General features: G+C 59.7%; 56 protein-coding genes and 1 pseudogene (1 of these 57 cut by a window edge). 22 read left to right on the top strand and 35 right to left on the bottom strand.

Annotation, left to right across the window (positions count from 1 at the left end; translation table 11 throughout):
- From ptsG to AB5Y94_RS13060, 6 genes are all read right to left on the bottom strand, one after another.
- Nucleotides 1–998: the 5' portion of a PTS glucose transporter subunit IIBC gene (ptsG, locus tag AB5Y94_RS13085; protein WP_005303477.1), read on the bottom strand. 433 nt of this gene lie to the left of the window's left edge; 998 of the gene's 1431 nt are visible here — the first part of the coding sequence; it begins with the start codon at nt 996–998; its stop codon lies beyond the left edge, outside the window.
- A gap of 432 nt (nt 999–1430) precedes the next feature.
- Nucleotides 1431–2300 carry a MalM family protein gene (locus AB5Y94_RS13080; RefSeq protein WP_226009481.1) on the bottom strand — a complete coding sequence of 290 codons (870 nt, stop codon included), beginning with the start codon at nt 2298–2300 and terminating at the stop codon, nt 1431–1433.
- Nucleotides 2301–2482: 182 nt separating this feature from the next.
- The gene (locus tag AB5Y94_RS13075; protein ID WP_193557932.1) at nt 2483–3757 is read right to left on the bottom strand and encodes a maltoporin; all 1275 of its coding nucleotides are present in this window, start codon (nt 3755–3757) and stop codon (nt 2483–2485) included.
- Between the two features lie 528 nt (nt 3758–4285).
- Complete coding sequence (locus AB5Y94_RS13070) at nt 4286–4726, bottom strand: flavodoxin (RefSeq protein ID WP_368205724.1); 441 nt, start codon at nt 4724–4726, stop codon at nt 4286–4288.
- 69 nt (nt 4727–4795) lie between these two features.
- Nucleotides 4796–5581: a tRNA pseudouridine(65) synthase TruC gene (truC, locus tag AB5Y94_RS13065; RefSeq protein ID WP_368206060.1), complete on the bottom strand. Its 786-nt coding sequence runs from the start codon at nt 5579–5581 to the stop codon at nt 4796–4798.
- Nucleotides 5582–5619: 38 nt separating this feature from the next.
- Entirely contained in the window at nt 5620–5955 is a 336-nt protein-coding gene (locus tag AB5Y94_RS13060) for a YqcC family protein (protein WP_005303485.1), read from the bottom strand.
- A gap of 221 nt (nt 5956–6176) precedes the next feature.
- On the opposite strand from AB5Y94_RS13060, the gene AB5Y94_RS13055 reads away from it, so the two are divergent.
- The 5 genes from AB5Y94_RS13055 to AB5Y94_RS13035 all read left to right on the top strand — a co-directional run bounded on the left by AB5Y94_RS13055 (nt 6177) and on the right by AB5Y94_RS13035 (nt 9041).
- Nucleotides 6177–7205: a DUF3549 family protein gene (locus AB5Y94_RS13055; RefSeq protein WP_368205722.1), complete on the top strand. Its 1029-nt coding sequence runs from the start codon at nt 6177–6179 to the stop codon at nt 7203–7205.
- A gap of 68 nt (nt 7206–7273) precedes the next feature.
- Entirely contained in the window at nt 7274–7573 is a 300-nt protein-coding gene (locus AB5Y94_RS13050; protein WP_005303488.1) for a DUF3301 domain-containing protein, read from the top strand.
- A 57-nt stretch (nt 7574–7630) separates the two neighbouring features.
- The gene (locus tag AB5Y94_RS13045) at nt 7631–7867 is read left to right on the top strand and encodes a DUF2789 domain-containing protein (RefSeq protein ID WP_005303490.1); all 237 of its coding nucleotides are present in this window, start codon (nt 7631–7633) and stop codon (nt 7865–7867) included.
- Between the two features lie 88 nt (nt 7868–7955).
- Entirely contained in the window at nt 7956–8252 is a 297-nt protein-coding gene (locus AB5Y94_RS13040) for a DNA-binding protein (RefSeq protein ID WP_219326308.1), read from the top strand.
- A gap of 3 nt (nt 8253–8255) precedes the next feature.
- Nucleotides 8256–9041 carry a Zn-ribbon-containing protein gene (locus AB5Y94_RS13035; protein WP_368205720.1) on the top strand — a complete coding sequence of 262 codons (786 nt, stop codon included), beginning with the start codon at nt 8256–8258 and terminating at the stop codon, nt 9039–9041.
- Between the two features lie 69 nt (nt 9042–9110).
- On the opposite strand, the gene syd is transcribed toward AB5Y94_RS13035, so the two are convergent.
- Nucleotides 9111–9659 carry a SecY-interacting protein gene (gene syd / locus AB5Y94_RS13030; RefSeq protein WP_139753048.1) on the bottom strand — a complete coding sequence of 183 codons (549 nt, stop codon included), beginning with the start codon at nt 9657–9659 and terminating at the stop codon, nt 9111–9113.
- Nucleotides 9660–9817: 158 nt separating this feature from the next.
- Between syd and queF the strand changes: the two genes are divergently transcribed.
- The 7 genes from queF (at nt 9818) to AB5Y94_RS12995 (ending at nt 18927) form a co-directional block, all read left to right on the top strand.
- Complete coding sequence (gene queF / locus AB5Y94_RS13025) at nt 9818–10666, top strand: NADPH-dependent 7-cyano-7-deazaguanine reductase QueF (protein ID WP_005303498.1); 849 nt, start codon at nt 9818–9820, stop codon at nt 10664–10666.
- A 137-nt stretch (nt 10667–10803) separates the two neighbouring features.
- Nucleotides 10804–13074, top strand: a complete 2271-nt coding sequence (locus AB5Y94_RS13020) for a hypothetical protein (protein ID WP_368205719.1) — start codon at nt 10804–10806, stop codon at nt 13072–13074.
- Nucleotides 13075–13164: 90 nt separating this feature from the next.
- Nucleotides 13165–14772 (top strand): diguanylate cyclase, encoded by a 1608-nt coding sequence (locus AB5Y94_RS13015; protein WP_017779839.1) that lies wholly within the window; start codon nt 13165–13167, stop codon nt 14770–14772.
- A gap of 150 nt (nt 14773–14922) precedes the next feature.
- A complete protein-coding gene (gene ppnN / locus AB5Y94_RS13010; RefSeq protein WP_005303505.1) occupies nt 14923–16278 on the top strand; it encodes a nucleotide 5'-monophosphate nucleosidase PpnN in 1356 nt (451 codons plus the stop codon).
- A 129-nt stretch (nt 16279–16407) separates the two neighbouring features.
- Nucleotides 16408–17211, top strand: a complete 804-nt coding sequence (gene xni, locus AB5Y94_RS13005; protein ID WP_279463434.1) for a flap endonuclease Xni — start codon at nt 16408–16410, stop codon at nt 17209–17211.
- A 146-nt stretch (nt 17212–17357) separates the two neighbouring features.
- A complete protein-coding gene (locus tag AB5Y94_RS13000; protein ID WP_005303508.1) occupies nt 17358–18365 on the top strand; it encodes an isocitrate dehydrogenase in 1008 nt (335 codons plus the stop codon).
- A 121-nt stretch (nt 18366–18486) separates the two neighbouring features.
- Entirely contained in the window at nt 18487–18927 is a 441-nt protein-coding gene (locus AB5Y94_RS12995) for a hypothetical protein (protein ID WP_017784031.1), read from the top strand.
- Between the two features lie 71 nt (nt 18928–18998).
- On the opposite strand, the gene rlmM is transcribed toward AB5Y94_RS12995, so the two are convergent.
- From rlmM to dinB, 6 genes are all read right to left on the bottom strand, one after another.
- The gene (gene rlmM / locus AB5Y94_RS12990; protein WP_005303513.1) at nt 18999–20093 is read right to left on the bottom strand and encodes a 23S rRNA (cytidine(2498)-2'-O)-methyltransferase RlmM; all 1095 of its coding nucleotides are present in this window, start codon (nt 20091–20093) and stop codon (nt 18999–19001) included.
- A complete protein-coding gene (locus AB5Y94_RS12985) occupies nt 20086–20472 on the bottom strand; it encodes a DUF423 domain-containing protein (RefSeq protein ID WP_043171107.1) in 387 nt (128 codons plus the stop codon). Before AB5Y94_RS12985 ends, rlmM begins: the two co-directional genes overlap by 8 nt.
- A 30-nt stretch (nt 20473–20502) precedes the next feature.
- On the bottom strand, nt 20503–21141 hold the full coding sequence (locus AB5Y94_RS12980; RefSeq protein ID WP_201889584.1) for an alpha/beta fold hydrolase: 639 nt from the start codon (nt 21139–21141) through the stop codon (nt 20503–20505).
- Nucleotides 21134–22054, bottom strand: coding sequence for a transcriptional regulator GcvA (locus AB5Y94_RS12975; RefSeq protein ID WP_005303519.1), 921 nt, complete (start codon nt 22052–22054; stop codon nt 21134–21136). The genes AB5Y94_RS12980 and AB5Y94_RS12975 overlap by 8 nt, the downstream gene beginning before the upstream one ends.
- Nucleotides 22055–22337: 283 nt before the next feature.
- On the bottom strand, nt 22338–24479 hold the full coding sequence (locus AB5Y94_RS12970) for a methyl-accepting chemotaxis protein (RefSeq protein WP_126882376.1): 2142 nt from the start codon (nt 24477–24479) through the stop codon (nt 22338–22340).
- A gap of 68 nt (nt 24480–24547) precedes the next feature.
- Nucleotides 24548–25600 (bottom strand): DNA polymerase IV, encoded by a 1053-nt coding sequence (dinB, locus tag AB5Y94_RS12965; RefSeq protein ID WP_368205716.1) that lies wholly within the window; start codon nt 25598–25600, stop codon nt 24548–24550.
- Between the two features lie 131 nt (nt 25601–25731).
- On the opposite strand from dinB, the gene AB5Y94_RS12960 reads away from it, so the two are divergent.
- Nucleotides 25732–25953, top strand: coding sequence for a hypothetical protein (locus AB5Y94_RS12960; RefSeq protein WP_336289295.1), 222 nt, complete (start codon nt 25732–25734; stop codon nt 25951–25953).
- 78 nt (nt 25954–26031) lie between these two features.
- Here AB5Y94_RS12960 and nqrM read toward each other — a convergent pair whose 3' ends face one another.
- From nqrM to AB5Y94_RS12915, 9 genes are all read right to left on the bottom strand, one after another.
- Entirely contained in the window at nt 26032–26256 is a 225-nt protein-coding gene (gene nqrM, locus AB5Y94_RS12955; RefSeq protein ID WP_005303529.1) for a (Na+)-NQR maturation NqrM, read from the bottom strand.
- Between the two features lie 11 nt (nt 26257–26267).
- On the bottom strand, nt 26268–27308 hold the full coding sequence (locus AB5Y94_RS12950) for an FAD:protein FMN transferase ApbE (protein ID WP_005303533.1): 1041 nt from the start codon (nt 27306–27308) through the stop codon (nt 26268–26270).
- Nucleotides 27309–27311: 3 nt separating this feature from the next.
- The gene (gene nqrF, locus AB5Y94_RS12945) at nt 27312–28535 is read right to left on the bottom strand and encodes an NADH:ubiquinone reductase (Na(+)-transporting) subunit F (RefSeq protein WP_005303535.1); all 1224 of its coding nucleotides are present in this window, start codon (nt 28533–28535) and stop codon (nt 27312–27314) included.
- A 17-nt stretch (nt 28536–28552) separates the two neighbouring features.
- Complete coding sequence (nqrE, locus tag AB5Y94_RS12940) at nt 28553–29149, bottom strand: NADH:ubiquinone reductase (Na(+)-transporting) subunit E (RefSeq protein WP_017764094.1); 597 nt, start codon at nt 29147–29149, stop codon at nt 28553–28555.
- A gap of 3 nt (nt 29150–29152) precedes the next feature.
- Entirely contained in the window at nt 29153–29785 is a 633-nt protein-coding gene (locus AB5Y94_RS12935) for an NADH:ubiquinone reductase (Na(+)-transporting) subunit D (RefSeq protein WP_005303545.1), read from the bottom strand.
- Nucleotides 29778–30566 (bottom strand): Na(+)-translocating NADH-quinone reductase subunit C, encoded by a 789-nt coding sequence (locus tag AB5Y94_RS12930; protein WP_005303548.1) that lies wholly within the window; start codon nt 30564–30566, stop codon nt 29778–29780. The genes AB5Y94_RS12935 and AB5Y94_RS12930 overlap by 8 nt, the downstream gene beginning before the upstream one ends.
- Nucleotides 30556–31785 carry an NADH:ubiquinone reductase (Na(+)-transporting) subunit B gene (locus AB5Y94_RS12925; RefSeq protein WP_005303550.1) on the bottom strand — a complete coding sequence of 410 codons (1230 nt, stop codon included), beginning with the start codon at nt 31783–31785 and terminating at the stop codon, nt 30556–30558. Before AB5Y94_RS12925 ends, AB5Y94_RS12930 begins: the two co-directional genes overlap by 11 nt.
- A gap of 3 nt (nt 31786–31788) precedes the next feature.
- Entirely contained in the window at nt 31789–33132 is a 1344-nt protein-coding gene (locus tag AB5Y94_RS12920; RefSeq protein WP_368205714.1) for a Na(+)-translocating NADH-quinone reductase subunit A, read from the bottom strand.
- A gap of 441 nt (nt 33133–33573) precedes the next feature.
- Nucleotides 33574–33882: a BolA family transcriptional regulator gene (locus AB5Y94_RS12915; RefSeq protein WP_005303561.1), complete on the bottom strand. Its 309-nt coding sequence runs from the start codon at nt 33880–33882 to the stop codon at nt 33574–33576.
- Nucleotides 33883–34074: 192 nt separating this feature from the next.
- On the opposite strand from AB5Y94_RS12915, the gene AB5Y94_RS12910 reads away from it, so the two are divergent.
- From AB5Y94_RS12910 to AB5Y94_RS12885, 6 genes are all read left to right on the top strand, one after another.
- Nucleotides 34075–35217 (top strand): methyltransferase, encoded by a 1143-nt coding sequence (locus AB5Y94_RS12910; RefSeq protein WP_368205712.1) that lies wholly within the window; start codon nt 34075–34077, stop codon nt 35215–35217.
- Nucleotides 35218–35246: 29 nt separating this feature from the next.
- Nucleotides 35247–35819 (top strand): YajG family lipoprotein, encoded by a 573-nt coding sequence (locus AB5Y94_RS12905; protein ID WP_010634807.1) that lies wholly within the window; start codon nt 35247–35249, stop codon nt 35817–35819.
- A gap of 15 nt (nt 35820–35834) precedes the next feature.
- Nucleotides 35835–36386 (top strand): peptidylprolyl isomerase, encoded by a 552-nt coding sequence (locus AB5Y94_RS12900; RefSeq protein ID WP_005303575.1) that lies wholly within the window; start codon nt 35835–35837, stop codon nt 36384–36386.
- Between the two features lie 116 nt (nt 36387–36502).
- Nucleotides 36503–36832 carry a hypothetical protein gene (locus AB5Y94_RS12895; RefSeq protein WP_017787779.1) on the top strand — a complete coding sequence of 110 codons (330 nt, stop codon included), beginning with the start codon at nt 36503–36505 and terminating at the stop codon, nt 36830–36832.
- 87 nt (nt 36833–36919) lie between these two features.
- Complete coding sequence (locus AB5Y94_RS12890) at nt 36920–38299, top strand: MFS transporter (protein ID WP_042009231.1); 1380 nt, start codon at nt 36920–36922, stop codon at nt 38297–38299.
- A 156-nt stretch (nt 38300–38455) separates the two neighbouring features.
- A complete protein-coding gene (locus AB5Y94_RS12885; protein WP_005303585.1) occupies nt 38456–39298 on the top strand; it encodes an outer membrane protein OmpK in 843 nt (280 codons plus the stop codon).
- Nucleotides 39299–39400: 102 nt separating this feature from the next.
- On the opposite strand, the gene AB5Y94_RS12880 is transcribed toward AB5Y94_RS12885, so the two are convergent.
- Nucleotides 39401–39883 carry a YajQ family cyclic di-GMP-binding protein gene (locus AB5Y94_RS12880; RefSeq protein WP_005303589.1) on the bottom strand — a complete coding sequence of 161 codons (483 nt, stop codon included), beginning with the start codon at nt 39881–39883 and terminating at the stop codon, nt 39401–39403.
- A 357-nt stretch (nt 39884–40240) separates the two neighbouring features.
- Between AB5Y94_RS12880 and AB5Y94_RS12875 the strand changes: the two genes are divergently transcribed.
- Both AB5Y94_RS12875 and AB5Y94_RS12870 read left to right on the top strand, forming a co-directional pair.
- Nucleotides 40241–41188 (top strand): ketopantoate reductase family protein, encoded by a 948-nt coding sequence (locus AB5Y94_RS12875; protein WP_368205710.1) that lies wholly within the window; start codon nt 40241–40243, stop codon nt 41186–41188.
- Nucleotides 41189–41221: 33 nt separating this feature from the next.
- Complete coding sequence (locus AB5Y94_RS12870; protein ID WP_368205709.1) at nt 41222–41800, top strand: DJ-1 family glyoxalase III; 579 nt, start codon at nt 41222–41224, stop codon at nt 41798–41800.
- Nucleotides 41801–41896: 96 nt separating this feature from the next.
- On the opposite strand, the gene alsS is transcribed toward AB5Y94_RS12870, so the two are convergent.
- Together alsS and budA are read right to left on the bottom strand one after the other, a co-directional pair.
- A complete protein-coding gene (alsS, locus tag AB5Y94_RS12865) occupies nt 41897–43567 on the bottom strand; it encodes an acetolactate synthase AlsS (RefSeq protein ID WP_017784042.1) in 1671 nt (556 codons plus the stop codon).
- Between the two features lie 27 nt (nt 43568–43594).
- A complete protein-coding gene (gene budA / locus AB5Y94_RS12860; protein ID WP_019841137.1) occupies nt 43595–44374 on the bottom strand; it encodes an acetolactate decarboxylase in 780 nt (259 codons plus the stop codon).
- Nucleotides 44375–44483: 109 nt separating this feature from the next.
- On the opposite strand from budA, the gene AB5Y94_RS12855 reads away from it, so the two are divergent.
- A complete protein-coding gene (locus tag AB5Y94_RS12855; protein ID WP_054544278.1) occupies nt 44484–45368 on the top strand; it encodes a LysR family transcriptional regulator in 885 nt (294 codons plus the stop codon).
- Nucleotides 45369–45838: 470 nt separating this feature from the next.
- Here AB5Y94_RS12855 and AB5Y94_RS12850 read toward each other — a convergent pair whose 3' ends face one another.
- The 10 genes and pseudogenes from AB5Y94_RS12850 to hcp1 form a co-directional block, all read right to left on the bottom strand.
- On the bottom strand, nt 45839–46639 hold the full coding sequence (locus AB5Y94_RS12850; protein WP_054544277.1) for a hypothetical protein: 801 nt from the start codon (nt 46637–46639) through the stop codon (nt 45839–45841).
- On the bottom strand, nt 46639–46806 hold the full coding sequence (locus AB5Y94_RS12845) for a hypothetical protein (RefSeq protein ID WP_157850314.1): 168 nt from the start codon (nt 46804–46806) through the stop codon (nt 46639–46641). The genes AB5Y94_RS12850 and AB5Y94_RS12845 overlap by 1 nt, the downstream gene beginning before the upstream one ends.
- 129 nt (nt 46807–46935) lie before the next feature.
- Entirely contained in the window at nt 46936–47667 is a 732-nt protein-coding gene (locus tag AB5Y94_RS12840) for a hypothetical protein (protein WP_054544276.1), read from the bottom strand.
- Nucleotides 47667–48041, bottom strand: coding sequence for a hypothetical protein (locus AB5Y94_RS12835; RefSeq protein ID WP_368205706.1), 375 nt, complete (start codon nt 48039–48041; stop codon nt 47667–47669). Before AB5Y94_RS12835 ends, AB5Y94_RS12840 begins: the two co-directional genes overlap by 1 nt.
- Nucleotides 48042–48252: 211 nt before the next feature.
- On the bottom strand, nt 48253–49047 hold the full coding sequence (locus AB5Y94_RS12830) for a hypothetical protein (RefSeq protein ID WP_368205704.1): 795 nt from the start codon (nt 49045–49047) through the stop codon (nt 48253–48255).
- Complete coding sequence (locus AB5Y94_RS12825; RefSeq protein ID WP_368205703.1) at nt 49047–52217, bottom strand: toxin VasX; 3171 nt, start codon at nt 52215–52217, stop codon at nt 49047–49049. The genes AB5Y94_RS12830 and AB5Y94_RS12825 overlap by 1 nt, the downstream gene beginning before the upstream one ends.
- A complete protein-coding gene (locus AB5Y94_RS12820) occupies nt 52214–53077 on the bottom strand; it encodes a DUF4123 domain-containing protein (protein ID WP_368206058.1) in 864 nt (287 codons plus the stop codon). Before AB5Y94_RS12820 ends, AB5Y94_RS12825 begins: the two co-directional genes overlap by 4 nt.
- Nucleotides 53078–53082: 5 nt before the next feature.
- On the bottom strand, nt 53083–55128 hold the full coding sequence (locus AB5Y94_RS12815; protein ID WP_368205702.1) for a type VI secretion system tip protein VgrG: 2046 nt from the start codon (nt 55126–55128) through the stop codon (nt 53083–53085).
- 10 nt (nt 55129–55138) lie between these two features.
- Nucleotides 55139–55393 (bottom strand): hypothetical protein, encoded by a 255-nt coding sequence (locus AB5Y94_RS12810; RefSeq protein ID WP_368205701.1) that lies wholly within the window; start codon nt 55391–55393, stop codon nt 55139–55141.
- A gap of 186 nt (nt 55394–55579) precedes the next feature.
- Nucleotides 55580–55810: pseudogene (gene hcp1 / locus AB5Y94_RS12805) on the bottom strand (type VI secretion system effector Hcp1); the annotation flags it as partial.

Genomic DNA, 55810 nt, shown 5'->3' with positions numbered 1-55810 from the left:
TGGCCGTGTACCACGCCCAGGGAGTTGGTCAGCACGTAGGCCAGACCGGCCAGCACGGCGTGGATGGCGTACAGTACCGGGGCGATGAACAGGAAGGAGAACTCGATAGGCTCGGTGATACCGGTCAGGAAAGAGGTCAGGGCGGCAGAGGCCATGATACCTACGATCTTGGCGCGGTTTTCCGGCTTGGCGGAGTGCGCGATGGCAAACGCGGCGGCAGGCAGACCGAACATCTTGAACAGGTAGCCACCGGCCAGCTGACCGAAGCCGTTGCCGGCAGCGCGGGAGGCGTCGTCAGCAGTCAGGAAGCAGGTCATGATACCGTGTACGGTTTCGCCAGCGGCGTTGACACAGGTACCAGCCTGATAGAAGAACGGCACGTTCCAGATGTGGTGCAGACCGAACGGGATCAGTGAACGTTCAACCACGCCGTAGATACCGAAGGCCAGTACCGGGTTCTGGTTGGCAGCCCAGTCGGAGAAGGCACCGATGGCGGCACCTACCGGCGGCCAAATCACGGACAGGATCACGCCCAGACCGATGGAGACGAAACCGGTGATGATGGGCACGGCGCGCTTGCCGGCGAAGAAGCCCAGGTACTCGGGCAACTGAATCTTGTAGAAGCGGTTGAACGCCCAGGCGGCCACGCCACCGGCGAGGATACCACCCAGTACGCCGGTCTCGATGGTCTCGACGCCCATCACGGGAGCCATCACCTTCAGGGTGGCGCTCATGATGCCGTAGCCAACGATGGCAGACAGGCCGGATACGCCGTCGTTATTGGTAAAGCCGAGTGCCACGCCCACGGCGAACAGCAGGGCCATCTGACCGAATACGGAACCACCGGCCTGCTCCATCAGCTGGGAGACAATTTCCGGCAACCAGCTGAAGTGGGCAGCACCCACCCCCAGCAGAATACCTGCAACGGGCAAGACCGATACTGGCAGCATCAGCGCCTTACCGACCTTTTGCAGATTAGAGAAAGCATTTTTTAACATGTGTGCGCTCCTGAATGGAATGTCTTACCGTAGACGCTTCAGTCCAATTTATAGACGACCAAGAACATCATCTCTCATCGGCATGAATTCGACGCGGGTTTGTTTATTTTGACCAGCTGAATATAACCCAGCAGATCGCAAATATCTTCCATCAGGGGTAAGCGAATAAAAAATTTGGAGGGGAGATCACAAGATAATTTTGGCGGGAATTTTCAGCTAATTACAGCTATATTTCGGCATCTTCATGCTAAACCAGAAATATGAAAAGTGCTGTTTCGCATTGTATTTTAGCCAATCAAAACAATACACCACGAAACGCAATGTAACTTAATGTAACCATTTGCTGTTTTTTCTATTTTAGTCTACCGATTAAAAAGGCCTCCAACAAGGGAGGCCTCAAATAAATATTATCTTTTAAAGACCGGACGATATTCAGCCTTTCTGGGAACGCTTGACCGCATCCACAAAGACCGATTTCGCCTTGGTCGAACCTGCCCGTTCCGCTTCGCTGACCAGTCTCATCGCCTTGTCGATGTCACCGGCTTTCACCGCTTTCTCGATCTGGGATTGATAGAAGGCCTCGGTTTCGCTCAGCATGGGGGCACTGCTCTTGACTGCACCGGCGGTCGCCAGGGGCACGACAAGCTTGTTTGGTGCCGTGTTGACTACCGGGGTGTTGGCATCAATCACATCCTGATAGACGGGCTTGTAGTAGTTGCTCTCGGTTTTGACGCCACTCAAGTCCTCCACAGAGAGGCTGACCACGCCCCAGGGGGAGTGCGGAATGACGGGGTCTTTTTCACCATAATCAACCACCCCCAGTGACTTGGTCATCAGCTTGGAAGGGCTCAGAATGGTGGTTGTTTTGTCCAGACCACTCTGGTCTGTGTAGATCACCATGTAACTTTCGTTGTTGGGGTTACCGACATAGGAGCGATCCACGGTAAACACGGCTTCCATGCGATCCCCCTGCAGCATGCGTGCAGGCTCGTACTTGAACACGTCGCTGCCCAACTTGCGGGTCACATTGAATTTGGAATCAAGCATCAAGACGGTAGGGTTGAACAGCGATTTGTCGATCAAGCCATCAACCGTGATGCGCAGGTCACCGGAGTTGACCGGCAAGCGGAAGGCTGCGAAGTGGCTTTTCCCTTCGCTGAAAGCGTAAACGGGGGAGCTGCCATCAATGGGGATAAGCTTGGTTGCGCCCGGTTGTATGTCCTGAAACGGCAGACTGGAGACATCGCGACAGCAGCTGCTAACCGTAGCCAATTGGCTCATCGCAACGTCGCGATTTCCCATGATGGACTTGAACTCCTGAGTCGGCGCTACCGTCGTTTCCAACGTGGCGCACCCACCCAGCACAACAGAACAGAATACAGTCAAGGCTAATCTGGAATATCTCATCGCGTGACCCTAAGAAACGTGTTGTAAAAAAAGAGCCCCCGTCATGCGGGGGCACTTGCAGTCATGACGTCAACAGATTACCACCAAGCTTCAGCTTGAACACCGAAGTTCCAGGAATCGTCCTGTTTCACGCCATTGGCATCCGGGCGGAACTGGCCGTCAGAATCCAGGTAGGAAGCGTAGACACGGATTTCCGGACGGGCCCAGAAGCTGGAGCCAGCGGACCAGGCCTGAGCCAGGGTGTATTTCTTGCCGATGGTGCTGGTTTCGGTGCCATTGTTCGGCTTGTAGCTGTCATGGTGATAGCCAAGCTCGGCGATGGTCTTCATGGTGTCATTCCACTTGTACATCGGGCGAACGACAACGGAGAAGGTGTCTTTGTCAACGCTGTCATTCTCGAGGTCACTGGCAGTACCGTAAACCAGCTGGTGACCAAACTCGACCTTGTCGCCAACCGGCAGCACGCCCCAGTTGATGAAGCGCCAGCCATCGCCCTTGGCGGCAGATTGGCTCAGGCCGCTGCCAGAACCGCTACCGTAGTCAACAGCCTGAGAGGCATAACCGTCGGCGAAATACTGAACCACGGTCTTGTTGAAGCCACCCAGCATGGATTGGGTCAACTCGGCGGTCAGCATGTGGCCGTTTTTCTCGTAATCCTTGCTGCCCAGAGCCGCTTTCTGCTCATCGGTCAGGTTGCCGCGGGCGTAGTCATAGCCCAGCTCCAGGGAGCCGTCTTGCCACAGCGGAATACCAGCATAACGCAGGTCCAGTACGTCGGTATCAACACGCTTGTCGACACCAACACCACCTACAAACTTGTCGTAATCTTCCCACGGGTCGTTACGCAGCCATGCAAATGAGAGCTTGCCCGGACCAGCCTGGATGTTTTCTACACCAGCACCGGCACCAGACACATCCCAGTAGTAGAAGTCGGAGATGTGGATGTCGTGACGTTGATAGTAACGCTTACCGGCCCACAGGGTAGCTTCCGGCGCGAAGCCCAGCACGCCCTTGGCCTGGACGTTGAATTGGCGCAGAGCAAAGTCGGCATCGCTGCCGCTGGTGCTTTCCCAGTCACGACCCTGCTGACCTGCCACCATTGCAAACATGGAGTCTACGTAGAAGGACTTGCCGTCCTTGTTGTAAGCCTCTTGACCCAGCTGAACTTCGCCGTAAGTCTCGGCTTCGTTGCCCAGACGACCGACTTTCGCCTTGGAATAGGTTTGCAGGCCGCCGTTATCGGAAGTACCGACACCGGAACGCATGTAGCCGTGGAAATCAACGGCGAAGGCGGCTTGGGAAGCCAGGGCTGCGGTTACTGCTGCAGCGATCGGGAGCCACTTTGCTTTCATTTTCATTTTCCTTATTCCCGCTGTGAGGAGTGTGATCCTGAATATCCAAGTTCTTATCACCGTAAAAACGTTTGGGTGATAACCGAGGCCGATTATAGGTAGCCAATTTCGGGACAAACATGAGCTGATTCACAAAATGGCGACAAATCGCCCAGCATTGGCCGCAGAGGGTTTTATGGGATGGATAACCGTAAATTTATGCAACAACTCACTATTCATTATGGCTGAAATGCAAAAAGATCCACTATGAAACCGCTACCAACAATTAATTCGCTTCGAAGATTAAGTGATAAACATTCAAATTGATGACAAAAACATGACTGAAATCGCTTTCAATGGGGAACTTTTAAATTTGCGGCATGTCAGCTGGCGCCGAAATAAATCACTGAGCAAACAAAGAACGGCTTGAAAAATAACCGGAGAAATAGCGGGAAAATATGGCCAGTTGAGACTGGCCTGCCCCACAAAATAAATATCCCCGCCAGACGGACTGAACGGGGATCTATAAGTGATGAAAAAGAGTGGTCGCTAGAGTTTATTAAGCCAGTCATTGAGCCAAGCTAGCGCCACTTTTTCCGGCTCATCGTCGACGCTGGCATCTATTTCCAGGCGGGGCAGCAGAGGGCTGGCACCAAGCTCCTGCAGCAGTCCATCGAGGTGGCGACCGGCGCCGCAGAAGTGCTCATAGCTGCTGTCCCCCATGGCGATGAGGGCATAACGCCACCCTTTCATATAGGGCGCCCGATCAGTCAGAGCAGTAGCCAGTGGTTGCAGATTGGGCGGAATGTCGCCCTGGCCGGTGGTGGCGGTGATGACCAGCAAGAATCGACTCGCATCCAGATCTTCCAGCTCGGCCTCCTCGAACACCCGACAACCGTGTCCCGCCTGTTCCAGCCGCGCAGCCAGCGTCTCGGCCACCAGCATTGCCGCGCCGTACACGGTTCCCACCACTATATCTATCTGCACCATCACGACCCCCTTTGACCAACATGGATGCCCAGCATGCCACAGCGCGGAGTCAGGCAACACCCCGACGCTTCAGTAGTCGCTCTCGCTGGCAAGCCAGCCCAGTGCGGCAAACAGCTGCAGCACGTGCGACCCCAGCGGCGCCTGGATGCGCATCGGCACCTTCAGCACCGGATGCTGGAAGCTGAGGGTGCGGGCCACCAGCAGCAGGCGATCGCAACCATAGTACTCGCGAAAGAAGCGGTTGTGGCGGCCATCGCCGTGGGTGGTGTCACCGACGATAGGGTGGAACAGATGATCGAGGTGACGGCGCAGCTGATGCTTGCGACCCGTCTTGGGGAACAGCCGAACCAGGCTGTAGCGACTGGTAGGGTGTTTCTTGGAAACCGCATGGGGCAGCTCGACCTGATGCAGGCGACGAAACGCGGTCACCGCCTCCTGGGCCGGACGATCCGGGTCGCTCATGGCATCGGCGATCTTGTCCAGCTGCTCCTTGAGGGGGTAGTCGATCACCCCCTGCTCCGGAGCCCAGCCACGCACCAGCGCCAGATACTCCTTGTGGACCTGACGGGCGGCAAAGGCCTCGGTCAGGGTACGGGCCACGGCAGGATCGAGGGCAAACAGCAGCACCCCCGAGGTGGGTCTGTCCAGCCGATGTACCGGGTAGACGTGACGACCACCGATGAGATCCCGGGTCATCTGCATGGCAAAACGGGTTTCGGCCTTGTCGAGCCAGCTGCGATGCACCAGCAGACCGGAGGGCTTGTTGACCGCCACCAGCCAGTCATCCTGGTAGAGCAGGGTCAGCTTCATCTCGCCGTCGTCTTGAGTGGTGCAAGCATCGGAACCGCCACCCATCTGCGTTTTCTTCTGATGACCCAGGGTCTGCTCGCTCATCATTGTTCGACCACTTTGCCGGAGAGCAACAGATCGAAGCGGGCGATCAGGCGCAGCAGGGCTTCGACCTCGGCCAGCTCTTCCTTGTAGACTTCACTGGCCATGGGATAGAGAGAGACGCTGCTGGGCAGCGGCGCCTGCAGCAGCACCAACTGCTCCATGCGCGGGATCAGCACGAACTGCAGCCACTGATCGAAGCTCAGGGTATCGACGCAAAACGGCAGCTCGCTGGCCAGGGCCTCTTCCCCCGGATGGGTCGCTTGCCAACGTTCCAGACGTTGCAGTTCGGCGGTCAGTTCGCCCAGCAGGCCGGCTACCAGCAGATATTGATTCATTGCGCTCTCTTCCTCATCACCACGTCCCCGGTTCGCGGTTCAGTCAACAGCAAACCGGGCTTTGCAAAAAAGGGCGCTACTATACACCCTCCCCCCCGCTCTCTGCCATGCCCCCGGCGGCCATCAGTACGGGTCGCCGCCGGCCGCAACACGCCTCCCCGCTGGCTATCTTGTGCCAGCGCCTTATAATCGGCCCGCATCACCCTTAGCCGGATCACCTCATGTCCACCATCAATACTCTGACTGACTTTCTGACCCAGGCCGATACCCAGTTTCAGCTGTTCGACATGGGTCGCCAGGTGCGGCCGCTGGCGAGCGACACCTTCGTGCGCATCGAGCAGCAGCAGGAGCCCTATCCCTGGCCCCTGCAGCAGCACGCCTGGCTCGGCGTCCACTTCTTCCAGCCGGCCGAATCGCGCCACTACCTCTGGTTCCTCAAGTTTGCCCTCGACGAGCGCGGTCTGCTCATCTCGAGCGGCCCCAAGCACTTCATGGATCAGGTAGTGGAGACTCTGGGCTACAAGCTGACCGGCGAGCTCGATGAGGAGAAGGCCCAGCGGCTGGCCGAGAATCCCTACACCTTCCGCCCAGCCGAAGCCAAGATGGCCAGCCTGCACGCCAAGCTGGCCCGCCAGCTGGAGCAGGCCCCGTCCGCCTATTTCGAAGGGCTCTGCCACTACCTGTCCGCCCCCTCCCCCGAAGGGTGGCAGACCCTCGGCGTGCAGGGCTTTGCCGATCTGGCGGAGCGGCTGCAGGATGAGAGCAACCTGGCGCTGGTGTGCAAGGCACTGCCGAAGCTGCCGCAAGAACCGCTCTACGCCCTCTGCCAGAGCCTAGAGAACGCCCCGCTGCCGCCGGCCGTACAGGGCGCCCTGTTCGAGCGCATCGGCAAGGAGCAGGAGTGCGCCGAGTCCAACGCAGAGACCCTGGCCTACCTGTGTCGGGCGCTGGCCTCCTGCAATGGCAGCAGCATGCGCACCAACAAGCTGCTGACCCTGCTGCAAACCCAGCCGAGCCCGGCCCTGTTGCTGGCCATCGCCGGCCGGCTCTGGCCCGATCTGAAGGATGCCGCCCTGCTCAGCCTGTTCCTGGAGCAGCTGGCCCTGCAGCCGACCCAGTTCTTCAATCAGGTATTTGCCGAACTGGTGACCCTGCCGGCCCTGCGCAATGATATGCTGGCCAGACTGCGCGACCCCGAGCGCAGCGACGCCCTGGGTCAGGCCATCGGCCGCCTGTTCGCCTCGGCCTGATGATACCGGCGCCCCGTCACCCTGGCGGGGCGCCGCCCGACACGGACACACCGCAAAAGGAGCCCGCGATGGGTGAAGTGCTCGCCATCTTGCTGCTGACCCTGGGCGCAGGTGCCTTCTGGCACCAGCGGCGCCAGGCCGAACTCGCCTGGCAATACATGCGCCGCTACTGCCAGCATCACGACCTGCAACTGCTGTCGCTGGCACGCAGCCACCGGGCGCTGGCCCACCAGCCGCTGCGCCTGCTCACCTATTACGAGTTCGAATTTTCCAGCGATGGCGAGAGCCACTACCTGGGGCAACTGCGCATGCAGGGGCTGCAGGTGGTCGGCGTTGACCTCCCGCCACATCGGGTACCCAGCCTGTAAATCTCCCGCCTCGGGGCGAGCCTATACTGTTCTGGAATGTCTTTTCGGAGAGATGAGATGGAGTTCCTGACCCACGATCTGGCCGCCCTGTTTGCCCAGCTGGGGCTGGCCAACGACGAGCTGAGCCTGCACCGCTTCATTCACGAGCACCGCCTCGACAACCAGACCCTGCTGCCGGAAGCCCCCTTCTGGACCAGCGCCCAGGCCAATTTTCTGCGCGATGCCCTGTGGAACGATTCGGACTGGTCGGAAACCATCGACGAGCTGGACGTACTGCTGCGCCGGCACGATTGACCCGCTTCCCGCTTTTCAGTCTCCCGCGCTTTGGTTAAGCTCTGTGCCCCGTCCAGCCCCAATATCCCCATGCCGTGCAGGAGCACTCATGTCAGCCCAAGAGATCATCCGCATCGCCAATGAACTGGCGGCCAAGGGCATCGCCCCCACCACCGCCATGGTCAAGGCCCGCCTCGGCCAGCCCGTTCCCATGGCCGAGCTGCTCAAAGTGCTGAGTCAGTGGAAGCAGCAACCCGCAGCCGCCCCGGAAGTCGCAAGCCCGGCGCAGGAAGCCCCCGCTCCCGCCGCCGAGCCCACCCTGCTGCAGCTTGCCGAACGGCTCGAGCGTCTCGAACGCAAAGTGGATCGGCTGACCGAACTGCTGCTCCAGCAAGGGAAGCCGTGAGCCATGTACATCCTCGAACTCTGCTTTGAGTGCTACCGTGACACCTCGCTGGGCGAGGCCGAGCGAGCCATCGTCAACTACCTCGACATGCTGCGTTATCAGGGCCAGATCCTCGGCCGGGAGTTCCCCACCAGCATGCACGAGGGCTACTTCGTCAGCCGGGTGGTCTGCCCGGAGCAGGACAGCCTGCACCCCGACAACCAGAGCGAGCAGGTCAAGCTGGCGGAACAGGGCCTGCACCAGGCCGGGCTGCTCGCCCCCAAACTCCACCTGCAGGGGGCGGACCTGCTCTCTGACAGCACCGACCCCTGCGGCCATGATGGCGAGCGCCCCAGCTGGATGCTGCTCTATACCAGCTTCCTGCACACCTGCTCGCCGCTGCGCTGCGGCGATCACTTCGCCCCCATCCCGCTCTATCGGCTGCCGGCCATCGCCAACGGCGACCACAAGCAGATCATCAAGTGGCAGGAGGATTGGGAGGCGTGCGATCAGCTGCAGATGAACGGCTCCATCGCCGAACATGCGGCGCTGCACGAAATCGGTGAGGTGGGCAGCCGGCTCCAGCGCCGTGGCAGCGATCTCGGCAAGCGGCTGGAAGCCCTCACCGGCATCCCCACCTACTACTACCTCTACCGGGTGGGCGGCCGCAGTGCGGCCGAGGAGAAGGCCCGCCTCTGTCCGGGCTGCGGTGGCGAGTGGGCGCTGGCCGAACCCTTGCACGAGATCTTCGACTTCAAGTGCGATCCCTGCCGGCTGGTCGCCAACCTCTCCTGGGATTTCAAGGACTGAGCCCGGCGGTGAACCAAACAAAAACGCCTTGCCGGTCGGCAAGGCGTTTTTCATTGTGGCTGACGCCGCTTATTGCGGCAGGGTCTCCAGCCGCTCGAGAAACACCGGCAATGAAGGCGCCAGCACCAATCGGCGGCCCGAGTCGAGCCACTCCAGCCACACCTGACCACTCTCGTTGTCGAGCGATACCAGCGTCATCTCGTTGCGGGTGGTGGCGATGAACAGGGAGGGGCTGCGCTTCAACTTGCGCAGCATCAGCAGATGGCCGATGAGGTTCTCCTTGAGCAGGTCGAGATCCGCCTCGTTCCAGGGCAGCACAAACTCGAGCCGCAGCCCCTTGTAGAGACAGGGCACAGGGCGGCTGAACCAGCCACCAAACAGGGCCTGCGCGGCCGGGTGCAGGGTCAGCTCGAGCGCCTCGTTCATCGCCGTGAAATCGGCGGGCTCGGCGCGCCGATGCGGGCGCCAGGCGACCCGACCTTCCTTGGGTTCATCCAGCTCGCAGGGGGAGCGCCAGTCCGCCTCCCACTCGCACAGGGGCAGCCCTCGCCTCGCCTCGCCGTCGCGCTGCCAGCGCAAAAAAAAGTGTTCCAGGGCAGACAAGACTTGATCCGACATCGAAATTCCCCACAATTGCTGCCAAAGTCCGCTATTGCACCATCAAAGCCATGAGCAGACAAGGTGAAGCGCGGATCGCCAGCCGGCACTCCCCGCCTTGCCACCCCAAGCGGGGCCCATGCCTCTGCCATCGCCCATTCAACGTTCGAGTCACACAGATGAGCAAACAAGATAGATACGCCGGCGCCAGCGCCCTGCAGGGGCTGAGCCTGGGCCAGCAATCGGCCTACATCAGCCAGTACACCCCGGCCCTGCTGCAGCCGGTGCCCCGCAGTCTGAACCGCGACGACCTCGGTCTTGGCGGCGAGCTGCCGTTCCAGGGCTGCGACGTCTGGACCCTGTACGAACTCTCCTGGCTCAATGCCAAAGGCAAGCCCATGGTCGCCGTCGGCGAGGTCTCGGTGCCTGCCACCAGCGCGAACCTCATCGAATCCAAGTCGTTCAAGCTCTATCTCAACTCCTTCAACCAGACCCGCTGCGACTCGCTGGAAGCGGTGCAGGCCATGCTGGTCAAGGACCTGAGCGCCTGTGCCGGCAGCGATGTGAGCGTCACCCTGTTCCCGCTGGCCCAGGCTCCGCACCACATTGCCGCCCTGCCGGGCGAGTGCATCGACGAGCAGGATATCGAGGTGGACTGCTACGAGTTCGATGCCGACCTGCTGCAAGGTGCGGCCGGCAGCCTGGAGGTGGAGGAGACCCTGCACAGCCACCTGCTCAAGTCCAACTGCCTGGTGACCAGCCAGCCGGACTGGGGCTCCGTGGTGATCCACTATCGCGGCCCGCAGCTGGACCGGGAAAAACTGCTGCGCTACCTCATCTCGTTTCGCCAGCACAACGAGTTCCACGAGCAGTGCATCGAGCGGATCTTCACCGATCTCAAGCACTTCTGCGCACCGAGCCAGCTGACCGTCTACGCCCGCTACACCCGCCGCGGCGGCCTGGACATCAACCCGTTTCGCAGCGACTGGGAAGTGGTGCCGGCCAACCTGCGCCTGATCCGGCAATAATCCGCAGGCCCTGCCCCCGCCGCTCTGCGCCGCCAGCGCCCGGATAACGGGGCTGGCGCGCAATCTGTCAGTAAACTCTGGACGCACGGGGGCGGGCTTGGATAACATGCCCTCACTCCCGTGCTGCCCTTAATCCAATGAATCAACTGTTTTTTCTGGCAATGATGATGTCCTCCCTGTCCGCTCCTGATCTGGATCTGGCCAAGGAGCAGTTGTCCATCGATCTGCAACAGGCCCAGACCCTGGTGCTGACCGATCCTGCCAGATGCGTGCAGATCACCTCCGCCTTCCTTGCGCGCACGGCCAATAATCCCAAGCAAATCATCAGCAATCGCCAGGAGTACGGCTACCGCGAGCCACTGTTGAGCTATGGCACCGCCGCCCAGGCCACCGGCGCCCACCTGCTCAAGGGGGAGTGCCTGCTGCAACTGGGCCAGTTCCAGGCCGCCCAGAAGTCCCTCGATCAGGGCATCGCCATGGCGGCCAAGGAGCAGCAGCTGGAGCTGCAGGCCCACGGCCTCTACCTCAAGATCCGCAGCCAGAACCTGCTGGAACGCTCCCACGGTGCCAGCAGCGGCCTGCTCGGCCAGCTGGAGACCCTGCTCAGCACCCCCAGCCTGAAAGAGAGCCAGCTGCAGGTTTACAGCCGGCTGCTGCGCACCAATGCCAGCATAGAGGCGCACCAGTTCGACGAGGCCAAACGCCAGCTGGCCGAAGCCCGCCGCTGGGCGGATCAGACCAAGAACCCGCTGGCCAGCGCCTGGGTCAGCGCGGTGAGCGGCGATCTCTACCACGCCCTCAAGCAGCCGCAGCTCTCGCTGGGCGACTACATCGACGCCCAGCAGCAGGCCAGGGGCCTGCAGGATCCCCTCTTCCTCGGCCTGCTGTCGAACCAGATAGTGAACCTCTATGAAGAGGAGCAGGAGCCGCAGAAGGCGCTGCAATATGCCAATGAGGCAGCCAACTACTTCCACGCCCTCGGCAATCCCTCCCTGCTGAGCGACGCCCTCATCGTGCTGGCCCGCCTCAACCGGGAGCAGGGCGAGATGAACATGGCGCTGGTCTACTTCTTCAACGCCCTGGATCTGCTGGACGAGGGCAACAACCGCACCCGCATCGCCAACCTCAAGTACGAAATCGGCAAAACCTATCTGGAAACCGGCAACCAGACCCTGGCCCGCAACTACCTCACCGCGGCCCGCCAGTCCCACGAGCTGGGGGATGACAAGGAGCCGCTGATCGACACCCTGCTGCTGCTGGGCGAGCTGCACCTCAAGCAGAAGGAGGCGGGCATCGCCATCCTGCAGCTGGAGAACGCGCTGGCGCTGGCCAACCAGATCGGCGACACCCAGCGCCAGTTCGAGATCTTCCGCCTGCTCTCGGCCGCCTACGAGCAGAAGGGCTATCTGCAGCAGGCGCTGGAGAGCTACAAGAATTTCCACCAGCGCAGCGAGCAGGTCCGCCAGCAGCAGGTCGATCTGGAGCAGGAGGCGATCCGCGACAACTACGCCCAGGTGGAGCGTGAACAGCAGATCAAGGAGCTGGAGCAGCAGCTCAGCACCAGCAAGCATCAACAGGATCGCTACCTCTGGTCGAGCGTGATAACCGGCCTGCTGCTGACCCTGTTCATCTACCTCTTCTTCACCCTCTGGCTCAAGTTGCGGGTCGCCCGCCTGCAGGGCAAGCAGCTGGGCGAGGCGCTGCTGCTCGAGCCACGCACCGGGCTGGCCAACTGGCAGCGACTGATGAGCCGCTGGCCACGGGAGATGGCCAAGCGCCAGCAGCGCTCCGAGCGCTGGTATCTGAGCGAGCTGCCCAGCAGCGAATTTGACGACAAGCTGCACTACCTGCTGTTTCGGGTCCCCTTCCTGGTCAACAGCCTGGAGCAGCACGGCTACCAGGTGAGCCGCGAGATAGAGCAGGCCTTCGGTGCCTACGTCAACGGCCTCACCCCGCAGGATGGCCGCATCTACGACCTGCGCGAGGGTCATCTGCTCTATGTGGTGCCCCAGCGTCATGTGGAGGATCTGCACCGGCTGGCCCGCGAGCTGCTCGCCGCACTGGCCGAGTTCCCTTGCCAGCATCCGCTCGATCGCCACATCAGCCTCGGCATCGTCAGCCATCCCTTCCTGCCCAAGGCGGCCACCGCCCTCGATCATCACGGGCTGTTCGACCTCTGCTATCTGGCGCTGGCAGGAGCCATTCAGCTCAGTGAAAAATCCCAGCAAAGTGTCTGGTTGGAGCTGGCTGCCATCGATTGCCAGCAGGCCGCATTTTTTAATGGGGATGTGTGGCAATGCTGCTTGATGGCAATTGACAAGGGACTGGTAAAAGTAAATTCTTCTCATGAAAAGCAATGGGTTAATTGGCTTCAACTTTCACGGAAGAGAGTGCCGGTTGATCAGTGACGAATAGATAATCAACTGGGTCTGGAACTGGGTTCGACCGCTGTTGCTATCCAACACAACAACGATAATGACAACAGGGCGACCTGAATAATGAATGATATCGCTGCCGTAGCCGGACAACTGGCCAGACTCAGGGAATCCCTTCAGCAAAAACAGCTGGAGCTGGACGGCATTGTCTCCTTCTCCGATACCGAGCGCGCCCGCAGCATCCAGTTCATCGCCAAGCTGATGCAGGCCTGCCGCGGTCACGACCGGGAGCTGGACAACAAACTCGCCAAGCTCAAGCAGAAACTCGACGGCAACCCGCCGCTCTCCTCCCTCGACGCCGATCTCGCCATCATCGAGAAGCTGCTGCAGCAGCACGGCAACGCGCTGGAAGAGTCCATCTCCCTGACCAAGTCCGCCATCGAACTCGGCTCCAAGCAACTCAAGGCGATCAAGGGCTTCCCGGAAGATACCCGAAAATCCCTCAAGGAGTTTCTGGCGAGCCCGGATGGCTATGGCATCGGCGATCACCAGAAGAAGGTGATCCGGCTGCTGGAGTTCTACCAGCAGGCAATCAAGATCCAGCTGTTGCCCAGCCAGCCCCTGCTGGCCCAGAGCAGTCAGCCTGAGGTGGTCACCGATCTGGCCGCCCCCGAGCCGGATGCCCCATTTGACGTCAAGATCCACGCCCACATCGCCGACGAGCTGCAGCGGCTCATCACCGAGCTCGACTTTGCCGGTGCGGTGGGCGAGAGCCTGGCGGACATTCGCCGCCAGCTGCTCAATGGCATCACCCCTCCCCTGCTGGCCGAGATCTGCCTGCAGGTGATCGAGCTCATCATCGAGGGCACCCGCGAGGAGCGCAAAGCCTCCCAGGCGTTTCTCAGCACCCTCAACGAGAGCCTCTCGGCCGTCCACTTCAGCTTCACCGAATCCCTCGACGAGGGGCGGGCCCTGCAAAGTGCCACCCTGGATACCCGCAAGGCCATCGACCAGGAGCTCAAAGCCATCGACCATACCCTGGCCAGCCATGACACCCTGGGCGACCTCAAGGAGGCCATCTCAGGCCACATGGGCGCCATCAGCCTGCTGCTGCAAGACAGGGAGGCCATGGCCGCCCGCGAACGCCACCTGCTGACCCGGCTCTCCACCATGGAGGCCAAGCTGCGACTGATGAAGGAAGAGACCGCCGAGTACAAGAAGCGGCTCACCATCCAGAAGCACAAGCTGTTCCTCGACAGCCTGACCCAGGTGCACAACCGGGCGGCCCTCGACGAGCGGCTCGAGCTCGAATACAAACGCTGGCTGCGCTACGGCACCCCGCTGTGCCTGGCCATCATCGACATCGACCACTTCAAGAACATCAACGACAACTACGGCCACATGGCCGGCGACAAGGCGTTGAAGGTAGTGGCCAAGGCGCTGCAGGGGGCCCTGCGCGACACCGACTTCATCGCCCGCTTCGGCGGCGAGGAGTTCGTGGTGTTGCTGCCGAACATCAATCCGGACAAGTACCAGAAACCGCTGGAAACCTTGCGCCAGACCATCAAGAGCATTCCGTTCCGCTTTCGGGATGCCAGGGTCGAGATCACCATCTCCATCGGAGCCACCCTGTTCAGGGAGGGGGACCACACCACGGATGCGTTCGAGCGGGCCGACAAGGCGCTTTACAGCTCCAAGCACTCGGGTCGGGATCAGGTGAATCTGGCCTGACAAGCGCCTAAAAAAGCAGCAAACGCACTTTCTCCCTATTCCCCTGCCCCACCGCTTGCAACTACTATCAAATTCAAGGGATGCCACAGGGCATCCCGTTTTCTCCCCAGGGAAAAGCACAACGATAACAAGCGAGTGAAAGGGGAACATATGATTACGCACATCAATCCAGTCGGCAGCATGGACTTGCTGTCCCAGCTCGAGGTGGACCGCCTCAAGCAAACCGCCTCCAGCGATATCTATCAACTGTTTCGCAACTGCTCGCTGGCGGTACTCAACTCCGGCAGCCATACCGACAGCTCCAAAGAGATATTGGAGCGCTTCAAATCCTTTGATATTCATGTGATCCGGCGCGAGCGCGGGGTCAAGCTCGAGCTGTTCAACGCCCCCGAACACGCCTTCGTCGATGGCGAGATCATTCGCGGCATTCAGGAACACCTCTTCTCAGTGCTGCGAGACATCCTCTATGTGTCGACCCAGCTGGAGTCGAACCGGCTGGTCAACCTCACCAGCTCCACCCACATCTCCAACGTGGTGTTCGCCATCCTGCGCAACGCCAAGGCGATCCTGCCCGGCGCCGACCCCAACCTGGTGGTCTGCTGGGGCGGCCACTCCATCAACGAGATCGAGTACCAGTACACCCGTGCGGTGGGCAGCGAGCTGGGACTGCGCGAGCTCAACATCTGTACCGGCTGTGGCCCGGGCGCCATGGAGGGTCCGATGAAGGGGGCCGCCGTCGGCCACGCCAAGCAGCGGGTGCGCAATGGCCGTTACATCGGCCTCACCGAACCCTCCATCATTGCCGCCGAGCCGCCCAACCCCATCGTCAACGAGCTGGTGATCCTGCCGGACATCGAGAAGCGGCTGGAGGCCTTCGTGCGCCTCGGCCACGGCATCATCATCTTCCCGGGCGGGGTCGGCACCGCCGAGGAGCTGCTCTACCTGCTCGGCATCATGATGCACCCGGCCAACGAGCGGCAACCCATGCCCATCGTGCTGACCGGCCCGAAAGAGAGTGCCGACTACTTCCGCGCCATCGATGACTTCGTCAAGGCGACCCTGGGGGAGGCGGCCACCAGCCTCTACCGCATCATCATCGGCGATGCGCCCGAGGTGGCCCGGGTGATGAAGGAGGCGATGCCTAAGATCCGCGAATACCGCAAATCGGTAGGTGATGCCTACTCCTTCAACTGGTCCCTCAAGATCGAGCCGGAGTTCCAGCTGCCGTTCGAGCCGGATCACGCCAACATGGCCAGCCTGGATCTGCACCGCAACCAGCCGCCCCAGCTGCTGGCGGCCAACCTGCGCCGTGCCTTCTCCGGCATCGTCGCCGGCAACGTCAAGGAAGGGGGCATCCGCGCCATCGAGAAGAAGGGTCCGTTCAAGATCCATGGTGACAAGGAGCTGATGCACCTGATGGACAAGCTGCTGGAAAGCTTCGTCAAACAGCAGCGCATGAAGCTGCCGGGCAGCCAGTATGTGCCCTGCTACGAAATCGTGCGCTGACGGGCAGCACAGATGAAACGAGGGGCGCAACGCGCCCCTTTTTTATTGCTGCCAGCCCTTCGGCCATCAATCCCCCATTGAGCCCGCTGGTTTGTTACAATGGGGCGTTCCGACTGCCAAGAGTGCCCCATGTCAAACCCAAGGCCACACCTGCTCATCATCGATGCCCTCAACCTCATCCGCCGGCTGCACGCGGTGCAGGCTCAGCAGGCGCTGACTCCGGCCCAGGCGTTGATCGCCACCCGTGCCAACCTCATCAATACCTGCCGCAAGCTGCTGGCCGGCAGCGAGCCGACCCACGTCATCGCGGTGTTCGATGGCGAGGTGCACAGCTGGCGCAAGGAGGTCTATCCCGCCTACAAGGAGGGACGAACCCCCATGCCGGCCGAGCTGCACGAAGGGCTGAACGAGCTGCAGGATGCCTTCTGGGAGTGCGGCGTCGATGCCCTGCTCTCCCAGACCGACGAGGCGGACGATCTCATCGCCACCCTGGCCAGCGGCATTGCCCAGCACGGTGCCAGCGCCACCATCATCTCCACCGACAAGGGGTTCTGCCAGCTCATCTGCCCGCAGATCCGGATCCGCGACTACTTCAACAAGCGCTGGCTGGATGCCGCCTTCGTCGAGCAGCAATACGGCGTAGCCCCGGCCCAGCTGGTGGACTTCTGGGCCCTGACCGGCATCGGTGGCTCCAACATCAAGGGGGTGCCCGGCATCGGCCCCAAGACAGCCACCCAGCTGCTGCAACAATACGGCGATCTCGCTGCCATGCTGACCGCCTGCCAGCAGGAGGACGCCGCCAAGCCTTTGCTCAAGCTGCGTCAGCACCAGGATGAGGCCCTGCTGGCCCAGCGACTGGTACGGCTGCAGCGGGACATCCCCCTTGGCTTCAACCTGCGGGAGATCCGTTATCCGCCCGCTCCGGATGCCTGATGATGCTATCTCGCCAAGCATGACCGGACTCACTCTCGCTGTTGACAAAAACAGATAGAATGTAAAGAAACATGGAGGGTTAGGTGGAGAAATGGTATAAAACCGCCGAATCCTCCCCCTCTGTTCCCTAGAAGTGGATACGTCTCATGTCAAAAAGAAAAATTACCGTCATCCCGGGCGACGGCATCGGCCCCAGCATCATCGAATCCGCCATCCAGATCCTGACCCACGCCGGTTGTGACTTCGAATACGAATACGCGGACGCCGGTCTGGTGGCGCTGGAGAAACACGGCGAGCTGCTGCCCCAGGCCACACTCGACCTGATTGAGAAGAACAAGGTCACCCTGAAAGGGCCTCTCACCACCCCGGTCGGTGGCGGTTTCACCTCCATCAACGTCTCCCTGCGCAAGAAGTTCAACCTCTACGCCAACGTGCGTCCCGTGCTCTCCTTCAAGGGCACCCGCAGCCGTTACGACAACATCGACATCATCACGGTGCGTGAAAACACCGAAGGGATGTACTCGGGTGCCGGTCAGAAGCGCAGCGATGACAACCAGAGCGCGGAGGCGATGAGCATCATCACCCGCGAAGGGGCCGAGCGCATCGTCAAGTTCGCCTTCGAGCTGGCCCGTCAGGAAGGGCGCAGAAAGGTCACCATCATCCACAAGGCCAACATCCTCAAGTCCACCTCCGGTCTGTTCCTGGAAGTGGCCCGTGAGGTGGCCAGCCGCTACCCGGACATCCAGAGCGAAGAGATGATCGTCGATGCCGCCTGCATGAACCTGGTGATGTACCCGGAGCGCTTCGACGTCATGGTCACCACCAACCTGTTCGGCGACATCCTCTCGGATCTGTGTGCCGGTCTGGTCGGCGGCCTCGGCATGGCGCCGGGCGCCAACATCGGTGATGGCGCCGCCATCTTCGAAGCGGTGCACGGCTCTGCCCCGGACATCGCTGGCAAGAACATCGCCAACCCCACCTCGGTGATCCTCGCCTCCATCCAGATGCTGGAGTATCTGGGCATGCAGGACAAGGCCGAGCGCATTCGCGAAGCGGTGCGCGCCACCATCGAATCCGGCGACCGGGTGACCCGGGATCTGGGGGGCAGCGCCTCCACCAGCGAGTTCACCCAATCCATCATCGAACGTTTGTAATTGGTGCCAACTTGTTGATTTAAAAAGGGAGCTTCGGCTCCCTTTGTTTTATCTCACGGCGCGTTCCCCCCTTTGTCGATTGGCTACTATGTTCAATAGATAAGGGATAAGGAGATCCATTATGCGCGCTATCGTTACCCTGTTGCTCATCAGCAGCAATGTCATGGCAATAGACAGACCGGTCGAGAATGCCTGGCCCCAGCTGCCGCCATCCAGCCAGCCGGCCAGCCAGGTCTGGCAATCCACCCTGGATACCAATGACCTGCTCAAGGCCCCCAAACCCCTCTCCTTCGGGATGGATGTCGTCACCGACAGCAATGGCAACAGTCAGGTCACTCCCTATCAGAAGCTCAACCTGACCGCCGAGAAGAGCGTCAGCCTCTCCTTTGAGCAGCACAAGCCCAGGATCAAGTTCAAGACCGCCGGCATGAACACCTCTCTCAAGCTGCGCAGCAACGGCGTCAAGCTGGAGTTCAGCCCGACCGATCGCACCATACCGCTCGACATCGAGCTCAAGCTTACCGATGGCGAATCCTCGCTGCGTTTTGACTATCGCTTCTGAACGCAAGCCGAATAAAAAGGCCGACAACCTTGGGGTTGTCGGCCTTTTTGTCAGCCCATGTCAGCCAGCCTTCACTCCTGGGGGGAGAGCTTGGAGACCCAGTACTTGTTGAAGACGTGCACAGTGATCTCTTCGCGATCGTGGTAGAGCTGCTTGGCCTGAATGATGAAGCCGCCGTCGATCTCCGCCAGCAGTTCACGCAACACCTGGATGTTGTGCACCGCCTCGGCGTAGCGCTTCTTCATCGGCAGCTTGAGGTTGAACATGGCTTCCTGGCAATCACCCTCGCGAAACCAGTCGGCGATCATGTGGGTCACCCGTGCCGGCTTGTCGACCATGTCACACACCAGCCAGTAGATATTCTTCTTGCTGGGACGCCAGACAAAGCCGTCATCGCGGATGTGCTTGACCTGGCCGGTATCCATCAGGGATTGCGCCATCATGCCGTTGTCCACCGCGGTCACCATCATGTCGCGACGCACCAGCTGATAGGTCCAGCCGCCCGGGCAAGCACCGAGATCCACCGCCTTCATGCCGGAGCGCAGCCGCACGTCCCACTCTTCCCGCGGTACGAACACGTAAAAGGCCTCTTCCAGCTTGAGGCTGGAGCGGCTTGGCGCATCGGCCGGGAAGCGCAGGCGCGGGATCCCCATGTGGAAGGCGGAGTTGTTGAAGGAGTAGGAGTAACCCAGCAACACGTGGTCGTTGGCCAGGAAGAAGGCGTGGAACACCGGACGGTTCGGGGTCTCCTTCTTGGTCAGGATCTCATTGCTGCGCAGCGCCTGGCGCAGCGGCACGGTGAATTTGCGGCAGAAGGCGGAGAGCTCCTTCGCCTCGTTGGTGTCGGCCGTCTCCACCCGCAGATCGCCGCAGATGGCGTAGTCGCGGGTCGCCTCGATGATCGGGGTGATCCGATCCGCCAGATCCAGCTCCTTGAGCTCGCAGGTCACCACCAGCATCTGGCGGATGAAGATGAGCTCCTTGAAGGGCAGCTTGCGCGCCAGCAGGTCGGCCTCTTCCTCACCGTAGCATTCGAAGATGATGTAGCCGCTGTCGTCCTTGACCCGGGCAAAGCCATAACACTGCATGTTAGTGGCTCGTTCGGTGATCTCTGCCGCCGCCTCTTTCTCAAAACCGGGGCGGCAATAAAGCAGCAGATTATTCATTCTTTCCTCCAAGACGACAGCCGGCCCACATCAGGGCCGCCCATCCCAACATAAAACAGAGGCCACCGGCCGGGGTGATGAGCCCCAAGCCCTTGCTGCCAAGCAGCACCATGGCGTAAATACTGCCGGAGAATCCCAGGATCCCCAGCACAAAGGCGGAGCCAGCCAGGTTGATCACCTTACTGCGCACACCGCACCACCCCAGCACCAGCAGGGCCAGGGCGTGAAAAAACTGATACTGCACGGCGGTATTGAACGCCGCCAGACGCGAAGGGTCGATGCCGGTGGCCGCCAGACCGTGGGCACCATAGGCGCCCAGCATGGTCGCCGTCAGGCCGAAAAAGCCCGCCAGCACCAGCCAATGTCGATGAAATTGCATCCCTTGCCTCCTTGTTGTCCCGCGCCAGCCTCAACCCCGCGCCGGGATGGTCGCAATGAAATCCTTGATCCGTTCGGCCGCCTGGCGCAGGTTGCCCTGCTCGCTCGCACCGCTGCTCTTGCGCGGTTTGAAGCCATGATCACCATCGGTCAGCCAATGGACCGATACGGCGGATGAGAAGGGGAAATCAGCCAGTTCGGCACGGGTGCCGAAGGTATCGCGCTCCCCTTGCAACAGCAGGGTTGGCGTCTTGATCTGCTTGAGCACCTCGCCCCGCCAGCGGTCGGGGTTGGCCGGGGGGTGGAAAGGATACCCGAGAATGAGCAATCCTGCAGCATTCATCTCGTCCTCACTCTCCTGATAGAGTTCGGCCGCCATCCGCCCACCCATGGATTTGCCCGCCAGAAACAGTCTGGGATGGGCAAACTCCTCGATCATCTGGCGCCAGTGGTCGAGCAGGACAGGCTGCCGGTCCGGCGGACGACGCTTGCCATCCAGGGCGCGCTTGCTCATGTAGGGAAAGTTGAAACGCACCACCTCGATGTCGGGCCCGGCCAACAGCCGTGACAGCTCGGCCAGAAAGGCGTGCTCCATGCCCGCCCCGGCGCCGTGGGCCAACAGAATGCGAACGGGGGCATCAACAGCCCCCTCCCGGATCACCTCATGCATCGGCCAGTCGGGCCCGACGACGGGCCTCCTCCTGCTCCACCAGTTCCAGCATCCAGTCGCGAAAGGCGACTATCTTACCCTGATCGGACTGCTGCTCCTGGCACACCAGATAGAAGGCGTTCTTGCTCACCAGCACCTGCTCGAACGGACAGATGAGGCGACCGGCCTCTATCTCTGGCTGGGCCAGCACGCTGTGACCAAGGGCCACCCCCTGGCCGTGAATGGCGGCCTGGATCACCATGGTGGAGTGGCTGAAGATGGGCCCCTGGTTGACGTTGGGGGCATCGATGTCGAGCTGGCGAAACCAGGCCTTCCAGTCGCGACGCGAGGTGTCGTGCAGCAGGGTGTGGCGGGTCAGATCGTCCGGGGTGCGCAGCGGCTTGGGGCCGGTCAGCAGCAGCGGTGAACAGACCGGGATCAGATACTCGGTGTGCAGCTTGTCGGCCCGCAGGCCGGGCCAGTTGCCGCGTCCGTAGTAGATGGCCACGTCCACGTCGTCGGTGAGCGAGCCCTCGTCCATGTCCACCGCCTTGATCCGCACGTCGATGTCGGGATGACGTTCGCTGAACTTGACCAGCCGCGGCACCAGCCACTGGATGGCGAAGCTCGGCTGCAGAGAAACGGTGAGCGCGCCCTTGGCGCTGCGGGCCAGCAACTTGTCGGTCGCCTCCGAGATGGAGGTGAAGATGTCCTTGATATCGAGGAAGTAGCCCTGCCCCTCCTCGGTCAGCAACAGAGAACGGTTCTTGCGGCGAAACAGCTTGATACCGAGGTACTCTTCCAGCGCCTTGATCTGGTGACTGATGGCGGCCTGGGTCACGAACAGCTCCTCCGCAGCGCGGGTGAAGCTTAAATGACGAGCCGCGGCTTCAAACGCTTTCAGTGCGTTGAGCGGGGGTAAACGACGAGACATGAGACCAGCCGACGATGAGTTTTTCTAATGGGCCGCATTATAATTTGTCGGTTGCGGGTCGACCAGTGAATAAACATAATTCGCTTCGCAATCCGTTGCCATATGGCTCACTTTTTCTCTTCCATGTTGGTTTACATGTGATTTTTGTGAGTCTCTGGAGTGCGATTGTGGTGTTGTGTTTCTTCCTCTGCGGGAAGAGGGGCTTAAATCGGACCGATTTAACCCAGTCTGTCATCTGAATGTGTTTGGCGCCTCCGGTTGGAAGGCGCCTTTTTTCTTATCCCTATACCTTGAACTGCCCCACCAGTTGCTGCTGCTTGTCGGCCAGCGCCGACAGCTCGCGACCATTTTCGGCGGAGCTGGCCGCCTCGGCCCGGATGGTGTGGCTCACATCGCGAATGTTGCTGACGTTGCGATTGATCTCGTCCGCCACCCCGCTCTGCTCCTGCGCCGCCCTGGCGATCTGCTCGTTCATCTGATGAATGGTGCCGACCGCGTGGATGATCTGCTCCAGCACGCTGACCGACAGGTCCACCTTGGTCAACGTCAGATCCGCTTGACCGTGGCCGGTCATGATCGCCTTCACCACCGCCTCGGTGCCGGATTGCAGCTGGCCGATGAGGGTCTGGATCTCGACGATGGCGTTCTGGGTGCGGCCCGCCAGATTGCGCACCTCGTCCGCCACCACCGCAAAACCACGGCCCTGCTCGCCGGCCCGCGCCGCCTCGATGGCGGCGTTGAGCGCCAGCAGGTTGGTCTGCTCGGCGATCCCCTGGATCACCACCAGGATGTCGTTGATGTTCTCGCTGTTGGCTGACAGGTGCTCCACCACCGGCTTGGCATCGCTGATCACCGCCATCAGCTTGCGCATCGCCTCCTGGGTGTCGGCCACCACGTACTTGCCCTCCTGCGCCGCCGTGTCGGCCTCGTTGGCAGCGGCCACCGCCGAGTTGGCGTTGCTGGCCACCTGCAGGGCGGTAGCGCTCAACTCCTCGAACGCGGTCGCCACCAGGTCCACCTCCTGATACTGAGCCTGCATGCCGGCACTAGTGCGCTCGGCGACGCTGGCCGCCTGCTCCGCGCTGGCCCGGGTGCCGGCAACGGTATCTATGACCTGGCTGATGGTACTCTGCAGCTTGTTCAAGAAGCTGTTGAACCACTTGGCCAGCTCGCCAATCTCGTCGTCACGGCGCAGCTCGATGCGCTGGGTGAGATCCCCCTCGCCGCTGGCAATGTCCTTGAGACGGGCCACCACGGCGCGGATGGGGGCCACTATCTGATGGGCCATCAGCCAGATGCAGATCAGCGCCACCGCCGAGATGAGGCCACCGATGAGCAGCTGGGTCATCACGCTGCGGCTGGCCTGGCCGGAGAGATCCTCCTGCAGTTGAAGGGCTGAGGCGAGCACCACGCTGCGCGGCAGCTCGATGTAGATGCCCCATTTCTGTTCCGTACCGCGCATCTTGACCGGTACGAAGGTCTGCAGCAGGTTGCCGTCCGGACTCCAGCGACTGGCCACCTGCCCCTGGCCCAGCCAGCCCTGCAAGGCGGCCGTCAGGGTCTGATACTGCTGACCGAGCGGACTGCCCAGGGTGACGTCGAAGCCATCCACCCCGGCAACACGGCCCTGGCTGCTCACCAGCAGCACCTTGCCCTGCCCCTCATAGAGCTCCTGATCCATCTCCTTGACCAGACTCTGCAGCGCGGTCAGCGAGATATCGACCCCGACCATGCCGAGCAGCTTGTCTTGCTCCAGCAGAGGCACGGTCACCGAGGTCATCAATACCTTTTGCGACCCCACATCGTCCAGATAAGGCTCCAGCAGACAGAGGGCCTTGCTGCGAATGCTGCAGCGATACCACTCGTTCTCCACCCCGCCGGCCGCGGTCGGGCTCTCGTCCGCCAGCACGGATTCGTCCTGCACCTCGGGTTCAATCTTGCCGTCGACCCGCGCCCAGTAGGTGGAGAAACGCCCCTGATCGTTGGAGCCCAGCGCGCTGGAGCCGTGGTAGTTGCTGTCTTCGCCGTCGAGCTGGTCCGGCTCGAACACCGCATAGACGCCGAGCAGGTGATCGGAGGAGGCTGCCGCGTCATGCAGTTGCTGGTTGACGGCGGTACGCAGTGATTCGGAGGAGCCGAAATTGTCGGCCGCATTCTTGCGCTGGAACAGGATCCCCTGGCCCAGCAGGGTCGCCCGGAAGTAGGCCTCGTCCAGATAACTGGTCACCTTGGCCGCCTGCTCCGAGCCCATCGCCTTCATCCAGTTTTCGGCCGCACTCTGGGCTTCCGCCGTGGTAGAGGTCAGCACCTGATCCTGCATGTTGGCAGCACTGAAGAGAGAAGAGGCCACCAGGGCACCGGCACTGGCCAACAAACAACAACCGGCGATCAGGGTGATCCGCCCCTGAACAGAAAGAGAACTCATGCCACCATTTCCTAGCTTCATACTGATGTGATCAGTGTATCGGTTTTAGAAACAAAAACTTAACCTTATCACGCTAAATCCAGGGCAAGTTGGTTCACTTCGCCGGCCGCCGGCAGGCCGACTACCAATCCCAGTAGCCGAATGGGTTTGCCCTGTGCCCGCAGCAAACCTTCGTGCAACAGATCGTGAAACCGTTCCGGTTGGTAACCCCCGCGCCGATAGACGGTGGTCTGCTGAAAATCGGCAAACTTGAGCTTGATCCCCTGCCCCATCAACTGCTCCTTGCCGTGGCTGGCCGAGAATCGCTGCTCCAGCTCGGGAATGAGCCGGCTCAGCACCTGCCAACAGGCGGCCTCATCCAGCACGTCACTGGCCAGCGTGGTCTCCACCCCTATGGTCTTGCGCACCCGCTGGGCCTGCACCGGCTGCTCGTCGTGGCCCCAGATCCGCCCGGCCAGCATCTCCCCGAGCTTGCCGAACCGGGCGATCAGCTCCTCGTTGCCGAGCTGGCGGGCATCTTCGCAGGAGTAAAGGCCGAGCGACTCCAGCCGATCCGCGGTCTTGCGACCGATGCCGGGCAGCTTGCCGAGGGGCAGCTGGCGCACGAACTCATCCACCTCCTGCGGGCGGATCACGAACAGGCCGTCCGGCTTGCGCTGCTCGGAAGCGAGCTTGGCCAGAAACTTGTTCGGCGCCACCCCGGCCGAAGCGGTCAGCCCCAGTTCGGCATTGATCGCAGCGCGGATCTCGCTGGCCATCAGGGTGGCACTGCCGCCACAGCAGGGGCTCATCGTCACGTCGAGATAGGCCTCGTCGAGGGAGAGCGGCTCCACCTGCTCGGTGTAGCGCAGAAAAATGGCCCGCAGCTGGCGGGAGACCTCCTTGTAGACCGCCATCCGGCCGGGAATGAGCACCAGCGGCGGGCAGAGCTTGCGTGCCAGGGCGCTCGGCATGGCGGAGCGCACCCCGAAGCGGCGCGCCACATAGTTGCAGGTCGAGATGACACCGCGCCTGTCCGCCGAGCCGCCGATGGCCAGCGGTACCTCGCGCAGGGCCGGGTTGTCCCGCATCTCTACCGCGGCATAGAAGCAGTCCATGTCGATGTGAATGATCTTGCGCATACTACTGTACGAATAAACAGGTAACCTGCCTATGCTAACCCAGCCCTGCCATTTCTGCCATCGGCATGAAATGACGGGCCGACATAGACTCTTAAGGCACCATTTATAATCCATCGCACAAGGAGAATGAGATGAAGGGAGTCTGGCCGGGGTTGGCTCTGGGCCTCTGCCTGCTGCTGCCGCTGCAGAGCACTGGCAAGGACAATCCGACCGCCGAGTGCAGCTGGTTGCACGAGCGCATCGAGGCGCTGGAGAAGGCCATCAAACAGGGGGACGAGCTGGGTACGCGGGAGGAGCTGGCACGCTGGCGGGTCGAATTCAACAAGAAGGAGTGCCAGCGCTACGACTACTGAGTGCTCGCCATAAAAAACGGGCTGACCCAAGGGTCAGCCCGTTTTGCTTTCGACATGGGTGCGAGTGCCCCTGCCCGCTCAGATGATCCGGTTCTCGGCCAGCATCTTGCGACGGGCCTCTTCCTTGGCCATCTTCTTCTTGCGGTTGTCGCAGGGTTCCGGGCAATCACACTCTTTTTCGATACCTATGCTGCCGAGCCCGCCACAGGAGCCGGAGATGGTCTTCTTCTGGAAGATGTAGCCGATTGCCATGGCCACCACCACCACCAGAAACACCCCGAAGGTGATCAAAAAAATCTGCATGTTACCGCCCCTTATTTTCTAACCAGATACTGTTTGAAGGCATCGGAGTAAGACTCCTCGAAACCCTCATCCGTCTTGGTGATCACGAAAATGGCCAGTCCCCGCTCCTTGGCGTAAGCCAGGCTCTTCTCGGGTCCGAGCACCATGAACACGGTCGCCAGCCCGTCTGCAGTCATGCAGGAGGGGTGGATCACGGTCACCGACACCATCCGGTGCTGGATAGGCTTGCCGGTCATGGGATCAATGGTATGGGAGAAGCGCTTGCCGTCCAGCTCGTAATAGTTGCGGTACTCGCCCGAGGTCGCCACCCCGTTGTCGCCCGCCACTATCACCTCCTGCACCGAGCCGGCGTTGGCAGTCGGTTTCTCGATGGCGACGCGCCAGGGGTGACCCTTGCCGTTGACGCCATTGATCCGCAATTCGCCGCCGATCTCAACCAGATAGTTGCGCGAACCCAGGGACTCCAGATACTCGGCCACCTTGTCGACGCCAAAGCCCTTGGCAATGGCGGAGAGATCCACGTAGAGATCAGGGATGTCCTTTTGCAGGGTATCGGCATCGACGGAGGTGATCACGTGCAGATTGCCGAGCCCGGTCTTCTGGCGGGTCTGGGTGATCAGCTCGTCAGACGGCGTCTTGGTCGGGCGCGCGTCGGGTCCGAAGCCCCACAGATTGACCAAGGGGCCGACGGTGACGTCCAGCGCCCCGCGGCTCTCACGGCCAATGTGAATGGCCTCGGTCACCACCCGCGCGGTATCGCGGGAGACCACCACGGGCGTCGAGCTGCGGTGCTGGTTGAAGCGCGACAGCTCGGAGTCCGGCCGGTAGGTCGACATCTGATCGTTCACCCGCTCCAGCAGTACATCGACTTCGGCCTGGAACTTGGCGGGATCTGTGATGACGTTGTCCGCCACCTTGATGGAGTAGTAGGTACCCATGGTGCTGCCGGTGATGTGAATTTCCGGCTTCGATTGGACCGTTTGTTCCTGACCGCACCCAGTCAAGAAAAAGGCTAGCCCGAAGGCTAGCCAGGTCTTTACAACACTGTGCATTGATTAACCACCAAAGTCATCCAGCAGGATGTTCTCGTCTTCAACGCCGAGGTTTTTCAGCATGTTGATGACGGCAGCGTTCATCACGGGAGGACCGCACATGTAGAACTCGCAATCTTCCGGCGCCTCGTGGTTCTTGAGATAGTTCTCGAACAGCACGTTGTGGATGAAGCCGGTGTAGCCGTCCCAGTTGTCTTCCGGTTGCGGATCAGACAGGGCCACGTGCCACTGGAAGTTGTCGTTCTCGGCCTGCAGCATGTCGAAGTCTTCGACATAGAACATCTCGCGCTTGGAACGGGCACCGTACCAGAAGCTCATCTTGCGCTTGGTCTTCAGACGGCGCAGCTGATCGAAGATGTGGGAACGCATCGGCGCCATACCGGCACCACCACCGATGAACACCATTTCCGCGTCGGTGTCCTTGGCGAAGAACTCGCCGAACGGACCGGAGATGGTCACCTTGTCGCCCGCCTTCAGGCTGAAGATGTAGGAGGACATCTGGCCGGGAGGGGCAGTCCAGTTGCTGGGCGGCGGGGTCGCGATCCGCACGTTCAGCATGATGATGCCGAACTCTTCCGGATAGTTGGCCATGGAGTAGGCACGGATGATCGGCTCGTTGACCTTGGACTCCAGCTCGAAGATCTTGAAGCGATCCCAGTCACCGCGATATTCGGTAGGAATATCGAAGTTCTTGTACTGCACGTGGTGGGCAGGCGCTTCGATCTGGATATAACCACCGGCGCGGAACGGCACGCTCTCGCCATCGGGGATCTGCAGCTTGAGCTCCTTGATGAAGGTGGCCTTGTTGTCATTGGAGATGACGGTACATTCCCACTTCTTCACGCCGAAGATCTCTTCCGGCAGCTCGATGTCCATGTCGGAACGAACGGTGACCTGACAGGCCAGACGCTCGCCGTGACGGGCTTCGCCCTTGCTGATGTGATCCAGCTCGGTCGGCAGGATGTCGCCGCCGCCGGATTTCACCCGTACCTTGCACTGACCACAGGAGCCGCCGCCGCCGCAGGCGGAGGAGACGAAGATACCGCTGCCGGCCAGCACGCCGAGCAGCTTGCCACCCGCCGGGCTGGTCACAGCCTTGGCCGGGTCGCCGTTGATGCTGATTGTCACGTCACCGGCGGTTACCAGCTTGGACTTGGCGAACAGAATGACTGCCACCAAGGCCAGCAGGATCACGGTGAACATGACCACACCCAGAATAATTTCCATCTATATTTCCTTTCCGATTACAGGGAAATACCAGAGAAGGACATGAAGCCCAGCGCCATCAGACCCGCGGTGATGAAGGTGATGCCGAGACCACGCAGGCCTTCCGGAACATCGGAGTACTTCATCTTCTCGCGGATCCCCGCCATCGCCACGATGGCAAGCATCCAGCCGGCTCCAGAACCCACGCCATACACCACGGACTCAACGAAGTTGTAGTCACGCTGCACCATGAAGGAGACGCCACCGAAGATGGCGCAGTTCACTGTGATGAGCGGCAGGAAGATACCGAGCGCGTTGTAGAGGGCCGGGAAGTACTTGTCCAGCGCCATCTCCAGGATCTGCACCAGAGCCGCGATCACCCCGATGAAGGTGATGAAGCTCAGGAAGCTGAGATCCAGACCGGACACCAGGGCACCGTCTTTGAGCACGTAGTTGTAGATCAGGTTGTTGGCCGGCACGGCCACGGTCTGAACCACGATAACGGCGACACCCAGGCCCATGGCGGTCTTGACCTTCTTGGACACCGCCAGGAAGGTACACATCCCCAGGAAGAAGGAGAGCGCCAGGTTCTCGATGAAGATCGAGCGAATCAACAGACTGATATAGTGTTCCATACCTTAATCCTTCGCCTCCACCTGCTTGGGATCCTTGGTGCGTACGCCCCAGATGATCAGACCAATGATGAAGAACGCACTCGGCGGCAGCAGCAGCAGGCCGTTCGGCACATACCAGCCACCATTGTTCACCAGCGGCAGCAGTTCGATGCCGAACCAGGTGCCGGAGCCCAGGATTTCACGCACGGTGGCCACGGTCAGCAGCACGGCGCCATAACCCAGACCGTTGCCGATACCGTCCAGGAAGGAGGGCAGCGGGGCACTCTTCATGGCGTAGGCTTCGGCACGACCCATCACGATACAGTTAGTGATGATGAGGCCGACGAACACCGACAGCTGCTTGGAGATGTCGTAGGCATACGCTTTGAGCACCTGGTCAACCACGATAACCAGCGAGGCAATCACCGCCATCTGGGCGATGATCCGCACGCTGTTCGGGATCTGGTTGCGGATCAGGGAGATGAACAGGTTGGAGAAGGCGGTGACCGCGGTAACGGCCAGCGTCATCACGAACGCAGTCTTCATCTGGCTGGTAACGGCCAGCGCGGAACAGACACCCAGCACCTGCAGTGCGATGGGGTTGTTGCCGAGCACAGGCGTCAACAGCAACTTTTTCATTTCGCTCTTGTCAGCCATTGTTGATTTCTCCTGCACGAACCTTGGCCAGGAAAGGACCGAAACCCTTGGGACCCATCCAGAAGTCGAAGGTATGCTGTACGCCGTTACCGGTCAGGGTCGCGCCGGACAGGCCGTCGATCTCATGCTCGGAACCAGCCGGAGCATGACCCTTGATCACCCGCAGCGCAGGCTGACCGTTCTGGTCGAACAGCTTCTTGCCGACGAACAGCTCGCGCCAGGCCGGGTTCTCGACTTCGCCACCCAGACCCGGGGTTTCACCGTGGTCGTAGTAGGTGATGCCCTTGATGGTCTGGCCATCGGCCGCGACCGCTACGAACGCATACATGGTAGACCACAGACCCTGGCCGTAGATCGGCAGGATGATGTTGTCGACCTTGCCTTCAGCATCTTTGGCGAAGAACACCGGGACCAGCTTGGAGATCTGACGCAGACCGGCCTTGTCGTCGGCCGGAGCCAGGCGAATGTTCTGGGCAGGATCTTTGGCGGCGACCTTGGTGTCGAAGTTGTCGGCATCGCCGTCAACGAACTCACCGGTGGCCAGATCCACCAGACGCGCTTCAATCTTGTCGCCATACAGCTTGGCCAGGTCACGCTTGGCCACGGCGCTGATGTCGACGCCGGCGACGGACAGGATGTTGCTTTGCTTGTCCAGCGCCTTGTTTTCCAGCTGGGCCGGACGCAGACCAACTGCGGCCACGGAGACCACGATGGAGCAGACCAGACACAGACCGGTCACTACGGCGAGAGTGCCGGTAGTAGAGTCTTTATTAAACGCCACGAGCGATCCTCCGCTTGATGTTCGCCTGTGCCACGAAATGGTCAAACAAGGGGGCAAACAGGTTGGCAAACAGAATGGCCAGCATCATGCCTTCCGGGAAGGCGGGGTTCACGACCCGGATCAGCACCACCATCACGCCGATCAGGGCGCCGTACCACCACTTGCCCTTGTTGGTGAAGGCAGCGGAGACGGGGTCGGTCGCCATGAAGGCCATACCGAAGGCGAAACCACCCAGCACCAGGTGCCAGTGCCACGGCATGTTGAACATGGGGTTGGTGTCGGAACCGATGACGTTGAACAGCAGGGAGGTAGCTACCATGCCGATCATCACGCCGGCGATGATGCGCCAGGAGGCGATGCGCATGTAGACGATCATGGCCGCACCCAGCAGGATCATCAGGGTGGAAACTTCACCGATGGAACCGGGCAGGTTGCCAAGGAAAGCGTCCATCCAGCTGATGCTCTGGCCGGTGGCACCGTTGATCAGCGCCATCTGGCCGCCCTGGGCCCACTGGCTCAGCGCGGTTGCGCCCGAGTAGCCGTCGACGGCAACCCAGACCGCATCACCGGAGATTTGACCCGGGTAGGCGAAGAACAGGAAGGCACGACCCGCCAGCGCCGGGTTCAGGAAGTTCTTGCCGGTACCACCGAACACTTCCTTGGCCAGCACCACGCCGAAGGTTATACCCAGGGCAGCTTGCCACAGGGGCAGCTCGGGCGGCACGATCAGCGCGAACAGGATGGAGGTCACGAAGAAGCCTTCGTTGATCTCGTGCTTGCGCACCATGGCGAACAGCACTTCCCAGAAACCACCGACGATGAAGACGGTGATGTAGATCGGGAAGAAGTGGGCTGCACCGATCAGCATCTTGCTGCCGACGCCGGCCACCGCCGGATCCAGGGAGGCACCCAGCAGGGTAGCCAGGGCATATTGCCAGCTGCCAGCACCGGCGGCCGTGCCCAGATGGGCGATGGCGGCGATGGACTGGTTGCCGACGTTGTACATGCCCCAGAACATGGCCGGGAACACGGCCAGCCACACCATGATCATCATCCGCTTCAGATCGATCGCATCACGGACGTGGGCGGCATTGCGGGTCACGGAACCCGGGGTATAAAACAGGGTGTACGCCGCTTCGAACAGGGCATAGTACTTGGCGTACTTGCCACCCGGCTCGAAGTGATGTTCCATATTTTCAAGAAGTTGCTTGAAACTCATCGCTTAACCTTCCAGTTCAATCTTGGTCAGGCACTCACGCAAGATCGGGCCGTACTCGGTCTTGCCGGGGCAGACGAAGGTACAGAGCGCCAGATCTTCCTCATCCAGCTCCAGGCAGCCGAGCGCTTGCGCATTGTCGGTATCGCCGGAGACCAGATCCCGCAGCAGCAGGGTCGGCAGGATGTCGAGCGGCATCACGCGCTCATAGTTGCCGATAGGCACCATGGAGCGGTCACTACCGTTGGTGGTGGTAGTGAAGTTGATGAGCTTGCCCTTCACCAGGTGAGAGAGGGTGGTACGGGTGATGGAGAACTTGCTGGCGCTGGGATTGACCCAACCCAGGAACTCTTTCTCGCGACCTTCACCCAGTACGCTGACCTGATTGTGGTAGCGACCCAGGTAGTCATGGACCCCTTCAGCCTTGGCACCGCTCAGCAGGGAACCGGAAATGACGCGATTCTCGTCCGCACGCAGCTCGTTGTGGGTGAGCTGGCTGATGCAGGCACCCATGCGAGTACGCAGCAGACGCGGCTTGATCACGTTCGGGCCGGCCAGGGCGATCACCTTGTCAGTATGGATCTGACCGGTGGTGAACAGCTTGCCGTAGGCGATCACGTCCTGATAGTTGATGTGCCACTGCACTTTCTTGGCACCGACAGGGTCCAGGAAGTGGATGTGGGTACCGGGCAGGCCGGCAGGGTGTGGACCGACGAACACCTCTTCCTTGACTTGCGCCAGGGAAGCGTGCGGCAGGCTGCCTTCGCCCTTGCAGACATAGACGGAACCATCGGTCAGGCGGGTCAGCACGGCCAGACCGTCGAGGAACGCCTGTGACTGTTCCTTGATAATCAGCTCCGCGTCGGCGGCCAGCGGGTTGGTGTCCATGGCGGTGACGAAGATGGCACGCGGGGTGGAACCCACGGCTGGCACCTTGCTGAACGGACGGGTACGCAACGCAGTCCATTGGCCGGACGCGACCAGGATCTCCTGCACCTTGCTGCGTTCGAGCTTAGGCAGCTCGGCACAGGCAAAGTGCTCGAAGGTCACCTGCTCGTCGGACCCATCGATGTCGATGACAACGGATTGCAGAATGCGCTTGGCACCACGGTTGATCTCTGAAACCACACCGGTGGCGGGGGCCGTGAATTTAACGCCGGGATTCTTCTTATCTTCGAAGAGCTCCTGACCTTTAATGACGCGATCACCTACTTTGACAAACATAGTAGGACGCATCCCCACGAACTCTTCGCCGAGTGTAGCAACACGGGTGATGGCCGGGCCATCGTAGATTACTTGCTCCGGAGCACCCAGCACGGGGATGTCCAGTCCTCTTTTAATTGTAATCATACTCACTTGCACTACCGTTAAGGGAAGACAGGTTGGTTAGCGCCGAGAAATACATCACGACGAGTTGTTGAATGAGCCCGTTGATGTTGCGGCAAGATGTCGAAGAAATAAACAAATCAGCAACATACAGAGTCATTCAAAAGCGCCTGAGTTTACCACCTATGGCAAGTTTCCTGCCATGCAAAATGGGGAAAATCCCCGCTCTATCACAAAATCATCGCAATTTAATCGCGTCGCTTTTTCTCGTGAAACCTCAGGCGCGGCCTCGAGTTAGCCATCATTACCCCAAAATGGGTAATAATTTTTATGTTCGAAAAAGGATTAGAAATCTTGATGGCGCGGTGGGAGGGCGACGCTCCCCTCATGAGTACGAAACGTCGCCGAAACAGGTTTTGAAATTGTTAACTGGTCGAAGATTGAGTAATCAATTCGTCAATAGTCTTAAGAGAGTCCGTTTTTGCTGACGCAGCTGGGGGTGCTCGGTGCCTGCTCCCGTTGTTGCCACTCCTGCTCGGTATAGGTATGCAGCGCCAATGCATGAATGGCCCCCGCCAGCTCGTCGGCCAGCACCGCATTGACCTGACGATGGCGCCCCAGCAGGCGCTGCCCTTCAAACGCCTGGCTCACCACCACCACCTTGAAGTGACTCTCCGAGCCCGGCGCCACCCTGTGCATGTAGCTCTCGTTGATCACTTCCAGGTGGCTGGGGGACAAGGCGGCGGCCAGCTTGGCCTCGATCTGTTGTTGCATGGTCACGAGCAAAACTCCCAAAATGGATGTCCGGCCATTGTAGCCAGGGTTGGCTGGATGACGAAATCGGACGGTGCGGGAAAATCCCGCTTGCAGCCCTGCCGGGCTGGTGAAATTCTCCGCCCCCGCTAGAATAGCGCCACTTTGCGCCCCACCGGGGCCCGTTACATGACTCAGCTGGACAATTCGCCTATGCAAACCCTTCTCGACACGGCCCACTGTCGCCTGACCCTGTATCGCTATCCACGTCAGCAGCAGGATCCCTTGCAGGCCTGGGATGCCGCCGACGAGTATCTGATCAACACCCTGGCCGAGGAGCCCCTCGAGCGGGATGGCCCCGTCATCATCATGAACGACGGCTTCGGCGCGCTGGCCGCCAGTCTGCACGCTCATGCCCCTGTCTGCGTCACCGACTCCCACATCAGCGAGCGGGCTACCCTGGCCAACCTGGCAGAGAACGGCCTGGATCCAGCGGCCATCCGCCTGCAGGATGCGCTGGCTCCCCTGCCCGATGCCCCCGCGCTGGTGGTGATCAAGGTCTCCAAGTATCAGGCGTTGCTGGAGCAGCAATTGCTGGCCCTGCGCGGGGTCGTTACCCCTGCCACCCGCGTCATCGCCGCCGGCAAGGCCAAGGACATCCACACCTCCACCCTGGCGCTGTTTGAGAAATACCTGGGGCCGACCCGCACGTCACTCGCCTGGAAGAAGGCGCGCCTCATTCACTGCAACCCGGCCGCAGCGCCCGCCGAGCGCCCCGCGCTGGCCAACCCCTTCCCCACGGTCTGGCCGCTGGAGGGCACCGACATGCTCATCCACAACCACGCCAACGTGTTCTCGCGCACCAGCCTGGATATCGGCGCCCGCTTCATGCTGGACAATCTGCCCATCCACAGCGCCCGCAAGGTGATCGATCTGGGCTGCGGCAACGGCGTGCTGGGGCTCTCCCTGCTGGCGCGTGACAACGAGGTGGAGGTCACCTTCGTCGACGAGTCCCGCATGGCGGTCGCCTCGGCCCGGCTCAACGTCGAGCACAATCTGCCGGCGGCCCTGTCCCGCGCCCACTTTATGGTCAACAACTGTCTCGACGGCGTGCCTGCCGGTTCGGCGGATCGGATCCTTTGCAACCCGCCGTTCCATCAGTTGCAGGCCATCACAGACCACATCGCCTGGCAGATGTTCAGCGACGCCCACCGGGTGTTGCCCAAAGGGGGGGAACTCTGGATAGTGGGCAACCGCCATCTGGACTATCACAACAAGCTCAAGCGCCTGTTCGCCAACGCACAAGTCGTTGCGTCGAACAGCAAATTCGTTATTTTGAAAGCCATCAAACGTTAAACGCCATCAAACGCGAAAGGAAACCCATGATGAAAAAGTCACTCTTGCTGCTGGCCGCCCTGATGCTGGGTGGTTGTGCGACTCACTGGCCGGAGAGCGCCCTGCTCAATCCGCAGGTGATCCCCTCCAACCAGCAGTACTACTCGGGCAACCGCATCACCCTGGAAGGGGTGGACAAGCGTGAAGCCGCCTACGTCTTCTCCATCAAGAAAAAAGAGAAGGCCGCGGTACTGGTCAACAGCAGCCAGCCCCTCAACAGCCTGCTGGCGGAGAAGCTCGCCGAAGGGCTGCGCAGCCAGGGTCTGGAAGTAGGCAACAGCGGCACCACCAACCTGACCCTGGCCATCTCCACTGCCGCAGTCACGGTAGAAGAGAAGACCTTCACCTATGTCACCAAGTCCCGCGTCAGCCTGCAGGTGATCGCCGACTTCCAGGGCAGCAAGCTGACCAAACAGTTCAACATGTCCTCCAGCAAGGAAGGCCCGGGCGAGCCGAGCATGGCCGAACTGGAGTCCACCCTGAACCAGCAGCTGGGCAGCGTACTGCAGCAGATCATGGCTGACACCGCCCTGCGCGGTTATCTCAAGGGTCAGCCGAGCTGAGCAAGGAGCGAATAAATGAAAAAACTCTGGTTACTGGCCATGCTGATCGCCCCGCTGGCGTTCGCCGGCCCCAAGGTCAGGATGGAGACCAACCACGGCAACATAGTAGTGGAGCTGGCCTCCAAGCAGGCGCCGCAGACGGTGAAGAACTTCCTGCGCTACGTGGCCGATGGCAGCTATGACGGCAGCATCTTCCACCGGGTGATCCAGGACTTTGTGGTGCAGGGGGGCGGCTACAACCAGCAGTTCCAGCAACTGCCCACCTTCGACCCCGTGGTCAACGAGTCCAAGGGCGGCCTGCCCAACAAGCGCGGCAGCATCGCCATGGCCCGCACCCAGGCGGTCGACAGCGCCACTCGCCAGTTCTACTTCAACCTGGTCGACAACAACAACCTCAACGCCAATGCCGGCGCCGGTTACACCGTGTTCGGCCAGGTGGTGCAGGGCATGGAGGTACTGGACAAGCTGGCCCAGGTGCAGACCGGTTACAGCCCCATCCTGCGTGCCAACGACGTGCCCACCAGCCCGATCATCCTGAAGAAGGTGGTCCTGCTGGCGGACAAATAACGCGGAGCGGATCACAATCCGTCATCCCCGCGGTCCGGGTCGCCGGCGCCCCTTTCTATACTCTGGCCTTGCCCCGATATCCGGGGCCAGGCCCACGAGAGGAGAAGGAGGTTCCGGTGACTTGCAACGACTACATCGCCCAGCACGCCATCCCGCTGGCCCAGACGGTTCGTCACTTTCTGGCACGAGAGATCCCTTATCAGCAGCTGGAAGATCTGAGCTGGCAGCTGTTGTCCCACTGGCAGGATCTGCCCCATGTCCCCGCCGACAAGACCCCGGCCTCCGAGCAGGAGGGGGTGTTCTGGCACCTCCTGCACAGCCTGCATCAATGGGATGAACGGCAAATCATCGCCGACGTCTGGCTGCGCCTGCAGCTGATGGAGTGCGCCAATTTCCTGACCACGGACGGGCCGCTGCCGCGCCACTGCATCGGCCTGCGCCCCTGAATATAGTGCCCTCCCCTACCCGGCTTGCCTTGGCTATCCAACCCGAACCTGACAAAATGGCGCAATTTTCCCAGAGGAGTCAGGTATTTGAACACTGTCCGTACACCGAGCTGGCGAGACTCGCTCGCCGTCTACCTTGAGACTCGGGTTCTCATCCTGTTTGCCATGGGGTTCTCTTCCGGCCTGCCGCTGCTGCTGGTGTTTGGCACCCTCTCGTTCTGGCTGCGCGAAGCGGATGTCAGCCTGACCGACATCGGCTACATGAGCTGGGTAGCACTGGCCTACGGTTTCAAGTGGTTGTGGTCACCGCTGGTGGATCGGCTGCCGCTGCCACTGCTCTCCCGCTGGCTGGGCCGGCGCCGCAGCTGGATGCTCTTCTCCCAGTTGCTGATCGCCGCCTCGCTGGTGGGCATGGCCTTCTGCGATCCCAAGACCCAGCTCGCCCAGCTGGCCCTGTTTGCCCTGCTGGTGGCCTTCGCCTCCGCCACCCAGGACATCGTCATCGATGCCTATCGCATCGAGTCGGCCCCCGAGCGGCTGCAGGCGGCCATGGCGGCCTCCTACATGACTGGCTACCGGCTCGCAATGATCATGGCCGGTGCCGGCGCACTGGCGCTGGCCGCCTGGCTCGGCAGCAACGACGGCTACGACTATCGCGGCTGGCAGCTCACCTATCTGCTGATGGCGGGGCTGATGTCCCTCGGCGTCATCACCACCCTGTTCTGCCACGAACCCGTCATCGATCTCGCCGCCCAGAATGAGCAACAGGCGACCCGCAAGACCCTGCTGCTCGCCCGTGGCTGGCCGGCTGGGCTGGCCGGTCTCGGCGCCTGGAGCTACGAGGCAATCTGGTGCCCGTTTGCCGATTTCTTTCGCCGTTACGGCGGCTCCGCCCTGCTGATCCTCGGGCTCATCGCCTGCTATCGCATCTCGGACGTGGTGATGGGGGTGATGTCCAACAGCTTCTATGTAGACATGCAGTTCAGCAAGACCGAGGTGGCCACCATCACCAAGGTGTATGGGGTCATCATGACGCTGGTTGGGGCCGCCCTCGGCGGCGTGCTGGTGATGCGTTTTGGCACCCTGCGCATCCTGTTCCTCGGCGCCCTGCTCACCGCCAGCACCAACCTGCTGTTTGCCCTGCTCAATGAAGTGGGCCACAACCTCGAGCTGCTGACCCTGATCATCTCGCTGGACAACCTCAGTGCCGGCATCGCCACAGCTGCCTTCGTCACCTATCTGTCGAGCCTGACCAACGTGGCCTTCTCCGCCACCCAGTACGCCCTGTTCAGCTCGGTGATGCTGCTGCTGCCCAAGCTGCTGGCGGGCTTTTCCGGCCGCTTCGTCGAGCAGTTCGGCTACAGCAGCTTCTTCATCAGCACCAGCCTGCTTGGCATTCCTGTGCTGATCCTGATCGTGTTGGTTGCCAAACGAGGAAGTGCCTTGTTACCGCAATCGGACAAATAGCAAGCGTTTGCGTAAAATTGGGGGTGATTAGATTCACACTTCCGAATAAAGTTCCCTGGTGCTGGTTTATCCGGTGAATTTATTTGGCTAGAATCCCTTCCGCTCCTTGTGGGCAGGCTACGGAAAACCTCAACTAACGCACAAGAGACCAATAAAATGGCCAAATTTACCAAGACTCTGATCGGTGCCGGTCTGCTGGCTGCCGCCGCTACCCCGGCTTTCGCTGCTGACTACAGCGGTGACATCCACAAGAATGACTACAAGTGGATGCAGTTCAACGTCATGCACACCATCGACCAACGTCCTTTCACTGCAGGTGCTGAAGATTACAACGACACCTACTTCGAAATGGAATTCGGTGGTCGTTCCGGCCTGTTTGACCTGTACGGTTACGTCGACGTCTTCGATATCTTCGACTCCCGTCACAGCGACAAGCACAAGGGTCAGAACCTGTTCATGAAGTTTGCGCCGCGTATGTCTCTGGATGCGCTGACTGGTAAAGATCTCTCCTTCGGTCCGGTGCAAGAGGTTTACATCGCCTCTCTGAACAACATCGGCGACAACCAGATGGAAAACATGATCGGTCTGGGTGCTGATGTACAAGTGCCTTGGTTCGGCAAAGTGGGCATGAACCTGTATGCTCGTCACGCCACCGAAAACCAGTTCTTCACCGAAGAAGAGGGTGAGTGGAACGGTTACTGGTTCGCCATGAACTGGTTCAAGCCTTTCTACACCTTCAGCAACGGCAGCTTCGTCTCCTATCAGGGTTACCTGGACTACGCTTTCGACCTGGACACCCACAACCGTGCTGACCGTACCAGCGACAACCTGGCTACCTTCCACGGTATCTACTGGCACTCCGACCGCTACGCCGTCGGTTACGGCCTGAAGTACTTCATGGATGCCTACGGCACCAAAGACGGTTCCACCGCCTACGACGGTACCCCGTGGAAGAGCTCTGGCTTCAGCCACTACTTCTCCGTTACCTACAAGTTCTAATCGAACGGGTATCAGGGATACAAAAAACCGGAGCAGCTGCTCCGGTTTTTTTATGGCTCGATGGCGGCGAACAGGGAGAGCCACACCCTCCCCGGCCATCCATCAGTCGCGGAAATTCTGGAACTGCATCGGCTGACCCAGCTCGGCACCACGCACCAGCGCCATGGTCTCCTGCAGATCGTCGCGCTTCTTGCCGGTGACCCGTACCTCATCGCCCTGAATGGCGGCCTGCACCTTGATCTTGGAATCCTTGATCAGCTTCACCAGCTTCTTGGCAACTTCCTTGTCGATCCCCTGCTTGAACTTCACGGTCAGGTGGAAGCGCTTGCCGGAGTGAACGCTGTCACCCACGTCCATGGAGCTGTTCTCGATGTTGCGCTTGAGCAGGGCACCGCGCAGGATCTCGACCATCTGCTTGAGCTGGAAATCGGCATCGGCCTCCAGTTTGACCTCTTCCTTGTTCAACTCGAAGCTGGCTTCAACACCACGAAAATCGAAACGGGTCGCCAGTTCACGATTGGCGTTGTCGACGGCGTTCAACACCTCGTTCATTTTGACTTCAGAGACAATATCGAATGACGGCATAGTGGGCTCCTCATGTTGCGCTATAAGGGGGCAAATCTACCAGAATTACGGCAAATTTGCTGATTTCGATGGGACTGCTCTGCTAGAATCCCCTGCGCACAGGAATGGCGAGACCCGTTAGAACCTGTTCAGTATCTGTCGCGAGAGGTCGAAAGCCAGGTGAGGCGCAGCGCAGAAGCCCGCTTGTATATGAATACATGGGCTTCCGGCTTCACATGCGCAAGCCTCGTACAAGCCTTGATCACGACCTCGCAGCAAGATCATGAACCCGTTCCAGGTGTCCGCCAGGCGACATCTTCACTTATCCCCGGCAGGTGGTTGACTGGAATGCAGCCCCTACCTTGATTGAGTCTCTCCATGCCAAGCGGATCACGCGATTACAACCTGACACACAGTCGACACACCCCCTCTCCCCAATGGACCCTGCTGGGCTGCGGCGCCCTGGGCGGTGTGTTTGCCTCCCTGTTGACTCAAAGCAGCCAGTACACCCGCGTCTTGCTGCGCGAGCGCTACCGCGCCACCCTGCACCCCGGCATCGACTTCACCTCGCTGGAGGGCAACACCCAGCTCATCAACATCGAGCGCGGCTTCGTCGACCAGCCGGGTCAGATCCAGCGGTTGCTGGTGATGACCAAGGCCGGCCAGGTCATCGAGGCGCTGACCCCGCTGGTGGGCCAGCTGGCAACCGACGTGCCCATCGTGCTGCTGCACAACGGCATGGGGATCGCCGAACAGGTGGTCGCGCTGTTCCCCCACAATCCGGTCATCGCCGGCGTCACCAGCCACGGCGCCATGCAGAGCGGCCACTTCGTGTTCCGCCACACCGGCAAGGGCGAAACCTGGCTAGGCCCGGTCAACGAGGCGGCCAGAGCCCATGCCGCTCTCGCGGACGAGCTGGCGGCCGCCCTCGGCCAGGCCGGCTGGGATGAGCATATCCAGGCGCGCCAGTGGCAGAAGCTGGCGGTCAACTGCGCCATCAACCCGCTCACCGCGCTCTACAAACTCAAGAATGGCGAGCTGGCCGGCCCGCGCTTTGCCGATGCCCTGCAGCAGATTTGCGTGGAAGTGGCGGACGTGATGCAGGCCGAAGGCCAACCGACCGGCAGCGACGAGCTGCTGCGCCGGGTTATGACGGTGGTGGAGCTCACCGCCGACAATTACTCTTCCATGTATCAGGACATGGAGCAGGGGCGCGAGACCGAGATTGAGGCCATCACCGGCTTCCTGCTGGCCCGGGCCGCTTGCCACGGCATCGCGGTGCCGGTCAATCAGGGTCTCTATCAGGCCATCAAAGAGAAGCAGTGAGCCCATCGGGCTCGCCAACGCAAGGAGCAACGGATGAGCGTACTGGTACTGGTGGCCCCCGGGTCGGAAGAGATCGAGACGGTCGCCATCGTCGACACCCTGGTGCGCGGGGCCATCGAGGTGGTGCTGGCCTCCTGCTGCCCCGCCGGGCAGCGCCAGATCAGGGCCTCCCGCGGGGTACAGCTGGTAGCGGATTGTCACCTCGACGAGCTGGCGGATCAGGAGTTCGAGGCCATAGTGGTGCCGGGCGGCCTGCCCGGCAGCGAGGTTATCCGCGATACGCCGCGCGCCATCGCCCTGCTCAAGGCACAGGCGGCAGCGCAGCGCTGGCGGGCAGCCATCTGCGCTGCCCCCGCCGTGGTGCTGCTGCACCACGATCTGCTGGGGGAAGCCCGCGCCACCTGCCATCCCGGCTTTCAGGCCCGTCTGCCCGCGGCGCAGCTCAGTCACGCGCGGGTGGTGACCGATCAGGCTCATCACCTCATCACCAGCCAGGGGCCGGGCACCGCCATTGAGTTCGCCCTCGAGCTGGTGCGGGTGCTGCGCGGTGACGAGGCTGCCCGCGCGGTGGCCGGCCCCATGGTGCTGCCCCCTCGCTCATGCCCTGAGTAAATTGCCCTCTCGCAATGACAGAGCGCCCCTTGCCAATTGGCAAGGGGCGCTCTGCTTTGAGGCGAACTGCAAGCAGTCTGCCGGTTAAGCTCCGGCTCAACTGAGCATTTCGGGCCTGAGCTGCTCCATCAGCAGGTGGTTGTCGCTGTAATCCACCGGGATGGCCACCACCGCCGGCCCGCTCACCGCCATGGCGGCACGCAGGGTCGCTCGCAGATCCTCGGCGCAGGTGACGGCAAAGCCGGCCGCCCCGAACGACTCGGCATAGGCCTTGAAGTTGATGGGGCCAAAACTCACCCCTGAGCTGCGGCAGTACTTTTTCTCCTCCTGCATCGCCACCATGTTGTAGCCGTTATCGACCCAGATGATGTGCACTATGTTGGACTTGAGCCGCACCGCGGTCTCCAGCTCCATGCTCGACTGCATGAAGCTGCCGTCACCGGACACCGAGATGATCTTCTCCCCCGGGCGCACCATGGCAGCCCCGATGGCCCAGGGCAGCGCCACCCCCATGGTCTGCTGACCGTTGGAGATGAGCACCTGGCGGGCCCGGAAGCTGTAGAGGTAGCGGGCAATCCAGATGTGGAAGCTGCCCATGTCCACGCACAGGGTCATGTCCTGCCCGATGATGTCCTGCAGCTCCTTGACGATGCGCAGCGGATGGATGGGGGTCCCCCCCAGCCGGCCGGCATGTTCGGCGAGCTGATGGCGCTGGGCGCGGATCTCGCCGAGCAGCGCGGTAATGGCCGGATCCCGCGCCAGCGGCTGGTGCAGCATCCGGGTCAGCCGCGCCAGGTTGGCGCTGATGGAGCCCACCAGCTCCACCGCCGGGCAGTAGCTGCTGTCGATCTCCGCCGGCAGCGCATCGATGTGCAGCAGCTGGCGCTCACCGGTGCCGTTCCACAGCACGGGATCGTATTCGATGGGGCTGTAGCCGATGCAGATCACCAGATCCGCATCCTGCAGCAGCTTGTCCCCCGGCTGGTTGTTGAACAGCCCCACCCGTCCGGCGAAGTCGTCAAAATGGTGGGTATCCACCACCCCGGCCGCCTGATAGGTACCGGTCACCGGCAACCGGCTCTTGTCGAGGAAGGCGCGCACCGCGAGGGAGTTCTCCGGCCGGCTGGCCAGCAGGCCGAGCAATACCACCGGCTTGCGAGCCCGCGCCAGCAGACTCAGCGCCCGATCGATGCCGCTCTCGTCGGCTGCTCCCGGCTCAGGGATGGCGCTCGGCACCAGGATGGCGCCGTCGGTCGGCTCGTTGATGATGTCCATCGGCAGGCTGACGAAGGCCGCTCCGGGCCGCCCCAGCTCGGCGCTGCGAAAGGCGTTGGCCATCACTTCGGAGAGGGCCGAACCGGTGCCCACCTGGGCGCTGAACTTTGTGACCGGCCGGCACAGGCTGACGGTATCCAGGCTCTGGTGGGTTAGCTTGAGGCCATCGGCCCGCCGCACGGCACCGCCCAGCGCCACCATGGCATCCCCTTCCGAGGTGGCGGTGGCAAGGCCCGTGATGAGGTTGGCGCAACCCGGCCCCGAGGTCACCAGCGCTACCCCCGCCTTACCGGTCAGCCGGCCGACCGCGGCGGCCATGAAGGCGGCATTCGCCTCGTGACGCACCACTATGGTCTCGATGGGAGAGTCCTCCAGCGCATCGAATACCCTGTCGATCTTGGCCCCGGGAATGCCGAACACCTGCTTGACCCCCTGCGCCTCCAGATGGCGCACCACCAGTTCGGCCCCACAGGCCCAGTGTTGATTTTCCATGATGTCACTCCTTGTTAAGCGAAGGGCTCAGCCTTCGGCGGCGCGGATGGCGCGGTCCAGATCGGCGGGATTGAGGTCGGCCTGCTGAAAGGCCGGATTGCGAGGCAGCTCGATATTGAGATGTTGCACCACGGCCAGCTGCAGTTGACCGTGGCCCATGGCGTAGTCGAGGATATGGCCGCCGCCCCGGCGATCCTCGGTGATGAAGTGCTCGTGATAGCCGGCCACGTTGATCCCCTGCACGAAGGGCGGGCAACGAAAGCCGACCAGGGTGCCGCGCCGCTGGCTGAACGAGAACAGCGGCTGTGCCTCGATGGCCTCCAGCATGGGCTTGTAGGGGGGATGCTGGCAGGGAACGGTGCGCACCTGCGCCTGCTCGAACAGGCCGTCGAGTCGAAAGGCGACAAAGACGTTGTCGGTGCCCACCAACCGATCCACCCACTGGTGGATCTCCTCGCGACTCAAGGGGTGATCGAAGCGGCGCTGCAGGCAGGGGCGAAAGTGGGTCATCACCGCAAACGGGGTCTTCTGCTCGGCGCGGGCCGGACGGGCCGAGCCGTCAGCCTTGAGCTGGTGGATCTGGCGTTCGAACGCAATCAGCTCGCCGTCGAGCCGGTTGAAGGTCCCGAGGCCGAAGTCACCGTGGCGCAGCAGATCGGCCATGGTGGTCTCCCCCTCGTAAACCCCCGCCAGCAGGGCACTCATCAGGGAGCTCTGGTAGACCTCGCCGCCCCCCTGGCGAGCCTGCCAGCGAGCAAACTGCTGGCTGATCTCGATGGCGCAGTCACATGATGAATTGGTTTCCATTTGGATTTCACCTCCAATCCTGTTAGGTTGGCAAATCAGGATTCAATAGTGACCAAGATCACAGTTTGATACCAATATCCAAACCCATCAGCTTCGAGACGTACCAGATATGGAATTCCGTTACCTGCGCTACCTGGTGGCCGTGGCAGACAAACAGAGCTTTACCCGCGCCGCCGAGGCGCTGGGCATGGCCCAGCCGCCGCTCAGCCAGCAGATCCGCAAATTCGAACAGGAGGTGGGCACGCCGCTGTTTCACCGGCTGACCCGCAGTGTGGAGCTGACCGAGGCGGGGCTGAGTCTCTATCAGGATGCCAAGGGGATACTGGCGCAGACCGAGCAGGCCATGCAGAAGGCCAGGCGCATCGCCCGCGGCCAGCTGGGTTCGCTGCGCCTCGGCTTTGCCGGCTCCACCGTGCTGCACCCGAGCGTGCTGCAACTCATCCACGACTTTCGCCAGGCCTGGCCGGAGGTCAGCCTGCACCCCATCGAGAACAGCATGCCCAACCTGGTGCGCGACCTGGTGAGCGAGGAGCTGGATGCCGCCATCCTGCGCCTGCCCTGCAGCAGCAGCTCGGCGCTGGCCCACCACCTGATCGATGAGGAGGAGATGCTGATCGCCCTCCCCCCGCACCATCCGCTGGCCGGCAGTGGCGCCATCCCCATCGAGGCGCTGGCGCAGGACCCCTTCATCCTGTTCCCGCGCGAGATCGGGCCCGGACTGCACGACGCCATCACCCAGCGCTGCCAGCGGGCCGGCTTCAGCCCCCGCCTAGGCAGCCAGAGCCCGCAGGTGATCTCCACCGTCGGCATGGTGCAGGCCGGTTTCGGGGTCGCCATCATCCCGCGCTCGGTCAGTGAGCTGCACCCCCACGGCGTCAGCTATCACCCCATCGCCGCCGAGCCGCTCACCACCCGCATCAGCCTCGCCACCCGCCGTCATCCCCGCCAGAAAAGCCTGCAGCATCTGATTGGGCTGATCCCGCGCCAACCTTGAATCAACGTCATGTAGAGCTTGATGATAAAGAGGGGGACTTTAGAGACAGGGGCTGGTTACAAGGCTGTGCAGAGTCTCTGTCAGCATATATTTTTGATAGGATAACGATACGGCTCCATTATGGCACTCACACGACCCCACATGACCAACTCGCACCAAAGGTTGCTCTATGGCAATCAAACCTATGGTGTGCCCTTTAAAGTGAGTAGGAAAATATAGCAGTGATATCTACTGGGTATGGCCAGCGCCCGTCCAGCCTTGGGGTACTAGGTATATAACTGTCAGGTTTGACTTACTCCAGGCTTGTTCGCCAGTTGCTCAAACGCGAGAGTTCTTGATTGACAGGTAAATTTGACCTTTTCTTGCCCCAAGTCGATTGCAGCAACCATTTATCTAGCCCCGAGCATTTTAAAATATTGAACAGCACAGCAAACCTAAGTAAACATCAACAAGCGAGAGCCTCTTTAAAATTACTTGATAAGCTCATCTAGCCTTCTTGGTACGCCTACATCCAGAGAACTGTGAGGTGCTCTATTTAATGAAAGAATAGTCTTGAATTCTCTATATTCTTGGCAATTTAATATTGAAAGCAAAGACACCAATATTTTATTTAATTCATTTTTATAGCAGTAAAAACTTGCAAACCCTGAGTAACCAAATGGAATAGTTTCGAATTGAACGAAGGCCATATTACTGACCACTTTAATTACATTAACTTTATTTTTGTTGAACAATGTATATTCTACACTTTCCTCCTTTTTGAAATCAGTGAAGAAAATTGCAAAAAGGGCCATGCCACCAGCACCGACCAAGGATAACGGGCCTAATACGGCCACGGCCATAACACATACAAGTACACCTAACCAAGCCAATCCTCGGACTACTTTATAAGCTACATCAGGAATAGCATCCTGATAAATAGCAATAAGCCCTTCAGAGGTAAGTCGGTAATGATAATTTTTATCCGCCATGACCAAGTAACGAAAATAGAGGGCTAGCCCCCCGCCCATCACAATAAATCCCCAACCTAGAGATATCATATTATCGCCTGACGCTAACCAAGCACCAAACAAGATCAAAATCCCTATTGGTATTGATATGATCAGCCAAGTGTGAGGGCTTCTCACTCTAATGTTCCACTCATGTAACGTAGGAGCCTCACGCACCCTTTTTTGATTGGTATCGATAATACGTTGTTGCTCCTCATGCGGTAGCACATGAAAAGGGGTTTCCTGCTCGCTCACCTCGATTACCTCATTCACCTTGTCCATCAGTTATTCCCCAGCTTGCCGACCACCAACGCGGGCATTTTACCCAGATCGCCACTGCAACTACCACTCTTGAAAATATGCTCCCGCAGAATCATACCCTCGAAATAAACTAACTCCAGTTTGATAGCCGAATTGGTATCAATCCCCAGCGGCAGGGTATAAACCATGCCACCCAAACTTCCGAATTGTGGCTCAAGAAGATCGCCGGATACTAAGCCAGCTTGTCCACCGAAAAAACTGGCCTCCTAGTGAATAGCAATAACAGTTATTTCTCAATGGCAGTCGAGACATTAGAATCAAATCATTGGATGACCTTTTATATTTTTTATATCGACACACCTGATTTGGTTTTTAATCATTTCAATAACACGTTCAAAATCCTCAGACTTACAATATAAATTGTCGCTATATGCGACTTTAAAGGGGGTGGATTCAAATCTCAGTGCCTTTTTCCTATTATAAATAGAAAGCGTGTAGGGCCAGTCTTTTCTAAACATGGTTTCATGCTCTGAAACTTCACTCTTAAAGTCAGTGAAAAACACCGCAAAGAGCGCCATGCCGCCTGCACCAACCAGGGCTAATGGCCCCAATACAGCCACTGCCATCACACAAACCACCACACCAAGCCAAGCCAAACCACGCACTATAGTGTAGGCAGCCTCTGGAATAGCATCCTGATAGGTGACGATAACACCTTCTGTTGTGAGCCGGTAATGATAGTTTTTATCTGCCAACCATAAGTAACGAGTAAAGGCCGCAACTATTGCCCCCATGATAATAGGGGCCCAACCAGCATCATCATCGCTATACACTAGCCATATACCAATAGACATCATAATACCAACTGGGATTGAAATAACTAGCCAAACAAAAGGTGTTTCTACCCTAATATTCCACTCATGTAGCGTAGGGGCTTCACGCACTTTCTTCTGATTAGCATCGAGAATGCGCTGTTGGTCTTCCTGCGATAATAGATGAAAAGGGGTCTCCTGCTCGCACGCTTCAACTACCTCGCTTACCTTGTCCATTATTTATCCCCTTGCTTACCGACCACCAACTCGAGCATGGTACCCAGATCGCCGCTGCTGCTATTCAATGTGACTGGGCCACCACTGCTACTGCTGCCCTTGAAAAGAAACTTCCGCTGAATCATGCCCCCGAGATAACCCAGATCCAGTTTGATGGCCGAATTGGTATCAACCCCCAGCGGCAGGGAATAGACCATGTCATCCCAGCGCCCACGTAGCGTCTCTATCACCTTGGGTTTCATTGCAGCCAGATAACGGTCCAGCTCCTGTTTGGAGCGCGCGGGGATCATTTGGCCAGCACTGGCAAGTGATTGCAAAGTGACATTTAACCCTATGGGTTGTCCTCGTAAATGGGCAGGGAGTGAGAGTTCCAACTGTCACTGGGAACGACCTGTGTCCATCCAGCCCTAAGGTGCGGTGCGTACCACAGTCAAACTGCCCCCTGACTTATTGACCAGCATTTCAAAAGAAACCAGATCATCTACGATAGACTGATTGCACCAGAGTTGATTGAAATCACCACTTTTTTGACACCAATAATTTCTCTATAACTGTCATATCTGACAAAAGTATTACTCGAAGGATTTACTTATTGATCTCATCCAGCCTTCTTGGCGTGCCAACATCCAATACACCAACGGGAGCTCTGCGAAGAGATAATTCACTTTTAAACTCTCTATATTCATCGCACCCAAGCTCCTTCATTAAACTTGATAAAATCCTATATAGCTCACCTTTATTGCAATATAAATAAGAGAACTCAAACCAACTGAATGGAATGATATCAAAGCGAATAAGGCTTCTATTTTTTACAACTTTCACAACATATTTTTTATCTTTATTAAAAACCGTGTATTCAACTGAGACTTTCTTTTCGAAGTTAGTAAAAAAAACAGCAAAAAGTGCCATTCCACCTGCACCAACCAGTGCTAACGGTCCCAATACAGCCATAGCCATCACGCAAACCACCACCCCAAGCCAAGCCAAGCCACGCACTATGGTGTAGGCCATTTCGGGAATGGCATCTTGATAAGTGGTGATTAAACCTTCTGTCGTTAGCCGATAATGGTAATGCTTATCAGCCATAACCAAATAGCGCAAATAGGGGAACATAATCACCCCCACTATAATAAAAACCCAGCCATTGGATGAACTGTTCCATAACATTCCCGCACCGATAAGTATAGGTGTACCGATCAACAAAAATATAAAAACAGGAACAAAAGACTCTCTAACCCTTATTTCCCATTCATGTATCGTCGGTGCCTCGCGTACTCTTTTCTGATTCTTAGTGTTGATTTCATGCTGCTCTTCCTGCGATAGTTGATGAAGAGGGGTTTCCTGCTCACTTACCTCAGCCATTACATTCACCTTATTCATTATTTATTTCCTTGGTTGCCAACTACCAAAGCCGGCATTTTTTCCAGTTCACCACTACTTGTATCCAATGTGATGGGGCCGTTGTTATTTCCGCTGCCCTTGAAGATAATTTCCCGCTGGACCATACCGCCCATATATCCCAGTTCCAACTTGATGGCACTATTGGTAGCGATACCCAAAGGTAGGGTATAGACCATGTCATCCCAGCGGCCTCGTTGTGTTTCCAGCGTCTTGGGCTGCATCGCAGCCTGATAGCGCGCCAGATCCTCTTTGGAGCGTACCGGCACCATCTGGCCAGCTCTGGCAAGTGGTTGAGAAGTGACATTTAACCCTATTGTTTGTCCTCGCAAATGGGCGGGGAGCGAGAGTTGCAACTGCCACTGGGGGCGACCGGTATCCATCCAGCCCTGAGGCCTGGAGCGAACTACAGTCAGGCTAGCTCCAGGCTTATTGACCAGCATTTCAAAGCGAGCCAGTTCGTCTTCCGAGGACCAATTGGCAGGCTGCTTACCCCAGGTAGATTGTAATAACCACTTTTCCAGATCCGAGCGTTTAAAAATATTGAGCAGCACGGTCAACACCAGATAAGCGGCACCTAGCACAAAGAGTCCAACCAGCATCCAGGGCGCAAAGATCGCTGCGATTGATGAGAAACCCAATCCATTCCCCAGCAGATAGAAGAGCTGTGCGCCAAAGATGATTCCTTGCCCCAGCAATACTCCTGCTTTCATCTGCAAGAGCGTCTTTTCCATATCACTTATCAGGGGATCCTTGCTGGCCTGGAAGGTGTCCCACATCTCTGCCCCGGCAGCCACCATTCCCAATCCAGCAAAAGCTAACATCCGCATAGAGAATGACTTAATCAAAGCTCCACTCTCACTTCCCAGCACATCACTAATAGGCAATGATGTCAGTGTTTTACCGTTAATTACTAGAGGTTTTAGCTTCTCCCAAACAGCCCCCTGATAGAGCGCGGCGATGGCATTGCCCGTCCAGGCGAAGGCAGAGCCCAACTGCATATTTGCCCGTTCCCGACCGATGGACTGGGCGTTTTGCGCCGTCCCTGCGATGACCACTGTGAGATTCCAGAGGTTGAGCAGGGCAACCAGCCCGCCAAAGGTCGCCAGATTGGGAATTCTCTCGTTCATGGCCGTGATGCGTTGATTCACGCCGCTACGCACGCTCGCCAGATAGTCGCCGATATATTGTCTGGCTTGTTGCTGGTAGAGATCGCCTTTCAGCTTCACCAGCAGGGGCATTTCGCTGGCAATCAGGGTATCGAGCTGTTGCTGCAAGGTTTTTAGCTGACCGTTGATGGCCTTCACCGTGGTACTGCGCCCGGGAGGGGGGGAGCTGATGGCCGACATCTCTTTGACAATGATCCAGACCTTCTGCTGGAAGCGGTTGTGGAGCATCCGATAGTCTCGGTTCACCTGCAGCGGCTGGTCGCCGAGCAGGGATTCCAGCAATACGAGCCTGAGGTTGCCTGCCAGGCTGTTCTTCCAGGCATGGGGCAAGATGGCCGCCATGATTTGGGCGTGAGCCCCCTTGGCCATGGATTTTCCAGCCACTTTCATGGCTTCAATGACGGCTTCGATCGTCTGGAACCAGGATTTTTGCTTGAATCTCTCGTCCCCCAGTAGCGTCTCCAGATCAGCCGGTCTGCCAAAGAGTGCTGTCATATCGCCAGAGGAGGTGCTGAGCCAGGCATTGTCTACCGTCAGCTCGCTCAATCCCTTGTGCAACGCGGCATCAAAGCCATAAGGGGCTAGCGCCAGCAAGTTGTCGCGGCTCTTTTCGCCCAGCAGTTTCTCCAGCGCTTTCTTCCTCTCCTCCGTGCGGCAGCTAAGAGAGAGAACCGGCCCGGCCTCGGCAAACAGGGTCTGCAGATAGGCTTGTCCCTTGGGTGTTCTGTTGTCCAGACCAAAGGGCAGCGGATCGGCCTTGAGGCGGGCCACACCGTTGAACAGATCTTCATGAGCCCGCGTCAAGGCCAGCTCCAGCTCATTGAGTGGCACCTGGTACTGCTTGATAAACGCATTGAGCCCGCTCCAGTTGACCTCATCCTGGAAGGCTGCGCGCTCTTTCCATTGGGCGACCTGTTTTTGGGATGGGTTGAAACCATACTGTTCTCGCAAGATTTTCAGCTTCTCATCAGCCCGTTTCTCCATGGGGGAGTTGATCCGCACCATCCCGGGCTCTGCCGTCATGCTCTCCATGTCGGCGAGGTAGCGATCCCCAAGATAATCATCCAGCGCCTCTTCAAAGGCCTGGGTCCTGGCGACATTGCCCCTGACGGAGGCGGGTAACTCCTTCTCGTCGAGCCGCACCCTGGCCAGGTTGCGCGTGACCTCCGCCATCATCAGCTTGTGGCTGTTGACCTTGATGGTGGCATCACCTTTCCCCAGCAGTGCTTCGCGCTTGGCAAGCAGTTGATTGACCTTCATGGAAAGGTCGGCAAGGTCGGCCAGCGGGTCCTCCAGAGCGACCACCATGGCGCTCTTGGGATCCGGTATGCCCGCCTTGTAGGCAGTCGGTAAACTCGCAGGTTTGTGAGCCAGCAACTTGATCCCCTGCTTGTCCTCTTCGGCAGGCTTGGCAAGAGGGGTAGAAGAGAGCACAAATCCCTTGTTGGACATCCCCAGGTCCGCAACCTTGTCAAGCACATCTGGCAGACCGCAATGAGGGGCCTTCATGGTGCTGGCAAAACTGCCCAGTTTCACCTGCCGCATCCAGGTGGTGCGCAAACCGCCGCTCTTTTCCATCTCATGCTTGATGCGCCCCGTCCAGCGCTGGGGAGAATAAGCGAGGGAGAGGGTATGGCTCGCCGGGTAGAGCAGATGCCCCTTGCTTCCCTTGCTCTGGTTGATGAAGGTCGATCCTTTTATCTCGTACTCATCAAATGTCTTGGTCTTTTCGTCATACACATAGAGCCAGCCATCACGCAGTTGGCGCAAGGCATAACCGCTCTCTTTCAACTTGAGAGGCACCACAAAGCCTGCTCCGGCGGGGACTGGGTGAGGCTGCTTTTGTGGCGGGGAGAACGGCTCATCCAGGGCATAACGCACCGGGATGATGGCAATCTTCTTGTTCTTGAGCGGACAGACTCCTGCCGGGCTCTTGCTGTCGGTCGTGTTTGCACACTGGGCGGCTTGATTGGGCGTACTCATGCGTCTTGATCCTTGTTGCTCAATGCGGCAGCAAGCTCGGCGGCCTGCTCGATACGTTGCGAAGGGGTCTGGGGCGAACGCTGGGTAATCAACGCCTTGATCCGGGGATGCTCATCTTCATCAAACCAGTCACTGCCGAGATACCCCATCACATTGAAAAACAGCAGCAGATCCCGCTCGCTCTCGAATCCCTGGGCATAGGCGTAATCAGCCCAATGGGCAATCCACGCCATGGGTTCTGGCAGCGTCAGCATGCGAGCCCCAAACCAGGTGTGCATGTGTGCTCTTATCCCATCGAGGGTGTTCAACCAGCTCACCTCTCCCAGACGGCGCCACTGCACATCGGAAAGTCGCAGGCGCTCCCCCATGGGGGACCCCATTCCAGGCACGGCAACCTTGTGCTGCCACACCTGCCCCTCCCCCTGCCGGGTCGGGATCCAGACTTGAGCCACCCCCTGCCAGAGCCAGGGTTCATCATCCATAAACAGCCGCCACATGGTCTCCGGCATGGCCAGCTTGAGTAGAATCCTGCTGCCATAGGGACTCTCCACCTCGATTAGCTCACGCAGTCGCTCGGCCAACGGCAACAGAGCAAGAGGGGACGATAACAGGTAACCCCATGATGCATCGCGGTTTTGCATAAACCAATCCAGCAGATTGGGCGTTGCACATATCAGACAGGGGCTCACTTCTCGCAAGCTGTCCCAGGGGGCGTGAAGGTAAACGGGCTGATAGGAAGGAGATGCGTCCTGCTCGAACAACACTCGCTCAAGCGCGGGAATGCGCGCCCCATCTAGCAACAGATAGAGTTGCTCACCTCTGTTCAGTTCGATGTCGGGACGCTCTGCGACTAAAGCCATGGCCATCAGCCACCACCCTCCTGTCTGGCCAGTTGCTCACAGATCTCGCACACAGGTTCGGCAGACTTGAGCGTCGCAATCTGACGTGCGGGGTCCATGGGAGGGGGTGGCGCCACCACTTCAACCGCACCGGGCTGGATGGGCATCTGGCCACCCCAGCCGGAACCAGAACCCGGACTGCCGCCTGAATTCATCTTGATGGAGCCGCCACTGAGGGTAACGCCGCCGGCATCGAGCTTCACAAAGCTGCCGCCGACCTTGAGGGTCAACTCCGCACCGGCCTCCATCACGATCTTCATGCCCGCCTTGTGATGTACCTCGCTCCCCGCTTCCACCAGCAGGGACTGCCCCAGCTTCTGGTGCAGGCTGGCATCCACTGTCAGCGAGTAGTCAGCCTTCACTTGGTCGCGCTTCTCACCCTCTACCGTCAGGTGGTCGTTGGCCTTGATGCGGGTCACTCGCTCGTTGTCGATATCGGTGTGATGGTCGTGCTTGATGTGCCACGCCGCATCATTCTCGATAAGTACATTCAGGTCTTTCTGACCGTGGATATAAATCTCTTCCTGCCCCGCCTGGTCTTCAAAGCGCAGTTCGTTGAAACCCTCACCCTGGTGGGTCTCGGTACGCAGCACGGTGCGGGTCTTGTTGGCCGGTAACTCATACGGCGGGCGGTTGGTGGCGTGGTAAGTTCGACCCGTCACGATGGGCTGGTCCGGGTCCCCTTCCAGAAAACTCACGATGACTTCGTGGCCGATGCGCGGGATGGCCATCATGCCATACTGACCGCCCGCCCAGCCCTGGGAGACACGCACCCAGCAGGAGCTCTGGTCATTGGAGCTACTATATCTGTCCCACGGGAACTGCAGCTTCACCCGGCCGTGCTCGTCGCAGTAAATCTCCTCCCCCTCGGGCCCCACCACCATGGCGATTTGCGGGCCATCCACCATGGGTTTGTGAGGGGCCTCCGGGCTGCCGATGCGTGCCCGCCAGGTGGTGCTGGCTTTAACCACCCCAAATTCGTTGTGATAGACGGTCGGGCCGCTGCCCCCCTCCTCTTCCAGCGCCTGTGGCTGCCAGCCGGTGTGCTGAATACGCACGATTTGCCAGTCGGTGTTGAGGCTGCCGTTAGGGTGTTCGGTGAGCGAGAAGCTTTGCCCCGGCTGCAAGGCCGCGCAGTTGGACTTAGCCTGGCCCGCCACCGCATCATTGCGCAGCGCATCGAGCCTGTGCTGGGCAAAGGCCTTGCCGCTGCCATCCTGCTTGTAGCGACCCGGAAAGTCGAAGTGCTGGTAGGTATCCCGTTGATGCTCGAGCTCTACGCCCACCTTCTTGTGGGAGAGACCGTAGGCCGGGGTCTTGAAGCTGTAATCTTTGAGCTCCACATCCGAGGGGCGTACCGCCTCCCGGTAGTGGAACTGGCGCACATAGGGCCCCTGCTCGAGCGAGCGGTTGCCGAGATTGAAGAAGAGCTCGGGGCCGGCAGTCAGCGCGGCTGCATCATCGGCAAACACGATGCGGTGCTTGCCCGCTTCAAACTCGTGGAAGTAGAACAGCCCCTCTTCGGCGGCGAGCCGGTTCACGAAATCGAGGTCGGTTTCCCGGTACTGGACGCAGTATTCCCGCTTGGCGTGCTCGTTCTTGAGGGCAAAGGCATAGTCGGTGATGCCGTGCTCTTGCAGAAGAATGCTGAGGATTTCATCGGTTTTTTGTGCCTGGAAGATGCGGGAGTTCTGGCGCAAAGAGAGTCGCCACAGCGCCGGCTGTACCATGAGCTGATAGCGGGTGCGACGAAAGCCGCTGTCACCCTGCGCCATGTCACTCACCACCCCACAGACCCGGCGCTGCAGCTCGCCGTTGTACCACAACAGCAGCTCGCACGGCTGGTCCAGCACGGCGCCAAAGTCGATGTCGGGCTGGCTGCTTGCCAGCTCCAGGCGCAGGTTGAACGGCCGATTGAGCGCTTCATCCAGTGCAAACTCGGCCACCACGAAGGTGCTCTCAGGCAGGGCCCCCACCTTGACGGTAAATTGTAATCCTGTGCTGTCTGCCATGAAGCGCTCCTTAACCTGCCTGTCCGCTGCCTGAACCAATCACCACGCCGCCGCAGCCGCAGCCGACGGCGGTACCGGTCACGGCGATGGGTTGGCCGCCACACAGTAAAGTACGCAGGTGACCAGAGATGCGGCGCGGACGGAGGGGATGGTCGGATTTATCGTAAGGGGCCAGCGGCTTGCCATCGATTCTGGCAACTGTCGATGGGGCAATCCCATCCTGATCGGTGAGCATGTCACCGGACGATGCAATGGTGGAACACATGACGACTGGCCTCTGTTGTGCTTTGCAATAAGGTCGGCTCGCAGCCATATGGCAAAACACAAAAGCTCCGACCGCATCCAGCTGAACGGGTCGGAGAAAGCTTGCACTGGCCTGACGATGGCTGACACTGCCATCACCAGGCCATGGGGTGCACTACAAGGAATAACGGCAATCAGAGATCGAGAATTAGGCCTCGATCGGTGCGCGCCAGTCATCCGCACCGGAAGTACCGGCAACGGTGTGCTCCCAATCGATCTTGCGATAGGCCAGAGAGACCTGGATCAGCTGGGTGAAGTCAGACTTCGCCGGATCCTGGCAGTGCGGCATCTGGCAGTCGATGTCGACGATGGTGGCATCGGTCAGCACGGTAGAGAAGAAGTGCTCCTGCTTGCCCTCGACGGAGGTGCGGTACCACTT

It is taken from the genome of Aeromonas sp. s5 (genome assembly GCF_040907865.1).
Lineage (GTDB): Bacteria > Pseudomonadota > Gammaproteobacteria > Enterobacterales > Aeromonadaceae > Aeromonas > Aeromonas dhakensis.
This window is presented reverse-complemented; position numbering and strand designations above follow the sequence as displayed.

Coding starts and splice junctions, on each gene's coding strand:
- xni (WP_279463434.1), top strand. CDS start 16,408: ATGTCAAACCCAAGGCCACACCTGCTCATCATCGATGCCCTCAACCTC.
- alsS (WP_017784042.1), bottom strand. CDS start 43,567: ATGGAAAATCAACACTGGGCCTGTGGGGCCGAACTGGTGGTGCGCCAT.
- nqrF (WP_005303535.1), bottom strand. CDS start 28,535: ATGGAAATTATTCTGGGTGTGGTCATGTTCACCGTGATCCTGCTGGCC.
- AB5Y94_RS12870 (WP_368205709.1), top strand. CDS start 41,222: ATGAGCGTACTGGTACTGGTGGCCCCCGGGTCGGAAGAGATCGAGACG.
- AB5Y94_RS13080 (WP_226009481.1), bottom strand. CDS start 2,300: ATGGGAAATCGCGACGTTGCGATGAGCCAATTGGCTACGGTTAGCAGC.
- AB5Y94_RS12810 (WP_368205701.1), bottom strand. CDS start 55,393: ATGTGTTCCACCATTGCATCGTCCGGTGACATGCTCACCGATCAGGAT.
- nqrM (WP_005303529.1), bottom strand. CDS start 26,256: ATGCAGATTTTTTTGATCACCTTCGGGGTGTTTCTGGTGGTGGTGGTG.
- AB5Y94_RS12995 (WP_017784031.1), top strand. CDS start 18,487: ATGCGCGCTATCGTTACCCTGTTGCTCATCAGCAGCAATGTCATGGCA.
- AB5Y94_RS12985 (WP_043171107.1), bottom strand. CDS start 20,472: ATGCAATTTCATCGACATTGGCTGGTGCTGGCGGGCTTTTTCGGCCTG.
- truC (WP_368206060.1), bottom strand. CDS start 5,581: ATGGGTGGCGGTTCCGATGCTTGCACCACTCAAGACGACGGCGAGATG.
- syd (WP_139753048.1), bottom strand. CDS start 9,659: ATGTCGGATCAAGTCTTGTCTGCCCTGGAACACTTTTTTTTGCGCTGG.
- AB5Y94_RS12815 (WP_368205702.1), bottom strand. CDS start 55,128: ATGGCAGACAGCACAGGATTACAATTTACCGTCAAGGTGGGGGCCCTG.
- AB5Y94_RS12975 (WP_005303519.1), bottom strand. CDS start 22,054: ATGTCTCGTCGTTTACCCCCGCTCAACGCACTGAAAGCGTTTGAAGCC.
- dinB (WP_368205716.1), bottom strand. CDS start 25,600: ATGCGCAAGATCATTCACATCGACATGGACTGCTTCTATGCCGCGGTA.
- AB5Y94_RS12960 (WP_336289295.1), top strand. CDS start 25,732: ATGAAGGGAGTCTGGCCGGGGTTGGCTCTGGGCCTCTGCCTGCTGCTG.
- AB5Y94_RS12830 (WP_368205704.1), bottom strand. CDS start 49,047: ATGAATAAGGTGAATGTAATGGCTGAGGTAAGTGAGCAGGAAACCCCT.
- AB5Y94_RS13040 (WP_219326308.1), top strand. CDS start 7,956: ATGTCAGCCCAAGAGATCATCCGCATCGCCAATGAACTGGCGGCCAAG.
- AB5Y94_RS12935 (WP_005303545.1), bottom strand. CDS start 29,785: ATGGCTGACAAGAGCGAAATGAAAAAGTTGCTGTTGACGCCTGTGCTC.
- AB5Y94_RS13035 (WP_368205720.1), top strand. CDS start 8,256: ATGTACATCCTCGAACTCTGCTTTGAGTGCTACCGTGACACCTCGCTG.
- AB5Y94_RS12920 (WP_368205714.1), bottom strand. CDS start 33,132: ATGATTACAATTAAAAGAGGACTGGACATCCCCGTGCTGGGTGCTCCG.
- AB5Y94_RS12910 (WP_368205712.1), top strand. CDS start 34,075: ATGCAAACCCTTCTCGACACGGCCCACTGTCGCCTGACCCTGTATCGC.
- AB5Y94_RS13045 (WP_005303490.1), top strand. CDS start 7,631: ATGGAGTTCCTGACCCACGATCTGGCCGCCCTGTTTGCCCAGCTGGGG.
- AB5Y94_RS13000 (WP_005303508.1), top strand. CDS start 17,358: ATGTCAAAAAGAAAAATTACCGTCATCCCGGGCGACGGCATCGGCCCC.
- AB5Y94_RS12845 (WP_157850314.1), bottom strand. CDS start 46,806: ATGGTTTATACCCTGCCGCTGGGGATTGATACCAATTCGGCTATCAAA.
- AB5Y94_RS13020 (WP_368205719.1), top strand. CDS start 10,804: ATGAATCAACTGTTTTTTCTGGCAATGATGATGTCCTCCCTGTCCGCT.
- ppnN (WP_005303505.1), top strand. CDS start 14,923: ATGATTACGCACATCAATCCAGTCGGCAGCATGGACTTGCTGTCCCAG.
- nqrE (WP_017764094.1), bottom strand. CDS start 29,149: ATGGAACACTATATCAGTCTGTTGATTCGCTCGATCTTCATCGAGAAC.
- AB5Y94_RS13070 (WP_368205724.1), bottom strand. CDS start 4,726: ATGGTGCAGATAGATATAGTGGTGGGAACCGTGTACGGCGCGGCAATG.
- AB5Y94_RS12885 (WP_005303585.1), top strand. CDS start 38,456: ATGGCCAAATTTACCAAGACTCTGATCGGTGCCGGTCTGCTGGCTGCC.
- AB5Y94_RS12820 (WP_368206058.1), bottom strand. CDS start 53,077: ATGGCTTTAGTCGCAGAGCGTCCCGACATCGAACTGAACAGAGGTGAG.
- AB5Y94_RS12900 (WP_005303575.1), top strand. CDS start 35,835: ATGAAAAAACTCTGGTTACTGGCCATGCTGATCGCCCCGCTGGCGTTC.
- AB5Y94_RS12980 (WP_201889584.1), bottom strand. CDS start 21,141: ATGCATGAGGTGATCCGGGAGGGGGCTGTTGATGCCCCCGTTCGCATT.
- AB5Y94_RS12925 (WP_005303550.1), bottom strand. CDS start 31,785: ATGAGTTTCAAGCAACTTCTTGAAAATATGGAACATCACTTCGAGCCG.
- AB5Y94_RS12825 (WP_368205703.1), bottom strand. CDS start 52,217: ATGAGTACGCCCAATCAAGCCGCCCAGTGTGCAAACACGACCGACAGC.
- rlmM (WP_005303513.1), bottom strand. CDS start 20,093: ATGAATAATCTGCTGCTTTATTGCCGCCCCGGTTTTGAGAAAGAGGCG.
- budA (WP_019841137.1), bottom strand. CDS start 44,374: ATGGAAACCAATTCATCATGTGACTGCGCCATCGAGATCAGCCAGCAG.
- AB5Y94_RS12880 (WP_005303589.1), bottom strand. CDS start 39,883: ATGCCGTCATTCGATATTGTCTCTGAAGTCAAAATGAACGAGGTGTTG.
- AB5Y94_RS12875 (WP_368205710.1), top strand. CDS start 40,241: ATGCCAAGCGGATCACGCGATTACAACCTGACACACAGTCGACACACC.
- AB5Y94_RS13060 (WP_005303485.1), bottom strand. CDS start 5,955: ATGAATCAATATCTGCTGGTAGCCGGCCTGCTGGGCGAACTGACCGCC.
- AB5Y94_RS13055 (WP_368205722.1), top strand. CDS start 6,177: ATGTCCACCATCAATACTCTGACTGACTTTCTGACCCAGGCCGATACC.
- AB5Y94_RS12840 (WP_054544276.1), bottom strand. CDS start 47,667: ATGGACAAGGTAAGCGAGGTAGTTGAAGCGTGCGAGCAGGAGACCCCT.
- AB5Y94_RS12905 (WP_010634807.1), top strand. CDS start 35,247: ATGAAAAAGTCACTCTTGCTGCTGGCCGCCCTGATGCTGGGTGGTTGT.
- AB5Y94_RS12950 (WP_005303533.1), bottom strand. CDS start 27,308: ATGCACAGTGTTGTAAAGACCTGGCTAGCCTTCGGGCTAGCCTTTTTC.
- AB5Y94_RS13050 (WP_005303488.1), top strand. CDS start 7,274: ATGGGTGAAGTGCTCGCCATCTTGCTGCTGACCCTGGGCGCAGGTGCC.
- AB5Y94_RS13015 (WP_017779839.1), top strand. CDS start 13,165: ATGAATGATATCGCTGCCGTAGCCGGACAACTGGCCAGACTCAGGGAA.
- AB5Y94_RS12970 (WP_126882376.1), bottom strand. CDS start 24,479: ATGAGTTCTCTTTCTGTTCAGGGGCGGATCACCCTGATCGCCGGTTGT.
- AB5Y94_RS13075 (WP_193557932.1), bottom strand. CDS start 3,757: ATGAAAGCAAAGTGGCTCCCGATCGCTGCAGCAGTAACCGCAGCCCTG.
- AB5Y94_RS12850 (WP_054544277.1), bottom strand. CDS start 46,639: ATGGACAAGGTGAATGAGGTAATCGAGGTGAGCGAGCAGGAAACCCCT.
- AB5Y94_RS12855 (WP_054544278.1), top strand. CDS start 44,484: ATGGAATTCCGTTACCTGCGCTACCTGGTGGCCGTGGCAGACAAACAG.
- AB5Y94_RS12915 (WP_005303561.1), bottom strand. CDS start 33,882: ATGCAACAACAGATCGAGGCCAAGCTGGCCGCCGCCTTGTCCCCCAGC.
- queF (WP_005303498.1), top strand. CDS start 9,818: ATGAGCAAACAAGATAGATACGCCGGCGCCAGCGCCCTGCAGGGGCTG.